Source organism: Alteribacillus sp. HJP-4 (genome assembly GCF_042139015.1).
In the GTDB taxonomy this organism is placed as follows: domain Bacteria; phylum Bacillota; class Bacilli; order Bacillales; family Marinococcaceae; genus JBHIKY01.
This window is the reverse complement of the sequence record NZ_JBHIKY010000019.1, coordinates 1-56,521: the sequence shown is the minus strand read 5'-3', so window position 1 is coordinate 56,521 and position 56,521 is coordinate 1. Positions and strand designations below refer to the sequence as shown.

The following is a 56,521-nucleotide window of genomic DNA, read 5'->3' as shown; positions in this document are numbered from 1 at the left end:
GTATGATGAGGTTACCAAATTAGGCTTGTCAGAAAGCACTAAGTCTGATCAAAAAAAAGAAGCTGCAAAGCAGGGAAATTTTTTTCAAAGGGCAATTAGAACATTTGGTGATGTATTCGTGCCTATCATTCCTGTGCTTGTAGCTACAGGTTTGTTTATGGGCTTGCGGGGCCTCCTGCTTCAAGAGCAGGTTCTGGCGTGGTTTGGACTAACACCGGACACCGTCCCGGAAAACCTGGTTACTTTTACACAGGTTCTTACAGATACTGCATTTGCTTTTCTGCCGGCTCTTGTTGCCTGGTCAGCATTCCGAGTATTCGGTGGCAGTCCAGTAATCGGAATTGTACTAGGTTTAATGCTCGTCAGCCCATCACTGCCAGATGCTTATGCGGTAGGAGAAGGTGCAGAGGAGCCGTTAATGTTTTTCGGAATCATACCGGTAATTGGTTATCAGGGCTCTGTACTTCCTGCTTTTATCGCAGGGATGCTTGGAGCTATGTTTGAAAAGAGGGTTAGAAAATCTGTTCCGGAAGCGCTTGATCTAATTGTGACCCCGTTTTTGACATTATTGGTAATGATTTTGTTGTCTATGTTTGTTTTAGGCCCGGTGCTTCATGCGGTGGAAAACGCTGTAATGGCAGCGACCGTGGCAATATTGGATTTACCATTAGGCATCAGTGGTTTAATTATCGGTTTTTTCCATCAAATTATTGTAATTACTGGAGTTCACCATGTTTTTAATTTCTTAGAGATTCAGCTGCTTGAAGCTTACGACAGTAATCCGTTTAATGCGATCATTACATGCGGAATAGCGGCTCAGGGAGGAGCAGCTTTAGCTGTAGGATTAAAAACGAAATCAAAGAAGCTGAAAGCTCTCGCACTGCCGTCTTCATTGTCGGCTTTTCTAGGTATAACAGAACCAGCCATTTTCGGGGTCAACCTTCGTTATATGAAGCCTTTCATTATGGGGCTTATCGGCGGGGCAGCAGGCGGATTTTTTGCCTCGCTTGTAAATCTTGAAGCGACCGGTATGGCAATTACAGTTATACCCGGCACATTACTTTATCTTAACGAGCAAATATTACTTTATATTTTCGCCAATCTCCTTTCTGTCGCCGTGGCCTTTTTCCTTACTTGGTTATTCGGCTATTCCGATAAAATGAAAGAGGATATTGAAAAAAGTGCATAATTTATAAAACGTTCCGGCAGCAGCCGGGGCGTTTTATTGCATATGATTTTCTTTTCAGCAGGGTTTGTGTGAAAATGAAAAGATTGAAGAAAGGGAACGCTGGAGAGAGGACAAATCATATGCGGTACTTATTAAATAATAGATATTTGCTGTTTGCTGCTGTATTAGGACTTTTTTTATTAAATGTATTTATTAATAGTAATGAATTACAGTATTTCACAGGAATTCTTGCTATTCCCATGCTAATTATTTCATTTATTACAGCCTCGATGCTATTTAAAATTCTTGGTATTGTATTTAATGGTACGGGTGCTCTGCTGTTTTGGATGAGCGGACTGCCGGTATCTGATATCCCTATATTTCTGACTTCTAACATGCAGCTGCTGGCATTTCTGGCAGTGCTGCCGTGGATGAACAGTGTTGTCAGGGCTGGAAGATTTGATCGAAAAATTAATCAATTACTAAAGGCAAATGTATTAGACTTAGGCAGGCTTTACATGAGAAGTTCATTCACGACGTACATTCTGGTTTCTTTTATTAACTTATCAGCCCTTCCGCTGGCTCAGCATGTTCTGCTTGATAATCTGTCTGGTTTAAGAAAAAAATTGCGGGATTCCTTTGTAAGCAGAACAACCCTTCGAGCTTTTGCTGTGGCGCTGGCCTGGAGTCCTATGGAGATCATGGTGGCGATTACCATTGATACAACTGGAGTTGGGTATTTGACATATCTTCCCTGGCTCATTCTCTGTTCCATGGCAGTTGTTGCTATTGATGCACTGTGTGGGAAAAGAAGATTTGCAGCCTATGAATATGAGGCTGCAGGGACGATAAATAATAAAAATATTGATATAAAAGAACTCTTGATTCAAATTCTCCAATTATTCTTAGCGCTCGCAGTATTTTTAGGAATTGTTTTAACACTCGGCAACCTCACGGGACTTAATTTTATATTAACAGTTACCTTTGTAATAGTGCCTTTTGCGTTTCTATGGGCCGCTGTGATCGGCCGGTTTAAAAGTTTTAAGATAGTTGGCTGGAAAACATGGAAAATGAGAACGAATGGTATGCAGAATTTCGTGGTCTTATTCTTATCACTTGGTTTCTTTTCAAGCAGTTTGAATGAGACTCCTTTTCTTGAACTTATCCGAGCGCCGTTTTCAGCAGCTGCTGATACACCACTTCTCATTCTGATATTAATTCAGTTCATGTACCTTGCCATGTCGATGATCGGTGTTCATCCCATCGCTACGGTTGGTGTTTTGATAGAAGTACTGCCGCCTCTCTATGAAACCATGAATCCGGCAAGCATTGGCATTGTCTTAATTACTGGTGCATTGGCAACTGTTGCGGTGGGGACATATGGAATTACTGTTACAATGACCGCACAAAATACTAAACAAAATCCGTACCGCATAACATGGAGAAATATGCCTTTTTCGGTTTTGTACGGTGGTGTCGGTGTATTAATCGGCTATCTCATTCTATAAGTTGAATATAAATTGACCCCGATCTCATACGCAGACCGGGGTTTTTCATTAGTGTTTTAAAAGCATCAAAATCAGCATTATTTTGTCTATTTTCAAGTAAATCCGTATCGGATAAATTTGCGGAGATCCTCGATTACACCAATATCGATCAGAATAACGACTAGAACAAGAAAAGCCGGACCGAAAAATAATCCAGCTGCACCGAATAATTTAAGCCCGGCAAACAGCGAAATAAGCACTGCCAAAGGGTTTAAGTTCATACTGGAGGAAAGCACTTTTGGTTCGATTGTCTGGCGTATAATCATCGTAATAATATAGAGGATGATAAGGCTTAACCCCAATACAATGTTACCAGTAACCATTTGAAATATTCCCCATGGAATTAGTATGGTACCTGTGCCGAGATATGGCAGGAACTCTGCAACCCCGACAATAATTGAAAGCAGCAGGGCCCCTTGTATTTGAAGGATGGTCAGTCCTGTAAATACGATGATGCCTGTGACTGTCATTAATATAAACTGAGCCTTTACATATCCAAAAACCCTCACCCACATTGCCCGGTGAAAACGATGGATTTTATCCTGAACGGAAGTGGGAATGTGCGCTTTTGCTCCGGCTGTCATCCGATCCCAGTCCTTCCCTATAAAATAAATGGCAATTAATATAAACAAAAATGCCACAAGAAAGGTTGGTACACTGATTACGAGATGGGTGAGACCATCTGCAGCCCACTGAGCCACCTGGGAAATGGCAGTGCCGAGTTGAGCTCCTATTTCTGAGAGACCGTCATTGACCGAGAAATCCTCACCTTCACCTATGTCTTCCGCTACGCCGCTGGCTTCTCTGAAAAACGGAGTGATGGTCCGATCAAGAAATTCCTGGATATCAGAAAAGGCTTTCTCCATAAGCTCCGGCGCTCTTTCAGAAAAACGTTGAATACTATCAATTATTAAATAGACGAGCGCCGCAATAACGCCTCCAAACACAGCGATGCCAATAAGTAATGCGGTTAAAGCTGCTAATCCTGCAGGCAGACGAAGTTTTTTTTGAAAAAACGACGAAAGGGGCTTTAAGCACCACGCAAAAAAAGCAGCAATCCAAAAAGGATAGGTGAAAGAAAAAATTTTGATAATGCTCCAGACGATCACAATCGCTGCAACCACAACCAGCACGAAGCGCAGAAGCATCCAGCCTGTCTCTTTTTTCAATGGCATCCCCTCAAATCTCTCTGGAAATAATCTATTCATGTTTTGTTTTACCACATATCCATATTGTACCCATTTTCATAGTCGTTTTACCATCTGACATAGAATCGAAAATATTTTTTCAAAAAAAAGCAGGATTAAAGCGCTTTCATAGCTAATATTGTCGGTAGCGTAGGTATTTAAAAAATTAATCGGATGATGACAAGGAGTGTCAATAAATGCAGATTAAAGGAAAAGTATTTCTTGTTGCAGGAGGTGCAGCAGGTCTTGGGGCCTCTGTATGTGAAATGATTATAGAATACGGAGGACGTGTCATCATATCTGATATTAATGATCAGAATGGTAAAAAACTCTCAGATAAACTTGGAAAAAATGCGTACTTTATAAAAACTGATGTTACTTCAGAAGAAAGCGCGAAGAGAGCCGTCATGGAAGGAAAGGAAAAAATGGGCGGCCTCCATGGTCTTATTAATTGTGCGAGAATAGGAGTTGCAGAAAGAATCGTTAATAAAAAAAGTATACACTCCCTGGAGCACTTTTCAAGAGTTATCCAGATTAACCTGGTCGGGACGTTTAATATGCTTCGTCTTGTTGGAGCTGAATTGCAGCATAATCAAGAAAATGAAGAAGGCGAACGGGGAATTGTTATTAATACAGCTTCGATCGCCGCATACGAAGGACAGGTCGGCCAGTCCGCCTATAGTGTTTCCAAAAGCGGTGTAGTTGGTTTAACACTCCCGGCAGCCCGGGAGTTTGCGAGCTTTGGAGTACGGGTGATGGCAATTGCGCCGGGGACCTTTGATACACATCATCTGGACTTCCTGCCAAAAGAAGCAAAGAATAAATTGGGGGAGAGTACACCGTTTCCCAAAAGGCTCGGCCAGACCGAAGAATTTGCGATGCTTGTCAGGCAGATAATCGAAAACCCAATGCTGAATGGAGAGACAATCAGGCTGGATGGTGCCCTGCGAATGCCGCCAAAATGATAGGAGGATTTTTATGATGAACAAGCAGCTTCTCATTTCAGACCTAATGGAGAGAGCTGAAAGATATTTTCCTAAGAAAGAGGTTGTATCGAGAACAGCCACCGGTATAAGTCATTTCTCATACGAACAGGTAGGTGAGCGTACAAGAAAACTTGCCACTGTACTGAAAAAGTTCGGCATTCAACGGGGGCAGCGAGTGGCGACCTTCGCCTGGAATCATCATCGCCATCTTGAGGCCTATTTTGCTATACCTGGAATAGGTGCTGTCCTTCATACGATAAATATCCGCCTGCCGGCAGAGCACATCGCTTACATCGTAAACCATGCAGAAGATGAAATTCTATTAGTCGATGAAGATTTACTGCCCGTAATTGAAGAGGTTAAAAATGAGATTACGAGAGTGAAAGCTTTTATTGTTATGGCAGATGGAGCACTTCCACAAACCACTCTTTCCAATGTTTATTCATATGAGCAGCTGCTTTCAGAAGCTGAGCCCTTAAAAGAATTTAATAAATCAATCAATGAAAATGAAAATGCCGGATTGTGCTATACCTCAGCAACGACCGGTAAACCAAAAGGGGTGATGTACAGCCACCGCGGCATTGTTCTACATAGTATGTCTCTGGGTCTGGCTGACAGTGCGGCCCTCTCTGAGAAAGATATCATGATGCCGGTCGTCCCTATGTTCCATGTGAATGCATGGGGGCTTCCGTTTGCAGCAGTATGGTTTGGGACCACGCAGGTTATGCCCGGACCGCAGTTCAACCCTGCTCTTCTTGCTGAATTGATAGATAAATACCGTATCACCATAACTGCAGGAGTGCCTACTATCTGGATGGGGCTGTTAAAAGAATTTGAAAAAGCGGAATATGAGACAAAAAGTCTTCGTACTGTGCTCTGCGGCGGATCTGCTGCACCCGCAGCAATGATTCAAACCTTTGAGAAAGATTATAATATTCCGTTTTTACATGCTTATGGAATGACTGAAACAAGTCCATTGGTAAGTGTGTCCACATTAAAAAGCTACCATAATGAGTACAATGAAGAAAAAAAACTGTCTCTGCGTGCCACACAGGGGCTCGCAGTACCTGGGACAGAAATAAAAATTATAGGCCCGAACGGAGAAGTGAATTGGAATGGCACTGATATGGGCGAACTTCTAATAAGAGGCCCGTGGATTGCAGATGAATATTATAAAGATGAAAGAACGAATGAATCTTTCCGTGACGGCTGGCTGTATACCGGAGATGTGGCGGTTATCAATGAAGAAGGCTATTTGAGGCTTGTTGACCGTACTAAGGATCTTGTAAAAAGCGGTGGGGAGTGGATTTCTTCAGTAGATCTGGAAAATGCAATTATGGCACATCAAGAAGTATATGAAGCGGCGGTAATAGCCGTGCCGCATCCCGAATGGCAGGAAAGACCGCTTGCCTGTGTAGTGCTGAAAGATCCTGAGAACAACAAAGTATCCAAAGAGAAAATTATTGAATTTATTAGTCCGCAATTCAGCAAATGGCAGCTTCCTGATGATGTGATTTTTATGAAAGAAATTCCGAAGACGTCTGTCGGGAAGTTTTTAAAGCGGGCACTCAGAAAAGATCTTGAAGCTCACTACTACAATTTCAAGTAGTAAGCTCTACTGATTTGATACCTAAACCTCATTTAGTTTCTTAAGCATATCACCTATACCGCGTGATCCTTGAAGCGGTTGAAGAAGAGTCTGCTCATCTCCAATAAGAGGAAGAAGCACCTTTGTGTGTTTTTTTCCGGCAAGAAGTACAATTTCTCGAAAACAATCAAGCTTAAGCTTTTTCCATTGTTGAGCAAGCTCTGCAGCAGTGATTACTTGACTGGCTGGAAAATGAAAACCGATGTCATAATTTTTTGGCACAACATCTTCCGGCCTCAGGAATCCATGTTTAGCTGATAAAATAACCCAAGGTAAATTTCGGTTTTCAGCATATTGTTTTGTTTTATGATGCAGGGTTCCTTTATAGGCTTCTGCAGCAGAGACATGTCCTGTATTCGGATAAATGTCCCATATTTTTTTTCTTCCACATGGGAGAATACATATAGTCCCCAGTATCCAGATCCCTCCCTGCCTATAAATCTATGAAAAGCAAAGCTCATAAAAATTGCAGCGGCTGCATGCTCTTTGATCTGTAGTTTGAGGGAATGCATCAAGAGCCATTGGCTTATTTTCAGTCGGACTTTCAAGAAAGTCGGTCATTCTATCAACGCTGACACCGACAAGCTCCTGAACCTTTTCCAGAGTTACAGGATCAAGAGAGTGTTCTACATGAGTGCCTTCCAATAAATATTCATTACGGATAACAATATTATCGAGTCCGGGAATTGGGAAAGCTTCTAGTAGATATAATGCATACAAGGCAAGCTGATAAGGGTCTTCCTCAGATTGTTTTCCGGTTTTCCAATCGACGATAACCCATTTATTATTGTAGTGATCCCGGTATAGTAAGTCCAGCACTACAAATACTTTCAGACTGCCAATTTTTAAAATACGGAATTTTTCTGCTTCTAAAAATTCAATATTGGGATTATAGGCAATTTCCTTAAAGGATGTACTATTGAGGAAATGCTTTACCGCAACCTCATGGCGTCCTTTTATTTTTTCAATTTTTTCTGAGGGCAGCTGTTTCGTTTTTCCATAATAAATTTCATGGAACATAGTGGTTTTTTTCGGTTTTTGATACCAGAGGTCATATTTTCGTGTAGATTCAATAAACGCGTTATTTAATTTCAATCGTATATCTTCAAACAGGCCTTTCTCATCTGGAATCATTCTAGTGTTTAAATACTCATCTATTTGCTTTTCAATGACATCATGGACTGCAGATCCAAAAAACATTTCCAGGTTAGTCAAATTTTTCAGACGGTATGCCTGTTTACTTTCTTTTGAAGCATCACGCAGCCAGCCGTTATGGGAAGTATAGTATTGATGTGCATATTGACGGGGACAGTGCATTAACGTTTTATGTCTGGAGAGAGACCAGGAGAATTCAGGATATGTTTTTATTTCAAACAAAAGCTCACCTCATTTCATTATTCATGGTACCAAAATTTCCAAAATATAAATAGTTGAATGAATTTCATAAGTCCATACCGCAACAGAAAATAGCAACAATAACATATATTTTCTATTTATCATTCGATTTGCTTCAGGCGAACGCTTTTTTGCGGGCAACGCTTTAACTTCCTCTGGCTGTTTGCTGCCTGCGGGATTTTCAGCCGTTGCTTTTCCGCCACTGAACGTCACTTGTTTCATCTGTTTCGTCTGGCAAAGTCAACAAAACGGAATTTATCAGGTCTGTGTCTTGATTCGGTATACTGAAACAAAACGGCATTGTCAAGGTACACATAATTACGTACAACGACGATACTGTCATAATTATTTAAGTCCAAAAGCTCCTGGTCTTTAGAATCAGGTTTCTCCACAGTTATTTCTTTCCTTGCAAAGCTGATGATCAGTCCGGCGGTATTTTCTGCATATTCATAAATAGAATTTTCACAGATTTCTTTAGTGAGTCCGGGCAGGAGGTCTTTAATAATATAATCCTTATCCAAAATTATCTTTTCGCCATTAATTTCACGGACCCTTTCAATTTTCCAAATATCTTTTTCGGCAGCTAGATGTTTAGAACTAATATTGTCATTTGCAGATATTTCAAAGGCAGTGACAAATGTCGTTACCTTATCTCCTAATTTGTCTGCAAGCTCTTTAAAGCTGACAAGCCCTGATACCGGAAAGTCCACCTTATCCATCCCCAGTACCACTGAGCCTTTTCCTTGAATTTTTTGAATATAGCCGTGCTCGGAAAGAAGCTTCAAAGCTTTTCTAATAGTTTCTCTGGACGTTTCATATTTTTTCATTAGAATATGCTCTGAAGGAAGTAATGAATCTTCAGCGTAGTAGCCGTTATGGATGCCCTCAGCAATGTCATCGTAGATGCGAATATATTTTTTTCTCATATTTATCCCTGTCAATTACGTTTTTTGATAAGCGCGGCAAACGATTCATAAGGCCGCAGCGAAATATCGGTTATAGTCGCGGGAGCATCGTTGTAATTTGAAATAAGGATTTCGGCTTTTTCCGAGATTTCCGTTTTCGGATACCAAGTGAAGCTGGTTTCTGAGCCGTAGAAATTATTAACAACTAATAGCGTTTCATCGTCTGTATTTCTTGTATATGCGAACACGGACCCGTGCTCAGGTTCGAGAAGCTCATAATTGCCGTTTGTAATAATATCAAACTCTTTACGAAGTTGTATCAGCTTCTTGTAATGATAAAAGATAGAATCTTTTTGGCTTAGGGCAGCTTCCGCATTAATCTCTTTATAGTTAGGAGCTGCCGGAAGCCATGGAGTCCCCGTCGTGAACCCGGCATTTTTCCCGCTGTTCCATTGGACGGGGGTGCGGGAATTATCCCTGGATCTGGCTTTAATGACCTCCATAACCTGATCTTCTGAATATCCTTTTTCTTTTAAAATATTATAATGGTTTAACGTTTCAATATCCCGATAATCGGTAAGACGATCAAAGTTTGGGTTGGTCATGCCGAATTCTTCTCCCTGGTAAATAAATGGAGTTCCCTGCATTAGATGAATGACTGTCGCAAGCATTTTTGCGGATTCGTTATGAAACACCTGATCATCGCCGTAGCGGCTTACTATTCTCGGCTGATCATGATTGCACCAAAACAAAGCATTCCATCCGCCGCCTTCGTGCATGCGGATCTGCCAGGTGGAAAGGATATCTTTTAGTTTTTGAAAATCGACATCGGCAAGTGACCATTTTTCTCCACCGGGATAGTCAACTTTCAGATGATGAAAATTAAACGTCATATTAAGTTCTTTTCGCTCAGGCTTAGTGTATTTAATACAGTGATCAATTGTCGTGGAAGACATTTCCCCCACAGTCATGACGTCATATTTAGAAAACACCTGATCATTCATTTCTTTCATAAATTCATGGGCACGCGGCCCGTCTGTATAAAATTTGCGGCCGTCTCCAGGAGCGGTGCTTCCATCATCATCCGGAATATCCTGATCCTTTGAAATTAGGTTGATGACATCGAGACGGAACCCATCCACGCCTTTTTCAAACCAATAAGTCATCATTTGGTAAACATCCTCACGAACCCGTTCATTTTCCCAATTCAAATCTGCCTGGGTTTCGTCAAATAAATGAAGGTAATATTGGCCCGTTTTCACCTCATATTTCCACGCGGAACCTCCAAATTTAGACTGCCAGTTGTTAGGTGCCTGACCGTTCACGGGATCTTTCCAAATATAAAAATCACGATAAGGATTTTCTTTAGAAGCAGCTGATTGTTTAAACCAACTGTGTTCCGTGGATGTATGGTTTACCACGATATCCATAATTATTTTTAATTCCCGCTTATGAGCTTCTTTGAGAAGTCTTTCGAAATCTGCCATAGTTCCGAATTCTTCATGAATGGTATAGTAATCACTGATATCATAGCCGTTGTCCACCTGAGGGGAGCGGTATATTGGTGTAAGCCATATAATATCCACACCTAGTTGGTTCAAATAATCTAGCTTTTCAATTATTCCATCAATGTCTCCTTCTCCACTTCCATTCGTATCATTAAAGCTTTTTGGATATATTTGATACACTACAGATTTTCTCCACCATTCCATGGGGGACACCAGCCTTTCAATTATGAATAAACCCATTAAGGACAGCTCTACATTCTCCTTAATGGGTTTTTAGGGTAAATAATTCTAAACCTTGATTCTTTTTACTTTTACATAGCCGAATGTCAGGACAAATGGAACCACGATAACAATAGCCATTCCAATTAAGAACGGTATCCAGCTTTCCGGGAAGATTGAGAAAATCCCCGGTACCCCGCCTACACCGATAGAGGTGGCAAGGACGCCGTTTGAAGTAATAAACATCGCAGCAATAGCTGAGCCGATCACGGCGCATACAAACGGGAATTTAAAGCGGAGGTTTACCCCGAACATAGCCGGTTCTGTAACGCCAAGATATGCTGAAATACCAGAAGAAAGGGAGAGTCCTTTTAATTTTTCATCTCTGGTCGCAAGCATCATCGCGAAAGCAGCAGAGCCCTGTGCAATATTTGATAGAGCAAGAATCGGCCATAAGAAGGTGCCTCCCTGCTCGCTGTTAATAAGCTGAAGATCCACTGCAAGAAATGTGTGATGAAGCCCTGTAACTACCATCGGCGCGTATAAAAGGCCATAGAGCAGTCCGCCGACAGCGGCAAAAGTATTAAAGGTACCTATAAAGAAATCTGTAACCGCATTGCCTAAGGCAAACGTTATCGGACCAATTACGATAAATGCAAGAAAACCAGTGAGCAGTAATGCACCAGGAGCTACAATCAGCATTGAAATGGAATCAGGAACACGATTTTTTAGAAAGATTTCAATTTTAGCTATTACATATGATGCAAATAATATCGGGAGGACTTGTCCCTGATAACCAATTTTCTCAATTTCAAATCCGAACAAATTCCAGATTGGAACTTCGCCTGCAGAGCTCGCATCCGCGTAGTCATTGGCATTAAGTAAGTCCGGGTGTACGAGCACAAGACCAAGCACTATACCCAGCAAAGGGTTGCCTCCGAATTTTCTAACGGCTGACCAGCCTATGAGGGCGGGCAAAAAAGTAAACGCCGTATTGGCTATAACTGCTATCATGTCTGCAAAATCTGCCCACTGAGTATGAACACCGACGATGGAGTTATCTTCGTAAAAGATATTTTCTCCCGTAAGAAGGTTGTTAATCCCAAGCAGTAAACCCGCAGTAACGATAGCCGGCAGAATTGGTATGAAAATGTCAGCTAATGTTTTAATTAATCTTTGAAAGACATTCATGTTTTTTTCCGCGGCAGCTTTAGTTTCTTCTTTAGAGGATTGCTCAATTCCGGTAATTTCGGTCAATTCTTTATAAGCCTTCTCTACGGCACCTTGTCCAATAATAACTTGATATTGACCGCTCGTTGAAAAAGCCCCGCGGACAATATCGATATTCTCAAGCTTTTCTTTGTCTACTTTGCTCTCATCATGCAGAGCAAAACGCAGTCTGGTAACACAATGAGTAACAGAAGAGATATTATCCCTGCCGCCAATGGCTTCAATAATCTCTTCAACAGACTTGCGAGTAACTTTTGCCATTTCTTCTCCTCCTCGTAACCGTTTTCAATCATCGGTTAAAATTTTGCAGATTATTAAGATTTTTTTCTGTGTGAATAAATCCGCTTACATAAACTTGTATATACAAATCAATGTGAGTTAAATAATAACTTGTATATACAAATTCGTCAATAAAAAAAGTATCTCATCTTTTATCTATGAGATACCCTTATTAGTAGATTCTATTCTTTATTAATTGATTTTAAAGACCACTTCGTGATATAAAAAGCTGCTTCTCCTATATGGCTGAAAAGTTGGATGCCCTTACTGTCCGGTGAAGGAAAAAGGCGGGAAGTAAAGACGGCTTCTCCTTTATTTATAAATATTTCAACGGAAGAAGTATCAACAAACATCCTAATGTTGACGTTCTTTTCATCGTAAGGAACTGATCTGGTTGTTCCAAATTCTGGAGATGCAGGTTCGCCGGAGAGACTTCGGTCAAGGACCAGCTTTTGCCGGTCTGCATCATAATAAAACATTGTCTTTTCCGTTTCACCAGCACAAAACGAAATGCCGGCCATGCCAGCTTCAATCCCTTCTATACGAACATCCAGTTCATAAGCGGAATCCTCCCACGTATACAAAGGGAGCATTTGATTGTCGAGCAGTAGGGATGTGGTTTTTTTGGACTGTCTTAGCAGCCGCAGCTCCTCGGCAGGCTTTTGTAATAATTTGTTATTATGAATAGTCAGCTCGCGTGGCAGGGTCAGGCAGTGGGCCCACATATGTTTATCAGTGGGATAACTCAGGTCCGGCAGTCCCATCCAGCCAACCAGAATTCTGCGTCCGTCCGGCGTAACAGATGTCTGCGGGGCATAGAAGTCAAACCCGAAATCCAGTTCTGCAAACTCTTCATGGGAAAACTCACCAGTTTCTTTATTTAGTTTATGACCAAGGAGATATCCGGACTGATAAATGTTTCGAAAATTATCACCTTCTGCTTCTATACCCTGGGGAGAGAAGATTAAAATTCCATTGTTCTGGAGTTCAAAATAATCCGGGCATTCCCACATATATCCAAATGTATTATAGGATGTATTAATTTCATTCCTAAACTTCCAGTCCAGCATATCTGTTGATGTATATAACAAGGCTGCACCAGTTTTATTTTTTCGCTGGGCACCGATAACCATAAAATAACTGCCATTTTCCTCCCATACTTTAGGGTCACGAAAATGCTCTGTGTAGCCGTCGGGCGGGCCGGGGATAACGGCCTGCTCCTGTTTCATGATGCTGCCGTTTTTATCCATGACAGCGAGACATTGATAAGAATGCCTGTTCCACGAAGCATCTCTTGAGTTTCCTGTATAGAAAAGGTAAAGCTTATCTTCATGGACGATGCCGCTTCCTGAATAGGCGCCGTGGCTGTCCAGGTCTGTATCGGGAAAGATGGCAGTGCCTCTGTCTTTCCAATTCACTAAATCAATGGAGGAGGTGTGGTACCAATGCTTTAATCCATGTATAGGCCCGAGCGGAAACCATTGATAAAACAAATGATATTCTCCATTATAATAAGCAAACCCATTTGGGTCATTTAAAAGGCCGGTGGGCGGCTGTACATGGTAAGTCTGCCTCCACGGACAGGAGCTTACCTGATCATTTAACTGTTTCCATTCTTCCTTAGATACATTTTCCATTTGGCGGTAACGCATTTCTCGTGACCATTCCATTGTTCTACCGATCCTTTCCGCTTTGGAATCTATCATCATACTAGCGCAAATATGCTAAAATAATTAAATCATAGTGATGACACATACCACTATAGCAGAAAGTGAGGAAAATACGTGAAGCAATGGGATATTTTTATCGCTTTTTTTCGAACGGGAATGCTCGGCTATGGCGGTGGGCCGGCATCCATTCCACTTTTACATAGAGAAGCAGTTGTTACGTATCAATGGTTAACAGATGAAGAATTCAGTGATGTACTGGCTCTTGGAAATACACTTCCTGGACCGATTATTACAAAACTTGCCGGCTTTATCGGCTATAGAATCGGCGGATTTTTGGGATTAGTTAATGCGGTAGCGGCATCTATTCTTCCAACTATCATTTTAATGATAATATTGTTTACTTTTTTAAGTTCTATCCAGGAACAGCCCTGGGTGCAGGGGATGCTCAGAGGAGTTCTTCCTGTAGTCGGGGTTATGATGGCATTGTTAACCTGTCAGTTCTTCTGGAAGGGGAAACAAACGGCAGGCTGGCTGTCCGTATTGGTGTTGACCGGCCTCGGAATTTTATTGATAGGAGTATTAAATATCCATCCTGGATTTATCATTGGAGCTGTGCTCATTTATGCGCTTGTTAAGAAAAATAAAAGCTCAGAGGAGGCAGCTTCATGATTTATTTTGATATTTTTATAGCTTTTTTCCTGCCGGGAATATTAGGATATGGGGGCGGGCCGGCATCCATTCCACTCATTCAGCACGAGGTTGTAGAAAACTATGGCTGGATGTCTAACAGCGAATTCAGTGAAGTGCTCGCTTTCGGAAATGCTCTGCCCGGCCCGATTGCCACGAAAATGGCCGGATATATCGGTTATGAGGTGGGGGGTATGGCAGGCGCATTGGTAGGAACATTTGCAACCGTAGCACCGTCTTTATTTTTAATGATAATCATGCTTGGTTTCTTAATGAGACATAAAGATTCTCCAAAGGTGAAAAATATGAGCAGCCTCGTTCGGCCGGTGATCGCTGTGCTGCTCGGTATAATTTCTTTTCAGTTTTTCGATGAAGCGATTTTAACCGCAGGTTTTTTCCATACAATTATTGTTGGGGCAGGGACCTTTTTTGCACTGCAGAAATGGAAGGTGCATCCCGCGTTTGTGATCGCAGCTGGTTTATTGTACGGTGGATTATTTCTCGCACCCGCTTCTTAAGGATGTTTATTACATGCTGCAGGAAGGAATTGAGTAATAATACACGATTGCGATGAGGGGTGTAATTTCATGATTCAACAGGTTGATTTTGAAAGAAATGGAACGCTGAGAGGCACATTGACACTGCCCGGGCACACTCGAAATGAAAAGGTTCCGGCAGTAGTGTTTATTCATGGCTCCGGTGCTTTGGACCGTGATGAGAATACGCGGGGTTTGAAGCTGAATGTTTTTAACCGTCTCGGAGATTGGTTTGCCGGTCAGGGCATTGCCAGTTTGAGATACGATAAAAGAGGGACAGGCAAAAGCGATGGAGTATATGCAGAAGCAGGAATGGAAGATCTGATAGATGACGCCGCGGCTGCAGTTGCCTTTGCTAAAGCCCATCCTGCGACAGACAGCGATAAGATATTTATTGTCGGTCACAGTGAAGGAGGAATGATTGCTCCGTCCATCGCAGAAAAATCAGAAGTGAAAGGATTAATACTGCTTGCTTCTTCATCGCGGCCATTACTGGATATTCTGCTGACTCAAACGGAGGATCTTGAAGTGGAAGTGCAGCACGGCCAGGGGCTTCAATACAAACTGCTTCGCACAGCAGGAGTTCATCATAATTCAAAGCGAAAGCATCAAAAGTTTATTCAAAAAACGATTCAATCAGAAAATGATACCTACAGACTGAAGGGTATTTCTAAAATTAATGCAAAATGGTTCAAAGAGCATTCAAATTTTTCCCCGGCAATGTCATTAGAAAATTTAAGTATTCCAATATTGGCGGTAAATGGTTCAAGAGATGTCCAGGTAAAAGGGGAAGACGTAAGTGAAATAGCAGCAGCTGCGGGCGGAGCAGCGGAAGTACATGTCATTGATAACATGAATCATATTCTGAGAATTCAAGAAGAAGAACCATCCATCCTTACTGCAAAAAGGCTTTACAGGAAATATGGCAGGGAGGCCATTGCCTCTGAGTTATATGATATTATTCAGCCCTGGATTTTAAAGCATATTTTATCTGATTAGAAAAGTATATTTTTATAGCCTGCGCTGCTGAATATTTCAGCAGCGCAGGCTTATTTTTGATTTGATTGTAAGCGTTAAAACAAACACACCTTTTTTTATGCTCATACAAGGCGCCATACTTTACTTATCATCAATAGATACTCTGTTATCTTTTATTGATGATTTCGAAAAATAACCGCTTGCTTTCCATGGGCGCCGCCTCAGCTCCTCGGGAAAATCACCGGATGATCTTCGGCCGACGCTGGTCCCATAGGAATCTCGCGGATTTTTCTACAATTAACAATTATGAAGTTAGTATGGGAGATCCACATCTTTATTCAAAGTGTGGATCTTTGGACGCGTACTTTTGTTACATCAGTCTGCATTAGGAAACAGTTTTCATGAAATACGAAGAAATGTCCTGTATAATAAAATTAAGTGAAAACGCTTTATTCCAGGAGAAAGAGGTGGCTCCAAAATGCGGTGGAAACGGTGGATATTTGTGCTCGTTCCGATCATGGCTGTGGCGGCTGTATGGCTGACATACTCCAGTTTTGCGAGTAAAGAGTATGATGATGCTAGAGGGACAAAGCAGCTGTTATCAGAAAACCAAAGTGAAAATTATGAAAAAGCCACTTTCGCGGGTGGCTGCTTCTGGTGCATGGAGCCCCCTTTCGAGAAGCTTCCAGGAGTAGTAGAAGCAGTTTCAGGCTATACAGGCGGCCAGGAGGAAGATCCGGTATATGAAGAAGTAGCTGCCGGAGAAACCGGACACGTGGAAGCTGTGCAGATTATTTACAATCCAGAGCAAATCACGTATGGCGAGCTACTGGAAGTATTCTGGAGACAAATCGACCCTACGGACAATGAAGGAATGTTTGTAGACCGCGGGCATCAATACACATCAGCTATATTTGTTCATGATGAAAACCAAAAGAAACAAGCCGAAAAATCACTGCAGAATATGGAGGAATCTGAAAGGTTTGATTCCGAAATAGTCACACCGATAGAGGATTTCGAGAAATTCTATCAGGCAGAGGATTACCATCAGGATTATTACAAAAAAAATGAAGGAAGATACAGCTATTACCGCGGTCAGTCCGGGCGAGATGACTATCTTGACAAGGTATGGGGAGATGACCGGGAATATAAAGTTGAAGATAGCAGTGCTGGATTTAAGGATTTTAATAAAGAAGCCCGCCTGGATGAATTGACAGAGCTTCAGTATAGTGTGACACAGGAGGATGACACAGAAGAAGCCTTTAATAATGAATACCACGATAATAAAGAAGAAGGCATCTATGTAGATATCGTCTCCGGAGAACCATTGTTTAGTTCAGAGGATCAGTTCGATTCTGGAACAGGCTGGCCGAGTTTTACAAAACCTTTAGAGTCCTCCAACATTGTATTAAAAGAAGACGATGGGTTGTTTGGGGTCAGAGTTGAGGTGCGCAGCAAAAATGCTGACTCTCATCTCGGACATGTCTTCGAAGATGGGCCCGAGCCGACCGGCCTAAGATACTGCATGAATTCGGCAGCCATGGATTTTATTCCAGTGAATGAATTGGAGGAGAAGGGCTATTCGGAGTACGAGGAACAGTTTGAATAATAACAGCGGCAGGCTCTTAGTGAAATATTCTGCCGATCTGGTACGACCTGATCTACGGACACTGGTTCCACTATTTATAATATAAAGCCGGATTTTATAACTTTGCCGGACGTGTGTTCCGTTAATGGTCGTAAAACAAACCAAATTTCCCGCTATTCCAGTAAATAGCGTACTTAAAAAAAGCACAATTTGAAAAAATAACGGCACTTCTGTCCGCATCCATCCAGCCGACCTGGCTTTTCGCTCATAATCAATCGCCAATTGAGGAAGACGGCACATCCATCCGATCTAAACAAATATCCCCGTCCCTTTTATTGTTTACAAAAGGAGGCGGGGGTGTATTTTTATTTAAGACGAATACAGGTCTTTATACAGATGCTTTTTGTAGCTTGTCAATTATTTTTAAAGATTTTCCGGTGCCCATTGCTACAGCTTCCAGTGGATTTGGAGCGAGGTGAACGGGAACGATAATCTGCTCGCTCAGCCATTGCTGCATCCCATTTAGAAGTGAGCCTCCACCTGTTAATATAATTCCCTGGTCAACGATATCTCCGCTTAGTTCAGGAGGGCAGCTTTCGAGAGTAGCTCTAATTGCTTCGAGTATCTGTTCAAGCGATTCAGCAATTGCACCATGAATTTCTTTGGAGCTTAAAGTAATAGTTTTAGGCAGACCTGTTACAAGATCCCTTCCGCGGATTTCCATAGTTGATTCTACATGATCCGGATGGGCGTTGCCAATTTCAATTTTTGTATTTTCTCCTGTTCTTTCACCAATTAAGACATTATATGTTTTCCGGACATAATGAACGATATCATCGTCCAGGTCATCTCCACCTCTGCGTACTGACTGGGAAGACACAACCCCACCGTAAGAAATAATTCCTACCTCTGTGGTGCCTCCGCCGATATCAACAATGACGTTAGCAATTGGTTCATCCACTGGAAGGTCAGCGCCAATAGCAGCAGCCACCGGTTCTTCAATCAAATGTACTTCTTTTGCACCGCAGCTCATGACGGAGTCGCGGATCGCTCGTCTTTCTACAGAGGTTGACCCACATGGAGTGCAGACAACAACCTTCGGCTTTCGAATCGAAAAACCTACATTTCTGCTTACTTTTTTCATAATATGGCGAAGTAGGGTAGAAGTCACGTCATAATCAGCAATAACTCCCTGCTTTAAGGGCCGCATAGCCACTATTTTACCAGGAGTCTTCCCAACCATTTCCTTAGCCTCTGTTCCAACTGCCAGCACTTCTCCAGTCTCTGTGTTCAGAGCAACGACCGATGGTTCGTTCAGTACTATTCCTTTTTCTTTTGTATACACGAGTATATTAGCGGTTCCTAAATCAATTCCTATTTCTGTATTTGATAACATAATGTTCACCCTTTTTTATCGAAAATTCTTCCTAAGCGCCATTGTATACGTCCAGGAGCTGACCAGTAAGGGTCGAAAATCCCAGAAAAATCAACCCTATTTAATAATAAGACCTAATTAACCAGATACAAAGATTCATATTTAATTAAAATTACAAGATTAAATTAAAGTTCCTGCAAAAAATTATTAATTTATTGATTCATAAGTCGTGAATAATGATTATATTGTGACAAAAATGAAGAATTAGTTAGAAGAATAACATGGTTGTAACCAAAGAAAGCAGCTGAGTATTTATGGACTAGTACAATAATTCGACAATATATTCTTGTTTTACAGGACCAAAGTAATCTTTTATTTCAAAGGCAGACAGGGCTTCCTGGATGTGAACGGAATCGCACTTGATGCCTGATAATGCCTTTTCAAGCTCCGACACATCCTTTGTACCAAAAAAATCTCCAAAGATTTTACACTCTACAATCCTGCCTTTATTTACGTTAAAGCGGATATCTATAATACCTGCATCAAATTTCTTGGAACGTTGAATATCAAACTCAGGAGATTTTCCATAATTCCAGTCCCAGTTTTTGTAGCGTTCTTCTGCAATTGCGTGAATTTTTATCCAATCTTCACTAGAAAGTTTGTAAATCGGCACCTCTTCTGATTGGAAAATGTGATTAAGGAGGTGTTTTTTAAATTCCTTCATCGTGAGCTTTTCTTCTAAAAATTCATTAATATTTCCAACTCTGCTCCGAATCGATTTAATTCCTTTAGAGCGGATTTTTTCATCTTTTACATTCAGGGCTGACACTACATTTTCTATTTCTGAATTGAACATCAGGGTGCCATGACTGAACATTCTGGATTTTGATGAAAACTGGGCGTTTCCGGAAATTTTTTTTCCGCCGGCCTGGATATCATTTCTCCCGGAAAGTTCTGCCGGAACACCCAGATCATTCAAAGCTTCAATAACCGGCCTCGTAAATTTTTTGAAATTGTGAAAGCTGCTGCCGTCGTCTTTTGTAAGGAAGCTGAAATTTAAATTGCCGAAATCATGATAAACTGCTCCTCCCCCCGATATTCGGCGGACAACATGAATATCGTTTGATTCAACGTAATTCACATTTATTTCTTCAATTGTGTTTTGGTTTTTTCCTATTATAATAGACGGTTCGTTAATATAAAAAAGAAGATATGTATCTTCCTTATTAAGGTCCATGCTGCTAAGGGCGAATTGCTCAATTGCTAAATTAATTCGTGGATCGGTAATTCCTTCATTATCAATAAATTTCATCGTGCAGCCCTCCTAGACACTATTACATTTATTATGACACAACTATTCAGAATGAACAGTCATTGATTGGTTATGAAATTATAAAAATTACAGCGGGGAACACGCTGGACCTTGATATTTAGGTAAATGTTTTATTTTTATTGACTTTTTTCCTTATTCTCTCTAAAATAACGAATAACAAGTAAACTTATAATGTTGATAAGCATACTATGAATTAATCCGTAAGGAACAAATCATTTCTTCTAAAAATAGTAAAGCGTTTATGCAGAAGGAATTGGATTTAAAAGGAGGAAATTGGTTTGCTTACCCATAAAACCTTTGATTCAGAAGAACTGGAAAAAATTAATAATATTGAATTGACCGGCAGAGACGCGCTTGATGTAATACGTTGGGGGTATAATGAATACGGCGATGACCTTGTCTATGCGTGCAGTTTTGGAGCTGAAGGCGTAGTTCTGATAGACTTAATAAGTAAAGTGCGGCCAGATGCCGATATCGTATTTCTTGATACAGGATTTCATTTTAAAGAAACTTACGAATTGATTGAAAAAATTAAAGAGCGTTATCCGAGTTTGAATATCATTATGCAGGAACCAGAGCTTACTCCACAGCAGCAGGCAGAACAAGAAGGCGAAAAGCTGTGGGAAACGGATCCGGATAAATGCTGTCAGATCCGAAAGCTGATACCTCTTGAAAAAATATTAAATCAATACAGCGCGTGGCTTTCAGGTCTGCGTCGGGAACAGTCTCTGACCAGAAGAAATACTCAATTTGTAAATGAAGATAAGCGTTTCTCCTCTATCAAGATATGCCCATTAATTCATTGGACATGGGACGATGTCTGGCTCTATATTGAGACATTCAACCTGCCTTATAACCCTCTGCATGACCAAAATTATCCAAGTATCGGATGTATGCAGTGTACACAGGCCGTACTTGAGGGAGAAGATCTCCGCAGCGGCCGCTGGGCAGCAAGTGGTAAAACGGAATGTGGTTTGCACAAATAATTGAATCCTGAAAGGAAAGATTGTAGATGAGTCTCAGTACGCCTCATGGTGGAAAATTAGTAAACCAAAAACAAATAGGAGCAGATACAAGTCATATAAACAAGTCAATTGTACTTGATGATATTTCTGTTTCAGATTTAGAGTTAATCGCAAATGGTGCTTTCAGCCCTCTAACAGGGTTTTTGAACCAAAAGGATTACAATTCAGTAGTCGAGAATACCAGACTGGCCGACGGCACGATATGGAGCATTCCTATCACGCTTCCTGTATCTGAACAGGAAGCGGAAGCCCTCCAGGCTGGAGAGGAAGCTAACCTTGAATATAATGGTATTGTATACGGCTTTATCCGCATTGAGGAATTATATTCTCCTGATAAAGAAAAAGAAGCACAAAACGTATATCAGACGACCGAAGATAAACATCCTGGAGTGAAAAAACTGTATGATCGTGCTGATACTTATGCAGCGGGAGAGATTACTCTCGTAAAAGAAATTCCGCATGATCAATTTGATTCCTATTATTTAGATCCTGTTGAAACCCGGGAATCATTCAAAGAGAGAGGCTGGGATACAGTAGTAGGATTTCAGACCAGAAACCCGGTTCACCGTGCTCATGAATATATTCAAAAAACAGCATTAGAAACGGTAGACGGGTTATTTTTAAATCCGCTGGTTGGCGCCACAAAAGCTGACGACATTCCAGCAGATGTTCGTATGGAAAGCTACGAAGTGATATTAAAGAATTATTACCCCTCCAACCGTACTTTCCTGGCAGTTTTTCCGGCTGCAATGCGTTATGCAGGTCCTAGAGAAGCAATATTCCACGCCATGGTGAGAAAGAATTACGGCTGCACTCACTTTATAGTAGGGCGCGATCATGCAGGTGTAGGTGATTATTATGGAACGTATGATGCGCAGAAGATTTTTCATCAGTTCAGTGATAAGGAGCTCGGAATTAAGCCATTGTTTTTTGAACACAGTTTTTACTGCAAAAAGTGTGAAAACATGGCAACAGCTAAGACATGCCCTTGTGATAAAAAAGAGCACGTTGTTCTTTCCGGTACTAAGGTAAGGGCAATGCTTACGAACGGGGAACGCCCGCCTAAAGAATTCAGCCGGCCGGAAGTTATTGAAGTATTAATTAAAGGTATGAAACAATAGATTTCACAGTAGGAAAGGCGGTAAACATTAATGAGTACAACAGAGAAAAATATTGTATGGCATGATGCTTCAGTTTCAAGGAAAGAACGGTCCAAAAGATTAGGGCACGAAAGTTTTGTCCTGTGGTTCACAGGTCTGTCCGGCTCAGGAAAGTCTACTCTTGCCAATGCAGTGTCCCGCAAACTGTTTGAAGAAGATCGATTAACCTATGTGCTTGATGGGGATAATGTCCGTCATGGATTAAATAAGGATCTCGGATTTTCACCGGAGGACCGCCAGGAAAATATTCGCAGAATTGGAGAGGTAGCAAAGCTTTTCGTTGATGCAGGCACGATTGTGAGTACTGCATTTATATCTCCATACAAAGAAGACAGAGCGCAGGTGCGTAATCTTTTGAACGACGGAGAATTCTTTGAAGTTTACGTAAAATGCAGCCTGGATACTTGTGAGCAGCGTGACCCTAAAGGCTTATATCAAAAAGCCCGTAAAGGAGAAATTCCTGAGTTTACTGGAATCAGCTCTCCTTACGAGGAACCGGAAGCTCCTGAAATTGTAATTGACACAGAGGAGTACAATATAGAAAAGGCTGCTGACGCTATACTGGAGCAGCTCCGTGAAAAAGGACTGCTCTAGCAGTCCGACAGGAGGGGAAGTTATGGCTTATAAAAAAACGTGGGCCGAGAATCCGGACCAGTTAAATAAGGATGAATTGAGAAAGCTCGACCGGGACGGTTTAGATATTTTAAATGACATAGAGTATTATGCAGCCAACGGTTTTGATTCAATTCCAAAGGAAGACTGGCCGACATTTAAATGGGCAGGTCTGTACCTGCAGCGTCCTAAAGAAGATGGGTACTTTATGATGCGTGTAAATATTCCATCAGGTATTATCACGAATGATCAGATAGAAGCTCTAGCTTCCATCGGCAGAGACTACGGCCGCGGTGTGATTGATATCACTACACGCCAGGCGATACAATTTCATTGGCTGGAAATAGAACAGCTCCCTGATATTTTTAACCGACTTGAGAAAGTCGGCTTGTCTTCTGTCGGAGCCTGTGGTGATATCCCAAGAACGATAGTCGGTAATCCATTGGCAGGAATTGATCCGGATGAATTAATGGATACGAGAGAAATTGTTGAAGATGTATTTCAATTTTTTCAGAGAAACCCTGATTTTTCGAACTTACCTAGAAAATTTAAAACATCTATTTCTTCCAATATCCATAATGCCGGCCATGATATGATAAACTGTCTTGCTTTTACTCCTGCTGTAAAAGAAATTGATGGAGAAGAAATCATAGGTTTCCATGTTAAGGTAGGAGGCGGACTTTCGGCTAAACCTTATCTGGCAGAAGAAATTGATGCTTTTGTGCGTCCTGAAAGAGTAAAGGATGTGGCCATTGCAGTAGCAACCATTTTCCGTGACTTTGGCTACCGCCAGAAGCGCCATCGTGCAAGACTGAAGTTTTTAGTTGCTGACTGGGGTGCGGAAGCGTTTCTCCAAAAGCTTATTGAATACACTGGAGAACTTCCTTCTAAAGGGATCGATAAAACGGAGGATTGGAACGGTGGTTATTTTTACGGTGTACATCCACAAAAACAGGAAGGATTAAGCTATGTGGGCTTTAATGTTCCTGTTGGAAGAATGGACTCTGCAGAATGGTTTGAGCTTGCAAGAATCGCAAGGAAGTATGGCAGCGGAGAAGTAAGAACTTGCAATTCTCAGAATCTAATCATTCCGGGTGTGCCAAATAATAAAACAGATGAGATGCTGAATGAGCACCTATTTGAAAGAATTACAACAGAGCCGGATAACTTTATGGCCTATTCTGTTTCCTGTACGGGAATAGAGTATTGTAACCTCGCAGTTGTAGAAACTAAAGAAAGAATGCGCAGAGTTGCAGAGTACCTTGATAATGAAATTTCACTCGACGTTCCAGTCCGGCTTCATATGGTCGGCTGTCCTAATTCCTGCGGCCAGCGTCAGATTGCTGACATAGGCTTTCAGGGAATGAAAATGCGCACGAAAGATAAACAGATGATCGATGCGTTTGAATTACACGTTGGAGGGACATTAGAGAAAGGTGTCGCGCAATTCAATAAAAAGCTGAAGGGAAAAATTGACGCAGAAATTTTACCTGAGGTAGTTAAGGAATTATTAATTCATTTTGATGAGCAAAAGGAAGACAGCGAGACATTCTTTGCATATGTAGAGCGTACCGGTCTCACCGCTCTTCAAGAAAAACTCGACGCGGTCCTTGCATCACGCCAGGAGCAGGGCGCATGAATTTATATCGGATTGAAGCAGAAACAAAAGATTATGGTGTAGTCTATGTTGCTGTTGCTGCAGAATCTGAGGAAAAAGCATTTGAACTGGCAGAAGTGGAAGTGGAAAAAAGCTTTTTGCGATTACCTGTCATTGAAAACTTATGCATCACACAAAAACGCAGCATTAAAGCAGGGGCAGCTTTTGTCTTTGCAGAAGATCCCGTTCAAACTGCCCTGGAAAATAATAACTTCCAGGGCAAATGACGTTTCACCAAGAATACGAGAAATGAGGTGCCGTTTATGGCGGCAGGCAGTGTCTTTTTAGTAGGTGCAGGACCAGGGGACGAAGGACTTATTACAGTAAAAGGTCTTTCGCTTATTAAAAAAGCTGATGTGATTTTATATGATCGTTTAGTAAATCCCTTATTGCTTGAATATGCGCGGGAGGACGCCGAGCGAATTTATTGCGGCAAGCTTCCTGATAGACATCACCTACGTCAGGATGCAATCCAGCAAATTATGGTGGATAAAGCAAAACAGGGATGCAGCGTAGTCAGACTGAAAGGCGGAGACCCCGGTATGTTCGGCAGAGTCGGCGAGGAAGCAGCTGCGCTGAAAGAGCACGGTATTTTCTATGAAATTGTACCTGGCATTACAGCCGGTATGGCCGCCCCATTATACGCCGGGGTGCCTATAACGCATAGAGATTACTCCGGAAGCTTTGCAGCGGTCACTGGACACAGAAAAACTGAGGAGGGGCAGCCATCCCCAGACTGGAAATCCCTTGCGAAAGGTGTAGACACTATTGCTTTTTACATGGGAGTCAAAAACCTGCCGTTAATTGCTGAGAACCTATTAAAACATGGGAAAGCTGCGGAGACCCCGGTAATTATTATTGAATGGGCTACGACAGGGCGGCAGCGAACAGTTAAAGGAACTCTTGCTGCAATCAATCATGAAGCCCAGAAAGAAAAGGTACAAAATCCGGCGATCACTCTCGTTGGAGACGTAGCAGGGTTAAATAGCCAGCTTGCGTGGTTCGAAAGCAGGCCGCTTCACGGAAAGTATGTGTGGTTAGTAAAAACAGCTTCATCACGCAGTACCATTGCAGAAAAGTTAAAGATAGACGGTGCAGAAGTAATTGAGGCACCTCGCTTTGAAGTAATCAGCTCTGAGCATCCGCTTCCTGCCAATTTATCCTCCTTTAATAAAATTATCTTCACCTCTCCTGAAAGTGTCGACTTCTTTTTTGAAGCTTTAAAAAAGAAGCGTATTGATATTAGATCAATTACGGCTGACTTTGTCGGTAAAACAAAGAGAGTGCAAACGCAGCTTGAATCACTTGGTATTTTTTCAAATAAAGAAATGAGCGGAGAGAAAGTTCTGGAAGTGGGAGAGGAGGACAGTCTTACTAAAAAGAATACCTCCTACAATTTCTGGATCAGTCACGAAGTAAAAAAACGAAAGCTGACTGAAAATACTCTCGGACGACTCATTACGGATAATGTAATTAATACGGTTGTGTTTCCGTGTGCGAAGGCTGTTAAAAATGCTGAAATAGAGCTGAAACAGCATAATATTGAGCCGGTGGAATGGTTCCGCAGTAAATCAGTAATCTGCTACGGAACGAAAAGCAGGAAGGCCGCCCAAGCAGCTGGAATAAGTGTGAATGCTGTGCTTGCAGAACCGAATGCTGAAAAGCTTCTGCAATACCTTTATCAAACTCCGGAAATGGTGTTGTAATTCATCAAGGAGGGATGTACATGCAAGCCATCTTATATGTGGGACATGGCAGCAGGGTAAAAAAAGGAAATGAGCAATTACAATACTTTGTAGATCAAGTGAAGAAACGTATGCCCCATACCATTCAGGAGACCTGCTTCCTTGAGCTGGCAGAACCGGATATTATTAAAGGGGCAGATACCTGCGTGCAGCAGGGGGCGAATTCTTTAGTAGTGTCACCTGTACTGCTTCTTGCAGCGGGGCATATTAAAAAGGATATTCCTGATGAACTGGCTAGGGTACAGCAAAAATATCCGGAACTGCCGATTCATTACGGAGATCCATTTGGGCTTCATGAGAAAGTATTGGATGTACTAGAGCAGCGTCTCGCTTCACAAGGCTGGGATGCCTCACAAAAAGCTGATATTCTGCTGGTCGGCAGAGGCAGCAGTGATGAAGATGCACTGGCAGACTTTGATAAAATGCGGGAGGCCCTTCGTAGAAAAACCGGTGCAGAGCATGTCCAAAAAGCATTTCTTGCTGCAGCTGCTCCTTCATTCGATGAAGGTCTGGAGCGGATGACCACAAGCAGGGCTGAAGTAGTCTATGTACTTCCATATCTACTTTTCACAGGAATATTAATGAAAGAGATGGAAGATGCCATTAAGAAAAAAAATAACCATAGTTCTGCTCCTATAAAGCTCTGCGATTTTCTCGGCTATGATGAGCAGCTGTGTGAGGTTCTTAAGCAGAAAACACAAGAAGCCGCAAATGCTCCTCTATTATTTCCTGGAGCAGAGCCCAATGTTTGATTTCCCTGTTTATATGACTATCGAAAAGAAGAAAGCGGTCATCATAGGGGGAGGAACAATTGCACTTCGAAAAGCTGAAAAGCTTTTATCTGCCCAGGCAGAAGTGATAGTAGTGGCTCCAGATCTCCATCAGGATCTGTTTTCTCTTTATGAGAAGGAATCCATCGTTTGGATTAAAGACATCTGCCGGAGAGAATATTTTGAGGACGCTTTTATTATTGTTTCTGCTTCAGGAGATAAACAGGCACAAGCAGTGATCGAAGCAGCTGCACGGGAGAACCAGCTCGTAAATGGAGCGGATAACCCTTCTATTGGTAATATAGCGTTTCCTGCTACCATTGAGAGCAGGGAGGTTCATATTGCAGTCTCAACGAATGGAAGGAACCCTGCACTTGCCAAAAAGCTGAAACAAAAAATTTCCTCTCAATTGCCAGAATGGTTAAATACTTAAAGGGTTCATAAAAATTCAGTACCCGCTCTGTTGATTAAAATCACACTAAAACAAGTAATCCCGTACCACTTTTATAGTGATACGGGATTATTTTTTGGGAGAACGTCAACTGTTTATAACCTTTTGATACTGCCCCTGGTTGTTTACCTATGAGTTTTCATAATATGCTCCGTCAAAACGCTTCGCTTTCCGCCGGGCGCGGGTTTTGCCCGGTTAGCTGAAGCGCTGCCCACGGAAAGCGAAGGACTTGTCCACTGCTTTTTTTACCATGTAAAAGGGGCGAGTATCATTTATGATACAGCTCCTTTTTGTATTTGATGCCGGTCAAGACAAGCCAGGTTATTTCATTTATTGCATGATAGCTCTCGGAAATACATAATGAGAAGGAAAGCTTCGCATTTCGAAAAGTACGGAGGGAAGCCCATGACTGACATTTATAAGTTCACTCAAACGCGTGGTATATTAACCCCGCAGCAGCTCTATGAAAAGCTTAGAACTCTTACAAAACCGATTCAGCTGGAATTAATTACGAAAACCTTGATGGAGATACCAAGTATTACGTGTTCCACCGGGGAGAAGGATATTGCAGATTATTTATATGCTTTTCTACGAGAGTTTCCTATATATAAAAAATACCCGGAACTCATCTGGGAACAACCTATCCCTGGAGATACACTTCAGAGAAAAAATATATTTGCCGTACTTCGCGGGAAAAAAGCTCCTTCAAAAAAAACGATTCTTTACCATGCTCATTATGATACGGTTGGTATAAATGATTATGGTTCCTGGAAAGATTCGGCGTTTAATTCAGAACGATTAACGGGGTATTTTAAACATGATTCCGATCAAACTCTGCAAAAAGAGGCACGAAGTGGGAACTGGTTATTTGGCAGGGGATCAGTCGATATGAAGAGTGGAATTGCCGTACATCTGCTGAATCTTCTTGAATTCAGCCGCGAACTCACTGATTGGAGCGGTAATATTCTGCTGCTGCTCAACCCGGATGAAGAAAATGATCATACAGGAATAATGACGGCGGTGCATGAACTTACAAGGCTGCAGGAAATGCATGGTTATCAGTACAAGCTTGCTATTAACAATGATTATACAACTGCCTTATTTAAAGATGATCCATATCATTATGTTTACACCGGCTCTGCCGGCAAAATTCTACCATGCTTTGCGATATTCGGAAATCCGGTTCATGTGGGCGAATCACTAAAGGGGCTGAATCCTGTGTTGATTTCCTCAGAAATTAACAGAAGAATCAGCAGTAATATGAACTTAACTGAAAAAATAAAAGGAGAATATGTTTTACCTCCGACATGTCTCTATCAACGGGATACAAAGGAGGCTTATAATGTCCAAACACCTCTTAGCAGCAGAATGTATTTTAATTATTTCTTGTATGAAAAAAACCCGGACGAAGCGATCGAGCTTCTTAAATCAGAGGCTGAAGCAGCCTGCAGCACTGTGGAGCAATATATGGAAAAACAATACAGACTGTTTAACAAGCGGACAAAAACTTCAGCTGATTCTGATGCTGACTGGAAATGTGAAGTTAAAACGTTGCAAGAATTGTCTGTCACCCTTAAAAAGAAAAACATCGATATTGGAAAAGTATGGAACCAAGTAAAAGAATTATCGAATACTACGGATAAACGCGAGCTTTGCTTTGAACTAGTTGAAGCTCTTTATAACTTAGTAGAGGATAAAAAGCCGCTTGTTATTTTATTTCTGGCTCCGCCCTTTATTCCTCACAATTATCTCAACAGCAAAAGTGAAGCAGATAAGCAAATTGTAAAACTTCTGCACGAAACGTTAATAGATACCGAAAAAAAGAGCGGTTTAAAGTTTCAAACGAGACGATTCTTTCCATTTTTATCGGACAGCAGCTTTTTAACTCTGAAAGAAGGAAGCTCTGTACTCGAGCATATTAAAGGAAACATACCGGATAAAGATTTTGTTGAGACAGTTCCTCTTGAAATGATTCGGGGATTGAATATTCCTTCCGTAAATATTGGGGTATATGGAAAAGATGCCCATAAACATACAGAGCGCCTATATAAACCTTATAGTTTCGATACGCTTCCGGACATGATTTATTCGTTAACAAAAAAAATCTTACATTCTTGAGTAAGTAATCTGCGGAGGAAATTATGTATCCGACATCAACTACAAGCGAAAAACTTAAATTATTTATACATGTCATGCTTCCGATATTAGCTACACAAATAGGAATGTACGGCATGAATATGTTTGACACCATGATGTCAGGAAGAGCAGGGGCAAAGGAATTGGCAGGAGTAGCAATAGGGTCAAGCATCTGGCTTCCTGTATTTACTGGGCTGGGCGGTGTCATGATGGCGATGACTCCAATTCTTTCTCAGCATATCGGAGCTGGGGAAAAAGATAAAGTTCCCTTTAAAGTTTTGCAGGGAGTTTATCTTTCCATAGCGCTATCAGTATTGGTTCTGATCGCGGGAGCGGCTATTCTAAATCCTGTTTTAGAAATAATGAGTCTTGAAACAGATGTTCAATTCATCGCAAAACATTATTTGATCGGTATGGCTTTTGGAATTCCTGCGTTATTTTTCCAGCAGGCACTTCGAGGATTTATAGATTCACTTGGTCAGACGAGAGTAACGATGATTGTCACACTGCTCGCTTTGCCGGTAAATGTGGCCATGAATTATTTATTGATCTTTGGCAAATTTGGTTTTCCAGAGCTCGGGGGAATAGGTGCTGGCTATGCCTCTGCTGTAACTTACTGGTTTATTCTTGGTATTGCAATGTATTATACGATTAAAGTAAAACCATTCCGATCTTTCCGTATATTCCGCTTGAGACAGCGTGTGTCATTTACAGCTTGGAAAGAAATATTATTAATCGGCCTGCCGATAGGCTGTACTATATTTTTTGAAACTAGTATATTTGCTGCAATTACCCTGTTAATGAGTGAATTTAGTACAGAGGTGATAGCAGCTCATCAGGCAGCTATTAATTTTGCATCTCTGTTATACATGCTTCCTCTAAGTATTGCCTTTGCTTTAACAATCGTCGTTGGCTTTGAAGCTGGCGCAGAAAGAATTCAGCATGCAAAACAATATGCCAGGCTGGGTATGCTCACAGCCTTTGGGCTGGGTGTGATTGCTTCGGTGCTGATCTATTTCCTGAGAAGTCCAGTGACGGTTCTTTATACATCGAATGAGGAAGTAGCAGAATGGATGAGGGTATTTCTTATTTATGCCATCTTTTTTCAAATGTCTGATGCGGTTGCCACTCCCATCCAGGGAGTTCTAAGGGGCTATAAAGATGTGAATGTGCCTTTTCTGTATGCATTTGTTTCATTTTGGATAATCGGTCTTCCGCTGGGATATGGACTTGCTTCGTTCACAGACTTTGGACCTCTCGGATATTGGATTGGGATAATTACAGCACTCGCTGCTGTAGCTTCTACGCTCTATTTCCGACTTCGGAAAGTCCAGGCGGATGCTCTGAAAAGCTCGGCTTATGGGTAATGACTATGCAAATATGAAGGAGCTACTATGAAAACTTTATTGTTTGGCGGCGGTACGATAGAGAGTGAAGCGTATAAAGTAGTAAACGATACAGACATACTAATTGGAGTCGATCGAGGAGCACACAGACTGATTATGAACGGCTTTTATCCTGATATTGCTCTTGGTGATTTTGATTCTGTATCTAAAGAAGAATTAATAACAATCCAGGAGAACAGTAAACAAGTAATGCAATGTGACGCTGTTAATAAAAACCAATCTGATATGGAATTGGGGCTTGAGGCGGCAGCTGGCCTGCCTTTTTCGAAAGTTTTAGCATTCGGCGCTCTCGGCTCTAGATTTGATCACTCCCTCACGAATATCTTTTTATTAGAGCGCGCTCTAGAGCTTGGGTTGAGACTAGAGCTGCAAAATAATACAAATATTATTCAGCTTACTGATAGTTCTTTAAATATTAATGCAAATTCCTATCCGTACGTTTCACTTCTGCCTTTGTCTGAAATTGTTGAAGGAGTGTCGATTAAAGGGTTTTATTACCCGCTCGAAAATGCAACACTAAAAAGAAGTTCTTCACTCGGAGTAAGTAACAAAATGATTGAAAAAACAGCAGCTGTTTTCGTTAAGAAGGGACGGCTGCTAGTTATACAAAGCAGTGACCAATAAAGGGGGCTTTCGATGCTTACCCGCCAGTCCACTCGTCTAAAAATCACAAATACTGCTGCCTTCCTCACTGTTCTGATTGTGAATAGTCTGGCAAATACGCTCCCTATTAATGGGCAGACGACCGGTGAAATATCCGATAGACTGCCTGTGCTGTTCACACCGGCAGGGTATGTTTTTTCAATCTGGGGTGTAATATATTTTCTATTCTTTCTTTGGACGGCAAAGCAATTTTTGGCAAAGCCTACAGAAGAACATATATATGCCAAAGCAGGTTATTGGTTTGCGATAAGTTCATTTTTTAACGTAAGCTGGCTGTTTCTTTTTCATTATGAAAGGTTTAATTTGACCATATTCGCGATGATGGGGTTATGGATCTCGCTCTTTATTTTATATTCCAGAATAACAGCTCTGGAAGAGCGGTCCTTTTTACTGCGCTTTCCCGTTTCTGTGTATTTAGGATGGGTCTCTGTGGCTCTCGTAGTAAATATAGGTGTTTTTTTTGTAACAAATGGCATAAATGAATTTCTTTTTTCAGGAGAACTATGGACTGCTTTTGTGATATGCGGTGTGATCTATGCTTCAATCTTGTTCATGCGGAAAATGAATGATCAGACGTTTCCATTAGTATTTGTTTGGGCGCTTTTCGGCATATTTATCGGTAGGGTAGAAGAGGCACCGCTGGTCGGCTGGTCTGCCGCGGCTGCTTCCTTCCTATTACTTATTTTTGTATTGGCTCGTTTCCGAAAAAAAAGAACGATTAACAGCTTCTAGGGGCGGGAATATTTATTTGAAAGAATAACTCTTTTGATCGATATTATATGAAAAGGAGAGGAGTTAAATGGCAGTTACAAAAGAGGAAGTCCGCAGCATGATTGATCATTTAACTGAGGAGCAGACAGAAGAAGTATATAACTATATTACAGAACTTCAGGATTCAGACGAAGAAGAAATGTCAGCAGGCCAGATTAAAGGTCTATTCGATCAGGATGAATATCTAGAAGAAGGTGAAAAAAAACCAAAAGATCCATTAGACAATACGGACACCAGCCGTAGAGAAAAACTATAGTCTGAAATGTAGAAATTTGTTATTGCTTTCATTGAAGGTACCCCTTATACTTTATTTTGGCGCAGAGCTAAAATGGTAAAGGGGTATTTTTATGGTTACAGTTATTATATCTGTCTTACTCATGGTAGTGCTCAGCCTGATTGGCGTAAACGTAGTGCTGGCCATTCTTGCAGCCGGTTTAGCAGCCGGAGTTACCGCGGGGTTGTCTCTGACAGAATCACTTAAAATTCTGATAGCAGGGATGGGCGGACAGGCTGAAACGGCACTCAGCTATATTCTTCTCGGTGTATTCGCTGTGATGATTGGTTACTCAGGTATCACTTCTGTATTGGTAAGGACATTAATGAAAGTGCTTAAAGGCAGGCGCGGGCTGCTGCTTATGACGATCGCAGGGGCAGCATGTCTATCGCAGAATGCTATACCGGTACATATTGCATTTATTCCAATATTAATTCCTCCCCTTCTTCGATTATTTGATGAGATGAGAATTGATCGAAGGGCAGTGGCTTCCTCATTAACTTTTGGCTTAAAAGCTCCTTATGTTATGGTTCCGGTCGGATATGGCTTTATTTTTCATAATACCATTGCAGAAGAAATGGAAGCGAGTGGAATGGACCTGCCCGTAACCGATATGTGGAAAGCACTGCTCATACCCGGCCTTGGAATGATCGCCGGTCTGCTGATTGCAGTGTTTATAACGTACCGGAAACCGAGAGAAATTTTTGGTAAATCATCCATAAAAGAAAACAGTCCTAAAAACAATGACGAATTATCCGGATTTACTTCCCAGCATACTTTTACAGTCATAGCAATGTTGGGAGCATTGGTTGTCCAGCTCTCCATGAATTCTCTGATTTTCGGTGCGTTAACCGGTATTATCCTCCTGTCTGCTGCCAGGGTAGTTCCTTTTCGACATGGAGATGAAATGGTGAATGACGGCATTAAGATGATGGGAATGATTGCGTTTGTGATGCTCATTTCTTCGGGCTTTGCCAATATTTTAAAGGAAACTGGAGCAGTAGATGATCTTGTGGGGGCAGCGATAGGATCGGCAGGAGCACCGGGTATATTAACGGCAGCATTGATGCTGCTTACCGGCCTTGTGATAACGATGGGAATTGGTACATCCTTTGGCACAGTCCCTATTCTTGCTGCATTATTCGTTCCGTTCTGCATGAGTGTGGGTTTTTCTCCACTTGCGACAGCGGCTCTCATAGGAACCGCAGGAGCAATGGGGGATGCAGGTTCCCCAGCATCAGATAGTACATTAGGGCCAACTGCAGGATTAAATGCTGACGGACGTCATCATCACATCTGGGATACGTGTGTCCCTACTTTCCTTCACTACAATATACCCTTATTTTTATTCGGTTTGTTAGCTGTTATGATATTATAATGCAAACACTCTCCAGGAGGAGAGTGTTTGTTTTTCAGAAAAAGGGAACAGATAAACAGTATGAGAAAGGACGATAGCAATGGAAAAGAAAATATATGACATGGCTGGGATCGGTATAGGTCCGTTTAATCTTGGGCTTGCTGCACTTATCGAACCATTGGAAGACTTAGAGGCAATCTTTTTTGAACAAAATACAGAATTTCAATGGCACCCTGGAATGCTTCTCGAAGGAACTGTGCTGAATTCTTCATTTCTTGCGGATTTAGTGACCTTTGCTGACCCCACAAGTCCTTACACCGTTTTAAATTATTTACATAAGCATAATCGGCTTTTTCAATTTTATTTTTATAAAAAAATGAACATCCCAAGAAGGGAATATAATTCGTACACTCGCTGGGTTGCATCTCAGCTCCCTTCATGCAATTTCGGAAGCCGTGTGATAGACGTGATTGACCATCCGGAAAAAGGCTGTTATGAAATCGTTATCCAGAATGTCGAAAACAAAGAAAGAAATGTTATATTTGCGAAGCATATCGTAATTGGAACAGGAAGCACACCACTATTTCCCCCAGGGATAGAAGAGAAATTAAACGATGACATTATTCATACAAGTTCCTATGCTTACAAGCAAAATGACTTAAAGGATTCGGAAAGTATCACCATCGTTGGCTCAGGTCAAAGTGCGGCAGAAATTTTTCTTGATTTATTACAGGATCAAAAGTATTTTGATTACTCTTTGGCATGGATGACACGATCAAATCAATTCTTCCAGAGTGAATCTGCAAAGCTTGCCAGAGAAGTCTTTTCTCCAGATTACGTTCGTTACTTCCGTGGACTGGATTTTGAAAAAAGAATGGATGCCCTGCCTGCATTAGATCAAGGCCGGAAAGGAATTGAACAGGATACATTAATTAATATTTACGACCTGCTATATCACCGCTCTGTTGAACGTGAAGACCCTAAAGTGATCTTACAGGCCATGACCGAGCTGCAGGATGTGGAACAAAAAGGAAAAAATTACGAGATAAGCTTTATACAATGGCAGTCCGGGGAAAACTTTAGGCACCATTCGAATAAAGTAGTGCTTGCAACTGGTTATAAACCAGGAGTTCCAGAATGGTTAAATAAATTTAAGCCGCTGATCGAGTGGGAGAACGAGTCTCACTATAAAGTAAATGAAAAATACCGGCTTGAATTTAAGAAGCATCGTCCGCATCGTATTTATATGCTGACAGGTCTCGATCATTCCCATGCGACAGCCGCCACAAATTTAGCATTATCGGTTCTTCGGAATCAAACGATTATCAATGATATCAGTGGACATGATGTATATCCTCTTCAAAAAGATGTTATTTTTCAACAATTTCAACCTAAAAAGGATTAGCGAATAATCCCACGGCACAATGCGCATAATGGAAAACAGGAACTATTTAATAAAATTTCTAGGTAACAGAAAGGGAGTAAACTATGAACAAAAAATTTCTTTTTTCCGCATTGGCCGGGGTATTAGCTGTAGGTATGCTCACTGCATGCGGTGGAGCGGGAGACGAGCCTGTAGAAGACCCAGGTGAAGAAGATATGGAAATGGAAGAAGAGCAGGATATGCAGGAAGAGAAGGATTTTGACCAAGAGATGGAAGAAGATCCCGCAGAAGAAGAGTAAGGAAATTAGAACTGGCCCCTGATTCAGGGGTCTTTTTTTTGTTTTCTGTTTAATTTTTTGTAAAATAAGAAGAAAGAGCTCCACCTGAGAGGAGGGCATGGCGTTGAAATGGTATGAGATTTTAGCAGCCTTCTTTCTTCCGGGATTTTTTTGTTTTTGTGCTATGATTGTGACTATCTGCATGCAGTGGATGCTTGAAAAAGATGCCTCTGCGATTCAACCGCGACTCGTTTTTCACGGCGTGAACATTATGTTCAGCCTGATGATCTATGGAACTGCATCGATTGTGTTTCATGGAATGGCGTTGAACGCAATACAAGAATACGGGTGGGTTCAATTTTCTTTAATCGCTTATGTATATCCTCTGCCTGTCATAATTACTGTTTATATTTTATTATCCCCCTTGTTTCGAGCTTTTCTAAAACCTTATATAACAAACAAAAATAGCAATGTGATTTATTTAAAAAAGAGAAATTATAAAAAGTAATAAAAAGGAAGTGCTACTTTGGCAAAAAAGAAATATTATGTGGTCTGGGAAGGAAAGCTGCCTGGCATCTATTCCTCATGGAAGGAATGTGAGAAACAGGTAAAAGGATTTCCAGGGGCCAGGTTCCGTTCCTTTCCTACGCTGGCGGAAGCAAATAAAGCATATCGAGAAGAAGACCAGGCTGACATCAAAGTTTCCGACTATGGTGAGAGTAAACCTTACATAGAAGAAAGTATTTCTGTAGATGTCGGATCAAGGGGAAACCCTGGATTTGTCGAATACAAAGGAGTTTATACAAAAACCGGTGCTGTTGTTTTTGAACACCCTGGCGTAGAGATGGGAACAAATAACATGGGAGAGTTTCTGGCTATCGTACATGCTCTCGCTTACTTAAAAAAGAAAAACAGTATTATTCCAGTTTACTCTGATTCCATGACCGCGATAAAATGGGTCCGCCAAAAAAAAGCCAATTCGAGCTTAAAGAGAACAAAGCAGACAGAAGAGATCTGGCAGTTGACAGAGCGTGCAGAAAAATGGCTGCAGACAAACTCATGGAAGAATCCATTGTTAAAATGGCAGACAAAACAATGGGGTGAAATTAAAGCTGATTATGGTAGAAAAGGGTGAGAGTGGATGAAGCATAAGGAATTGATACAATGATACAGCTAAGTGTACTTGATCTAGTACCAGTTTCTGCCGGGATGACCTCACAAACAGCCCTTCAAAATACCACAGAGCTCGCTGTAAAAGTAGAACAGCTGGGCTATACCCGATTTTGGACAGCTGAACATCACGGGACCTGCAGTTTAGCTGGTTCAAGCCCGGAGGTTCTGATTCCGCACCTGGCTGCAAACACTAATAGCATGCGCATCGGAGCAGGTGGAATTATGCTGACTCACTATAGCCCTTATAAGGTGGCGGAGAACTTTAAAGTATTGGAGAATCTTTATCCAGGTAGAATTGATCTCGGAAGCGGCCGTGCTCCGGGGGGGATGCCGCTCGCAAGCAGAGCATTAAATAATGGCGGCCAGAGAAAAAAACATCAATACTCCCAACAAATCGATGAGCTTTTATACTACTTGAAGGATTCGATTCCGCAAGATCACCCTTACTTTGGACTTAAAACAACTCCTGCCACAGCCATTCCACCGCCGGTTTGGCTGCTAGGCTCCAGCATTGGCAGTGCAAAGCTGGCTGCGCAAAAAGGTCTTTCATTTTGTTTCGCACATTTTATAAATCCAGAGGAAGGATTAAATGCAGCTAATTATTACCATACTAATTTTCAACCGACTACCGGCCAAGAGCGGCCAAAATTAATTTTGGCGGTGTTTGCCATAGCCGCGGAAACGGAACAAAAAGCAGAAATGCACGCAATGGTACTCGATCATCTTTTATTATCAGCGGATAAAGGCGAGAGATTGAGTTCTGTTCCATCCTTTGAAATGGTAAAGAATATTGAATATGAACCTTATGAACTGCGTCAGATTGAGCGGAACAGAGAGAGAATGATGATAGGAACCCCCAATCAAATAAAAAAACAGATTCAGCAGATCTCTGAGCTCTACAGCACAAATGAAATAATGATCGTAACTATCACTCACAGCTTTGAAGATAAGATTCGCTCCTACGAGCTGATAGCTGAACAATTTTTGGATTAGGCATATGTTTAATTGGAACCCATGCGGGTAATGTCTTATTGTGCGATGAAATTCCATGAAGGAGTGAAATATATGAGTAAGAAGATGGCTGTTGTTATGACAGATATGTTTGAAGACTCAGAGTATACAAGCCCGAAAGAAGCTTTCGAAAAAGAAGGTCATGAGCTTGTTGTTATTGAAAATAAAAAAGGAAACACGGTTAAAGGAAAAAAAGGTGAGGCTGAAGCATCTGTGGATGCAGCAATAGATGAAGTAAGCCCGTCTGATTACGATGCATTATTAATACCAGGCGGTTTTTCACCTGACATGCTTCGGGCAGATGATAAATTTGTTTCCTTTGCAAAATCATTTGTAGATGATAATAAACCTGTATTTGCGATCTGCCATGGTCCACAGCTTCTCATTACTGCTAAAGCTCTTGAAGGTAGAAAAGTCACCGGGTTCAAATCTATTTTAGTGGACCTTGAGTATGCAAAAGCAGACGTGCACGATGAGGAAGTAGTTGTGTGCCACAATTTAGTCACCAGTAGAACCCCAGACGATCTGCCGGCGTTTAATCGAGAATCTTTAAAACAGTTACAATAACACTCTCAAGAAGACAGTCCATTGGGACTGTCTTCTTGCATGAAGCAAATGTATAGAGTACTCCTTAGACGGTAGGGCTGGAGCGACGGCACTGAAAGTGAAAATCTATCGCGAGCATGATAACTGCAGGATAGATAATGCAGTGGTATAATAATCATCCACACGGGAAAAGAAAAGAGGGGTCTCAATGAATCACGATATTCATAGAGCTGTCTTTGCCGGCGGCTGTTTCTGGTGTATGGTTGGACCATTTGAACAAAAGGATGGAGTTAAATCCATTACAGCGGGATATACTGGTGGACACAGTGATAATCCAACGTATGAAGAGGTTTGTTCTAATACGACAGGACATGTCGAGGCTGTACAAATAGAATATAACCCGGCTGAAGTAACATTTAACGAGTTATTGAAAATTTTCTGGCGCCAGATTGATCCGACCGATCCAGGTGGACAATTTAATGACAGAGGAGAGTCTTACACCACAGCTGTCTTTTATTATGACAAAGAGCAGGAGGAAGCAGCCCGTGCTTCCAAAAAAGAGCTGGAACAACAGGGGAAGTTCACAAAACCAATCGTAACAGATATCCGCCCTGCAACGCCATTCTATCCTGCTGAAGAATATCATCAAAATTATCATAAAAAAAATCAATTTCATTATTCTATGTATAAAAAAGGCTCTGGAAGAGATGGATTTATTAAACAGAATTGGGGGGACCAGACATGACGACAGGGAAAGAAGAGCTGAAGAAAAAATTGACTCCGATTCAATTTGAAGTAACTCAAAACAATGGGACAGAGCGTCCTTTTGATAACGAATATCACGATTTGAAAGACGAAGGAATTTACGTAGATGTTATCTCCGGAGATGCACTCTTCAGTTCAAAGGATAAGTACGATTCAGGCTGCGGCTGGCCGAGTTTCACTAAGCCGCTTCAAGAGGATCACATTGAGGAAAAGTTCGATACGAGCTTTGGAATGCGCCGCACGGAGGTCCGGAGTAAACCTTCAGATTCTCATCTTGGTCACGTATTCGAAGATGGACCTCCCCCAACCGGGCTCCGTTATTGCATTAATTCTGCATCATTGAAATTTGTCCCAAAAGAGAAGCTTAAAGAGGAAGGCCTGGAAAAGTATATTCATTTATTTGACTAACTTAATTCCCGTTTTTAGTTTAAAAATCACTGCAGCAGGGTAACATTTACAGTGGACACAAATTGAATACTGATTAATCCATCAGGGTTGAATCCCGCATCTAAAAATCTTTATATTTTGCAACTGACATTAAAGGAGGTATCCTGACATGGATCCGAAAATGGAAGAATTAATTAATGGACTTAACGAAGATTTATCAAATGAGTATGCTGCTACAGTAATGTATACGAACTATGCTGCAGTAGTTTCCGGTTTATACCGTCAAGTACTGAAGCCGTTTTTTGAAGGTGAAATTACCGATGAGCAGGGTCATGCCCTTTATTTAGCAGAAAAAATTAAGACCCTTGGTGGTACTCCAACTACGAAAGTGGCTGACGTTAAGCAGACAAGTGATGTGAAGACTATGCTCCAGACTGCCCGTCAATCAGAAATTGACACAATTGAACGTTATAAAAAACGTGTCCAGCAGGCAGATGAATTAGGATTAATTGAGCTTCAACTAAAGCTCGAAGACTTAATCGCCGATGAAACTGGCCATATGGAAGAAATGGATCGTTTGTTGGATGATCCACGTTTACAATAATAGAAAATTTTAGCTGCTTTCCTCTAGAGGAAGGCAGCTTTTTTGAAATTCATGCGTTGTAAACTGGTCGATGGAGTGGAAACAATCGGGGGAGCGGGTGAAAACTGAATGGAACACGGATAAACGAGTGGATGGCGTGGAAAAATCAATGGAGTGCGTGATAATCCAGGTAGAGCGTGATAAACCGATAGAACACGCGAAAACCGTCAGAGACCAAATCTACATACGGAATTCATAGCAGAATAGACGCTGAGCAGCAGTGAAAAACACTTTGATGAGCGAAAAATTGAAAATCATCAGCGAAAAACCAATTATTGCTTTTAAAAGTGCATTATTAAGTGTATATTCAAGCTTGAAAATATTGAACTGGGTGCAGATGGAGCAGAAGACATGTGCGCACTCCAATATAAGGAGAGACAATATGATTACTGAGAGGTATGTCCAAGAATACATAAAACGCTATCAATTACCTGTAGATGGTATGACATATCAATGGGATGTGATCCGAAAACCACAGCAGCCAGATATATTTTTTCAGCTGTTCACACCTCCTAAAATAGACAGGACAGTGCTATTTCTCCATGGCTACTTCGACCATGCCGCGACCAATGCTGCATTTATTGAATATTTATTAAATAAAGATATACGGGTGGCTGTGTTTGATCTTCCCGGTCATGGATTATCAGAAGGGAAGAGACATGAAATTTCTTCCTTCCAAACGTATCAAGTTTCTCTGCATGAGGTATTAGCTTATTTAAAATCGTTGAACATAACTGAACTCGCAGCAATTGGACATAGCACAGGCGCAGCAATTCTTGCAGAATATGTACTATTAAACGGCCAGTCATTTCAAAAGCTCAGCCTCATATCTCCATTGCTGCGCACCAGTCAATGGTGGACCAGTAAATATGCAGCACCTCTTATTCATATGTTTTCAAACGAATTACCTCGAAAGTTCAAAGCAGGAGCAGTAGAAGAAGAATTTCTCCATCGTTTGAAGAATGATCCCCTGCAAGGGAAAGCAGTTTATTTAAACTGGGTGTCTGCACTCGTTAAATGGGAAAAAAAGTTTAACGGCTACACTGGTTCATTCCAGCCGGTTCAAATTCTGCAGGGCACCAAAGATACAACGGTAAGCTGGAGGCAGAATATGCTCCTTTATAAAAAACTATTTCCTGCAGCAGAGCAAATCCTGATTGACAATGGTCGGCATCATCTTTTGAATGAAAAACCAAGCTTAAAAGATTTGACCTTTCATCTTCTTCTGCAATACCATTTGAAAAGCTCTTGAAGTAGGGCTTTTATTGATTTGCACTGCTCTCAGCGGTTCCTCCCATTCCTGTTTCTGGCATCTCTGATGGCATCATCTCCTCAGATGGTGTAGAAAGTACAACTGCATCAAGCTCTGGCTCCTCTTCAAGTTCTGTTCCAGAAAGTTCAAGTACTGCATCTTCACTGCCTGTCGGAAGGACCTCCAGATCATACGTTCCAGCTTCAACCTCTTCATACTGCGTTACTTCTTCAAATGCTGCATCTTCAAATAGAATATTTCCGTCTGCTGCCACGTCAACATTCGGGGCATACGGGGAGAAATGAGCTGCATTAACTTTACCATCCCTTCAGACACTTCCATCTCATCTTCCATTACATTTAGGCTGAGGTTATCTACGGTATTAATAGCTGATGCTGTATAAGCCTTTCCTACTTCCACACTAAGCGTTTCTTCAATTACCGGATACTCCTTCCATGCCTTCTTCGGAAGGATAAATCGCTACTTCATGATCGCCTTCAGGCAGATCCATGTAATCGGTGGCATCTTTAAATTCGGCATCTTCAACTACTGCTTCATCATTCACATACACATCGACTGCTGGAGCATCTGGGGAAGCATGCAAAATCCTTACCATCCCCTCTTCTTCTCCTTCATGGTTGTCTGCTGAAGCAGCTCCTCCAAAAACTCCAAAGACGAGAGCCCCACAGCCGAGAAAGAAACAACCAAAGTAAACGAGACAATTCAAGCATCATCTATTGAAAGCTATACACCTGCAGCTGTTGAAATACCCGCAATTAATGTTGAAGCGCCAATTGTCGCTATGGGACTTAGAGAAGATGGAGCGATGGAAGTTCCCGATAACGGCGAAGAAACTGCCTGGTTTGAACCTGGTAAGGCTCCGGGAGAACGAGGGAATGCGGTTATCGCCGGGCATGTAGATGATAAGCAAGGTCCGGCTGTTTTTTTCGATCTCGAACATGTAGATCCAGGAGATGAGGTAATTATTACTGATAAAAATAACACCAGACAACTTTTTACTATTACAAATAAAGAGAGTTTTCCTTATCAAGAAGCTCCACTTGAAGACATTTTTGGTTATTCGGGAAAGAAGCAAATAAAGTTAATAACCTGCACCGGTGAGTTTGACAGGGATGCCGGAACCCATGAAGATAGACTTGTCATTACTGCTGAGCTTAACAAATAAAAAGGAGCCCGGATAAAAAATCGGCTCCTTTCTCTTTTTACTTGAAGAAGAAATATTATTACCCGGCGAAAAAGCCAAGTTTTTTATTCTTTTTCCTGTGAATCAGAAACGTAGACTTCTTTTGCTTTTCTATCGTCTAATTTTTCTTCAATCTTTTCAATGGCTGATGGATCGTTAAGAAGTTCTTTTTTATTTTCATTAATTAATTCTTCAAGTGTTGAACGTATTGGTTTTCTCATCACTCTCATCCTTTACATTTTGATTCTCTGCTCCCCATATACATCATATCCTAAAAAAATCAGTTGTGGGGCATTAAAATGTTAATATTTTTTGAATAATTTTTATAATTGGAAAATTATGATTATGTTAGCGCTTACAATTTTAGTGCCTATTTACAAAAAAAGTTCTGTTTGCTACAATTATAAATAAATTTTTCTGAATATTCGTTTACTAAATGGAGGGAGAGAATGTGACGGTTTCTCAAAAGAAAAAGATTGCAAGCATGGAGAGAGAAATTGAAATATTAAATGCTGAGCTGAAGCAATTGAAAAACCGCAGGGAAATCACTTTTGAAGAAAAAGAAACTGATTTCTTCATATCAGAAGTGTATAATTAAATATGTGATTTTCTTGAATGTTTAGCATTTTGTTAGGCATTCTATTTTTTTGCTTTAACTTAACTATATGGCTTTCGAGAATGTTGAAGTATTGCCCGTGGTAAAGAAAAACATTTGTAAAAGGGGACAGGTGACATTGCCCAATCTCGAAGTGAAAATTGAAGGGATCCATCAAATTACTCTACCGACCCCATATAAGGTAGGCCCTGTTCATGTGTATTTATTGGAAGGAGAGAAATTGACCCTCATTGATGCCGGCCCGGACACGGACGAGGCGTGGTCTGTTCTAATCGGTGAATTAGAAAAGAAGGGCTTTCTTTATACGGATATTGAGCAGATAATACTTACTCACCACCATCCCGACCATACAGGGAGCATTTATAGATTTGCAAATTCGGCTGTTATTAAAGGTCACTGGAAGAATAAATTTTGGCTTGCTCAGCAGACACAATTTTATGAAAACATAATTTCCTTTTTTGAAAGTTACTACAAGGTATCAGGTTTACCCGAGACTCTAATTCGTAAAGCCCATAATGATTTGTTGCAATACATTAAACCTGAAGAACCAGTAGACTTGGATTTCGAGCTACAGGAAGGAGACGAAATAGAAGGAACAGAAGGCTGGAGTGTCCTTGAAACTCCAGGACATGCTCATAGTCATATCGCTCTTTATCATCAAGAAGCAGCAGCTCTTATAGGTGGAGATACTCTGCTGGCGGAGATTTCCTCAAATGCAATAACAGAGGCCCCATATCCCGGAGAGACAGATAAAAGTAACGAGATGCTTCAGTATCGGGATACATTAAGAAGAATCTTATCATTTTCCCTAAGTGTCGTATATCCGGGGCATGGATCTAAAATCACCAGGGTCGACAGCTTGATTAATAAAAGAGTACAGGCTCAAGAGAAGCGCGCTGATGAACTGTATGCTCAATTAAAAATAAAAGGGCCACAGACATGCTATTCCATATGCTGTGATTATTTTGGAGCGTTATCCAGCCAACAGCCTTCATTAACTATGTCAGAAATTCAAGGGCACTTAGATTTATTAGAAGCTTGGAATAAAGTGGAGGTAACTAAAGTAAACAGCCAAAATATTTATAGCGTTATTGATGAATGACTATTCAGTCACTCTGGTCTTTCAAATTTTATGAATATTAACTGCAGATTTGTGGTATCTAGTATGATATAGGATAAATATATTGAATCGGACGTTGGAGAAAGGTGGAGAAAGAAGTGGAACAAAAATCAAAGCGCGGCCTGCAGATAGGCCTTGCGGTTAGTGCATCTGCAACTATGTTATTTTTGATGAGCAATCGTTCTACACGAAATAGAATTGTAGGTGGTACAAAAAAAACTGCGGGTACAATTAACGAGGTAAGCCAATTTCTATCTGAAAATCGTGAAGAAATAATATCTCAACTTAGAGAATCCTCGAATCGATTATCTGAATTGTTAAAGTCCGCAAGTGCAGATGTGGAACAAATATCAGCAAGAGCAGCACATCTAAAAGAAACGACAGTGCATGTGAAAGAAACAACACAGCAAACAGCACGTGATATAAAGAACTTAAAGGAATCAGAAGAAGGGGAGGAATCTAAGCAGCTGGAAAGTAATTCGAATGTAGAAAAACTGCCTACAGGCGAAAATATGTCTTCTTAGTAATTAGGACCCTTTTCCAATTTACGGAGGGGTCTTTTTTATTTTGGTTTAAAAACAAGTTTATGGACATATTTTTTCGGTAATAAGCGTTGTACATTCCAAATTTGTTTGATGGAAAGGAACGATGTGAAATAACTTTACGTAACGACCTTAATAAATATAACAACACCCACGATGAAACCGGAATATTAACGATTTATCTGAATACTGATTTAGGTGAGGGTAATCAACAAAGCGGAGAATGGAAAATTAGATTAAAAAATGGTCTCAAGAAGCTGAAAGAATACACAGAATCAAGTGGATCAAAGGATGAACAGAAAGCTTACAAAAAGCTCGCAGATGAAGCTAACCAACGTATTTACGATTTACAAACCGATATGCAAAAAGCGCTGATCTTTATAGCGTCTGCAGACGGGGAACTACGTGCTGAATATATCCTTCAGGTACCGGTGGAAACCGAGTTTCATTGGGAAAAGAAACCAATAGTAACGCAGCTGCAGGATATGGAGTCTAAATTTCCACCAGCCGGAATAATAATGGTTCAGCAGCGCGATGTTATTTTAATGGATACTGCACTTGGTGAAATTAATGAGGAAAAGAGATTCAGCTGGGAATTTGAATCCGAGGACTGGAAGCAGTATAAAGGAAATGCTTCCAGTGATAGAACGAGTTCCGGAACAACACAGGTAGATGAAGTACAGCAGCGTTTTGATGAAAATAGACTTCGCTGGTATAAAAGCCTAGCCCCGATGCTTGATAAAGAAATCAAGAAAAGGGGGCTGCAGGGTGCTTACCTTGTGGGTAACAAAGAAGCTGTCAGAGATCTCGAAAAGCATCTTGGAACAAAAATTTTGGATGTTATCCCCAAAAATCTTATATCAAAACCGTCACATGAGATACTTAATCATGTGTATGGTGAGAGTGTCAGATAAAGCCGGTCTCCACCGGCTTTTTTCAATTTTTTATTCTTTATATGAAGGGTCTATAGGGTGGCTGCTTTTAAGAAATTGATATGTTAGACGTCAACCGTTTACTGAGTTAAGATAAAATAGCAAACAAAAGTTGAACTTGTAGTGACTGGAGCGTGGAAAAAAGTAATGAAATTCTTAATGAAAGAAAACGGTTTTGAGACAGAAGCAGAATTTGGAACACTGCAGGTCTCAGGAAATGAAACATATGGTTTTCGTCCGTACCAATTACTTGTTTCCTCCGTTGCCGTGTGCAGTGGCGGAGTACTTAAAAAAATTATGGAAAAAAGACGCCAGCCTGTGTACGATATTAAAATTGAGGCAGACGTAACCCGCAACGAGCATGGTGCTCAGGAAGTTCAAAAAATTCATCTCCATTTTAACATTTGGACAAAAGGTTTAACCGAGCAGCAAATGGAGAAAAACCTGATCTTAACGAGGAAAAATTGTTCAATGGTTCAGTCAGTAAAGGATAGTATTGAAATATCGGAGTCTTTTGAACTGCATACGAGTTGATTTTTTGGAAATGAAGCAGCGCAGGATTGGAGAGAGAAAGCTTGAACAAAAGCAGCACCCAGATAGACTTTACTGAAGGAAGTATTATGAGAAAAATGATAATTTTCTCATCACCTATTTTTCTCGGTAATTTATTACAAAGCTCATATCAAATCGTAGATAGTTTATGGATAGGGAATCTGCTCGGTGCCGCCGCTTTGGGAGCGGTCTCTATTTCAGCGGCTGTCATCTTTACAATATTGTCATTTATTATTGGTATTAACAGCGCAACACTCACGGTCCTTTCCCAACGAACCGGCGCGAATGATGAAGAAGGTTTAAAAAAATCATTAAATGCTTTTGTTTTTGTCCTTGGATTGCTTTCAATGCTGCTAGGTATCATTGGTTATATCATGGCTCCATATATTCTGCAGTGGATGGGTACTCCTCAGAGTATTTTGCCAGTGGCGTCAGCTTATTTAAAAATCAATTTCATAGGTATTACTTTTTTATTTGGATATAATTTTATTGGCACGGTATTGCGGGCAGTTGGCGATAGTAAGACACCGCTGCGTTTTATTATGCTTGCTGTTATCTTAAATGCAATCCTTGATCCTTTATTTATCGCTGGACTTAACATGGGGATGGAAGGTGCAGCTTATGCGACTGTCATATCGCAGGGGAGCGCTTTTCTTTTTGGAATTATATATTCTTCAAGAAAAAAAGGTCTGCCTTTTACTATTCCAACTGTGCCTCCGCTGGAAGAGTTCAAAAGAATATTTAAGCTCGGACTGCCATCCGGCTTATCAATGGTTGCTATTTCTGGTGGTGTGCTCGCAATTATGACTGTGGTTACCTCTTTCGGAGAAACAGTCGTGGCGGGATATGGAGCTGCTCAGCGCATGGACAGTTTAATTATGCTTCCTGCAATTACGCTTGGTTCAGCTATCACAAGTATGGCCGGGCAAAACATTGGAGCAGAAAAATGGGATAGAGTAAGGAATATAGCTAAGAGTGGAATAATTCTAATATTGATCGTATCGGTCACCATCAGCATGATGATTTTTCTAGGGGCTGAATTTTTAATGAAGATGTTTGTTGAGGATTCAGAAACTGTCCAATTTGGGGCAGAATACTTGAGGCTTGTTGCTTTCTTTTATCCATTTTTAGGAATTAATTTTGTTTTAAACGGTATCGTAAGAGCATCAGGAGCGATGTTTCAGGTCCTGGTATTAAATATAATTTCCTTCTGGCTGCTTCGTTTTCCTTTAGCCTGGCTGTTTTCTGCCATTTTCGGAGAGAGGGGCATTGCCCTTGGAGTTGGTGCAAGCTTTATCGTCAGCAGTATAATTGCGGCATTTTACTATATTTTTGGAAGATGGAACAAAATTGATATCTTTGAAAGAGAAGAGAAGAACGGCCAAACAGGAGAGGATTCAACTTGAGCACGCCGATACATGACAAGAATAAGCAGATAATCTATTTACAGCAGCGTCTTCAACTTATTCAAGAGATGCTGGAAAATCTAGATCCAGTTCATTCCGGCACTGATGACTTGCAGCGGCTGGAAGCAATGTTTGAACAGCTGCAAATAAAATTAAAACAATTTAAACATGACTGGGAGTGAAATGTTCTTTTATGGACATTTATTTTATCAGACACGGTGAATCAGAGGGTAATAAAACAAAAAAGCTTCAAGGCACAGATAACTATCCGCTAACTGAAGTTGGCGTGGAACAAACGATTAAGCTTGCAGAGGCGTTACAAAACATGACGGCGAATGTCATTTGGAGCAGCGATTTAACAAGAGCCCACAAGACTGCTGAGGCTGTGCTTCATCATCAAGATGCCGCGTTAATAACAACTGAGCTCCTTCGTGAGATTCATTTAGGTCCACTGCAGGGAAAAAATCGTGAGGAAATTGTCCGTGAATTTCCTCACCTGGAAAATAAGGATCTGCTTCTGTCTGGACTGGATGGGGCAGAAACAACGGAGGACATTACAAATAGGTGCAAAGAGCTGTTAGCAGGGCTCAGAAAGTTGGACAGGGACGATACTGTTCTGCTCGTATCGCATGGCGGATTTATTAGTATTTTTCTCGTATTTATAATTGCAGGGGATAAATGGCCGGCGGTGCACCGCCCATTTCGGATCAGTAACACCGGAATCACAAAGCTTACCTTAAACGATGATATAATTGCCATTGATTTTGTAAATCATGACCATCACCTTTTATAATTCGTTTGGAAGTCAATCTTTCCTAGTAGCATCAATTATTCTTATTTAAGGTAAAATGAGGCAGGGACAAAAGTAAATTATTTATTGCAAAATCCAGACGATTCTCCTGAATCTGTCTGGATTGTTTGTTTTTGTTCATTATGAGTTTTCAACATATGCTCCGTCAAAACACTTCGTTTTCCGCGGGAACTGCTCAAGCCTACATGGCAGAAAGAACACTGCCTGTCGAGTCTTGAGACACCCGCGACGCAATCGCAAATATTAAGATAACAGCAGCTGCTAAAATTGCAAATAATGTAATGGGATGAGGCAGTTTATTTCCGGTAAATTCAACGAATTCAAGGAAACGCTGCAATATACCTCGTTTTTTATTTGATTTTTAAATTTTTTTAAAATAATTTTCTTTTTGAAAAGGTAAATATTATCAGTATGAATGGCATACAACTGTTTAAGCTAAGAAAAAAGGAGTTAAGCAGGATGTATATGAATCGTTTTATACAAAATATTATATTAACGTTATTGATTTTTCTATTGTGCTTTTCTCAAACGATGGAAGCAAAAGAAATATATCATTGGAATTTCAAACCTGCATCCAATAATAAGCCAGCCGATACGGAACCGTATTACAAGCAGATACTTGAAAAACATGATGGTTTTTTTATAGGCGATACAGATGAAAAAGTACTGTACCTTACATTTGATAATGGATATGAGAATGGATATACAGAGGAAATGCTTGATATTCTGAAAGAAAAAAAGGTCCCGGCCACATTCTTTGTAACCGGCCATTATTTACGTTCAGCCCCTGATTTAGTAAAACGAATGGCTGACGAAGGTCATATTGTCGGCAACCATTCCTGGAATCATCCAAGTCTTCCAGCCTTGTCGGATGAAAAGATAACCAAGGAATTAAACAGTGTAAAAAAAGAGTATCAACGTATCACCGGAGATAAAAATATGAATTATCTACGGCCGCCACAGGGTACCTTTAATGAAAACTCAATTAAAAAAGCGAGGGAACTTGGATATCTTCATGTTTTTTGGTCATTCGCCTATGTAGATTGGGAAACAAACAGTCAAAAAGGAAAGCAGTACGCTTATGATTCAATAATGAAACGAATTCATCCAGGCGCTGTTATGCTTCTTCATACGGTTTCTTCAGACAATTCAGCGGCATTGGGCGAGGTTATTGATGAATGCCGGAAGCAGGGATATCGATTCGGCAGTATTGATGAAATTGCTTCGGAAAAAGCTCTTGAAAATATTACCCCTTAATACCATAAAAAAAGAAGCCTCCTATAAGAGGCCACTGAAAAACTTCAGGGTCTTTGAAAAGTAGAATTTTAATAAAGCGGACTGTGTGGGATTTAATTTCCATACAGACCGCTTTATGTATTACTGTCATTGTACAAAAAAGAGAGTGACTTTCTTTTATAAATCAAAGAAAATCACTCCTTTTCGTTTTACCTTTGTTGATTCCACGATGAGCGTTCGGTGGTGAGGCCGTGCCCGCGGCAAGCATCCACCGAAAACGATTTGTGAAAAACCACATCAAAAGTTAACAGCTCTTTCAGATTAGAAAAAACATTTTCAGTGGCCACTCCTATAAGCCCTCTTTTTTATATAATCTTTCCGAATTCACCAGCGATTTCCTTGAGAGTCGAGACATCTGTTACATCGAATACAATCCAGCCTTTACTTTTAACGACCAGAACTCCTTTTTCTGCACCGTTTTCACCAGTAATTGAGAAGGCCAGCTGACTTTGCAATTCTTCTTCACGTCCTTCGGATGAAGCACTTGCCATAAGTCTGGTTTCTTCTCCTTCATATACATAAACCCCTGCCCAATCAATGTATTCGACTTTATCACATAGTGTATGTACAGTCCTTGTTAAAACTGTGCTTTTGCTGCCATCCTTGAACAGATCCGCGAGAATTTGAATCGATGCAAGGTCGGTGGAGATAGACAATGAATAGCCCCCTTTTCTTTTTCTCCTTACATTTTATCAAATGATGAAGATAATTCGTGCTAGTAAGTTTAGGAAATATTTAAGGAGATGATATAATGTAGCAAGGCAGAACAGGGAATTGAGTGATAATAATGTGGACAGTGAAAGAAAATTTGACAAAAGGCTATAATGCAGTGAGCATGTTGAAGCGTCTGAAAGATGAGCCTCTTCATCATATCAATCTTGAGAAAGCTCTTATTAAAATGCCGATGGAGGACGGACATAACAAAGAAGCTGTTACTATTATATTTAATGAAGATACTGTTACTTTAAGCGGGGATAAAACTGACGCAGATAAAGCTGTTGCAAAAGCTCGGAAAGTATTCAACTGGAAAAGAGACTTATTCGATATACATAATCACTTTAAACAAACAGATCTTAATCCTCTTTTTGAACAATTTCAGGGGACGCCGCTTGTAACGGAATTTACTCCATACGGATGCCTCATAAAAACGATTATTCACCAGCAGCTGAACATGGCATTTGCATATACTTTATCCACCCGTTTTGTTCAGACTTTCGGAGAAAAGCATGGAGATGTCTGGTTTTACCCGGAACCGCACATTACAGCTTCATTGGAACCAAAAGATTTAAGAGAATTACAATTCAGCGGACGTAAAGCTGAATACGTTATAGATACGTCCCGAAAAATAGTAGATGGAGAATTGAATTTAGACACTTTTTCAGAAAAAACTGATGAAGAAATCATTCGTACTTTGACTTCAATTCGAGGGATCGGGCCATGGACAGCAGAATGTTTTTTATTATTCGGCCTTGGCCGTGAAAACTTAATGCCCGCTGGAGACATAGGAATTCAGAACGGCTTAAAGGTGCTATTAAATATAGACCAGAAGCCTACAAAGGATGAAATTTATGACTTGGCAGATCAATGGAAACCTTATAATAGCTATGCTGCCCTCTATTTATGGCTGAGTACCGAGCAAAACAGATAGGAGTTTCGAGCAATGAAAAAAGATAAGCAACACTCAAAGGAACTAACGGAAGGATCTGAATTTCCTGTCACGGTAAAAAGACTTGGGATTAACGGTGAAGGAGTAGGTTTTTTTAAAAGAAAGGCTGTGTTTGTGCCAGGCGCTCTGCCGGGAGAAGTTATAGTGTGTAAAGCAGTGAAGGTTTCCACTAAACATATTCTTGCAAAAGTGAAAAAAATACGCCAATCCTCCCCTGAGAGAATAAATGCGCCATGCCCTGTTTATGAAAAATGTGGAGGCTGCCAGCTTCAGCATTTATCTTACCAGGGGCAGCTACTGGGAAAAAAAGATATGGTGGTCCAAGCATTTGAGCGCTATGCCAAAAAACACCGAGTTTATATTAAAGATACAATTGGTATGGAGGAACCTTGGTATTATCGAAATAAAAGCCAATGGCAGGTACGCAGCGAACACGGAACGACAAAAGCAGGCTTATTTGCGATGAATTCAAATAAACTTGTGGATCTAACAGGACCTGGCTGTATGGTGGAGGAACCATTATTAAATAAAATTTCAAAAACAGTAATTGAAATAGCCAAGGAATTAAGGCTGCCTGTTCACCATCAAAATAAAAACAAGCAGGGACTGAGGACGATTGCAGCAAGAATATCCACTGCAGCTGCAACAGCCCAGCTAACGATAATTACGTCTTCGCCTGAGCTCCCAGAGAAGCTTACGTTAGTAAAAAGAATCCGAGAGCGACTTCCGGAAGTAGTATCCATCTTTCATAATGTGCAGCCCACCAGCTCATCTGTCATATTTGGGAAAAAAACGAGGCACCTATGGGGTGAAACAACAATTAAAGAGTCGCTTAAAGAGCAGTCATTTAATTTATCTCCACATGCATTTTTTCAATTAAATCCACGCCAGGCTGAAGTACTATATGAAGAAGCAAGAATAGCAGCTGATCTGGATGGAACCCAAAAAGTTATAGATGCTTACTGTGGAACTGGTACTATTGGATTATGGATGGCTGGAAAGGCAAAAGAAATCCGAGGAATGGACACTATTGCATCAGCGGTTAACGATGCAAATGAGAACGCGGCTGCCCATGGTTATTTACATGCAAAGTTTTATAATGGGAGAGCAGAGGAGATTATTCCAAGGTGGAGCCAGCAAGGCTGGAATGCAGAGGTGATTATTGTTGACCCTCCACGGACAGGCTGCGCTAATAGTCTACTGAAAACAATTGTAAAAACGAAGCCAAAGAAGTTCATATATGTCTCCTGTAATCCATCCACTCTTGCAAAAGATGCAGATTTCCTGTTAAATAATGGCTTTGAACTCACTTATATTCAACCAGTCGATATGTTTCCGCAGACAGCTCAAACAGAAGCAGTGGCGAAATTCGTTTTAAAATAAGAAAAAAGTGGTGAATGAATTGCGTGACATTAGTGTGACGGCAATTAATGAAAACGAATCTTTAATTATGGCAGCCGATTTCGCTGCAGGTATAGGTATGCTGAGGAAAGATCAGGTCGAAGCGGATGTGCGAATACTAGCGTCATACACCGCTAGAACAGCATTCATGGAATTAATTACTGCTGGTGGTGCACCTAAATCTGCAGCTATACATAACGGTTGCGGAGCCGGAGCATGGGAGGAAATTATAGATGAAATAAGAAAAACAGCGGTTGAAAGCAGATCAGGATATATTGATATCAGCGGGAGTTCAGAAACGAATATGAAACTGATTCAATCCTCGCTCGGCGTAACAGCTGCCGGAGTGGTCAATAATAAGAATCTGCGATTAAAAAGAACGCCGCCACATGCAGAATTTGCAGCGATCGGCATTCCATTAGTTGGCGAAGAAGTACTGAAAAATGAAGAACAGGCCGTTACCTGGCCTCAGGTTCTCGATCTGTTGAACATAGAAGGGATATATGAAGTGGTGCCATGTGGATCAAGGGGAATTATACATGAATTAGGGCTGCTCCAGGAAACAAATGGGATCTACCAAGCATTGAAACCCACAGCACAAATTGATTTAAACAAATCATGCGGACCTTCGACCAGCGTTCTGATAAGCTATCACCCTGATTGGGAAAAGAAACTGGCGGACGATTTTGATTCTAAATTTCATAAAATAATTTACCAATGAACAAACAAAGTAGTGTACACTGTAGTAGGTATATTGCCGTAGAAATTGCAATGCATTGAAAGGGGTTACTTTCATGGCGATGACAGCATTGACCCTGTTTTTTATATGCGCTGTACTCAGCGTTATTTTTTTATTTATGCTGATAATTTTGTGGAAGCAGCAAAAACAAAACAAATATCTTCAGACTATATTATTTGTCAGTACCACTGCTTTATGCGGTCTTTCCTTTGCTGTCTTTTGGGTGACAGCTGAGGATACAGGGCAGCATAATGCAGGCGGGCAGTCAGAGTCCTTTGAATCGATCGAAGAAGCTGTTCCAGCTGTTTTGGAGAGAGAAAACAATTTGAAAGAGTACGATTACGGCCCTCCAGTAATAGAGACGAAAGTATTTGAAGAGGAGGGGGTAATCGAAGCTTCTTTAACAGCGAAAGATAACGTGACAACTGACTTAATCCGTTCCGCTTTATTAAATTCTTCCGCTGACATTTTTGAAGACCTTCTTAAATCTGATGAAATTTCGACAGTTAAGCTGCATTGGTATTTTCCAACTGAAGAAGACGGAGAGCCGGAAAGAATTGTTTCCTTAACAGGAAAGGGTGATTCTTCCCGATGGAGAAATGTAACGGAAGAAGAAATCATAGCCCGAACGGAAGATTACTGGGAACATGAAAAGCTCGGTTGATAAAAAACAGCCCCTTAATAATGGGCCACTGAAAAACGGAAGGTCTTTGAAAAGTAGAATTTTAATAAAGCGGTCTGTGTGGAATAATTAATTTCCATACAGACCGCTTTTCGTCTAATTTCAAGTGCCGTGGCCAGCATCCACCGATAAGCGATTCGTGAGAATTCACAACAATCGTTAACAGCTCTTTCAGATAGAAAGGACATTTTCAGTGGCCTCCTTAATAATAGAGCTGAATTTTTTATAGAATGAAGCTGAATCTATTATATTAAGTAAATTTAAGTATTTATGAATGAATATAAGTATAATCATTGATTATTTTTAATATATAACTTAAAATTAACTACATAATCTGTAAGGAGAATGAACATGTATCAAGAAGAACGAATGGAGGCTGTACTGAAATATTTAGAAAAAAATAAAAAAATGAGTATTCAGGACATGTGCGAACATTTTGGAGTATCACGAGATACTGCAAGGCGGGACACGGTCAAGCTTACTGAGAAGGAGGCAGTCGTCCGAACGCACGGTGGTGTAATGCTTCCAGGTTTAATCACCTCTTTAAAAGGCTACACGGAAAGACTCGAAAAATCAGCAGAAGAAAAGATGAAAATAGCAAACACTGCAGCCAAGCAGATAATTCAGGAAGAAGTCATAATGCTTGATGCTTCTACAACTGTTCAATTTACATCAGAACTGGTGAATGTTTCTCCATTAACAGTTATTACTAATTCAATTGTAAACGCCGAAACCATAACAGAAAAAAGAAATATAGACATTCACCTTCCTGGAGGAAGACTCAACGTGGTGCACCGCTTTTTATACGGCAGCAGTACTGTTGAAAAAATTCACCAGTTTTATGCGGATAAAGCATTTATTGGGGTAATCGGTATTTGTAATGATGGATTGTATTATGCCCATGAAGAGGATGCTGCCGTAAAAAAGGCAATGGCGGAAAGGTCTGAGACCGTTTATGTACTGGCGGATTCTACAAAGTTTGGCAAACGCCATTTTATTAAAGGATTAGACCTTGAGGACGTAGATTGTATTATTACTGATAAGCAGCCTGGAGAAGAGTTGGCTGCAGTTTTTCAAGAAAATGGAATTAAGCTTTTAATAGCTGATTCATAAATTAGGGTATCAGCGTAACCTGTAATAGAGGGCGTTATGATACGGGAAGGCTTCTATTTTCAGTAGATGCCTTCTTTTTTATATTTTTTTCGAATCCTGAACTGCTGCTAGTCCACATGCGTGTAACTTTAAGCATTGCGAATGAGTAAGTAGACAATGAGTCCAATGATAGGAAAAAAAAGTGTGCCGATAAGTACGACAATCGCGTATTCCTTACTGTTGCCTTTACGAATGGCATCTTTGTAAGCCCATACACTGGTAAGAATGTTTAGTAATAAAATGCTAAGAAGAAATAGCATCACTATTCCTCCTAAAAATCCAAAAATACCTAATGCCTCCATGTCGTTCACTTCCTTTTTTATACTTAACTACGTAATTGTTGACAAATTTGTTTCATTAACATCGCATCAAGCCCGCCAAAATAGGGCAGTACTCAAAACTACAATTTTTGAGTACTGCCCCTTTAAGTGTGCCAGGCATGCGCACACGCTATAGGGTTTAAGTCCCGAACGGTGAAGTGTCGTTGTAGCCGTTAGCCAAAGGCAAGGGTGTCCATCGTGAGGTGGAATCTGAAGGAAGCTGGAGGCAAATCTCCGATCCGAGGAACACGAATCTCATACCAGGCTGTCCTTCTTGGATGAGACTGCTTAACAAGTCAAAGTCCGAACGACCAAAGGGACGGGCAGTTAAATGAGGCGGGTACATGGAGAGGAAGTCTGTGCGCTTACCCGGGGAG

63 protein-coding genes and 1 pseudogene (1 of these 64 cut by a window edge) are annotated in these 56,521 nt (G+C 40.9%); 47 read left to right on the top strand and 17 right to left on the bottom strand.

Annotation, left to right across the window (positions count from 1 at the left end):
* Window positions 1–1,189, top strand: the 3' portion of a protein-coding gene (locus ACE4RR_RS15975; protein WP_375536431.1) for a sucrose-specific PTS transporter subunit IIBC. Its footprint begins 221 nt before the window's first position; 1,189 of the gene's 1,410 nt are visible here — the last part of the coding sequence; its start codon lies off the left edge, out of view; it ends in the stop codon at window positions 1,187–1,189.
* Window positions 1,190–1,308: 119 nt separating this feature from the next.
* Window positions 1,309–2,676: a hypothetical protein gene (locus ACE4RR_RS15970; RefSeq protein WP_375536430.1), complete on the top strand. Its 1,368-nt coding sequence runs from the start codon at window positions 1,309–1,311 to the stop codon at window positions 2,674–2,676.
* 92 nt (window positions 2,677–2,768) lie between these two features.
* Here the strand turns inward: ACE4RR_RS15970 and ytvI are convergent, their stop codons facing one another.
* On the bottom strand, window positions 2,769–3,884 hold the full coding sequence (ytvI, locus tag ACE4RR_RS15965; RefSeq protein ID WP_375536429.1) for a sporulation integral membrane protein YtvI: 1,116 nt from the start codon (window positions 3,882–3,884) through the stop codon (window positions 2,769–2,771).
* A 215-nt stretch (window positions 3,885–4,099) separates the two neighbouring features.
* Between ytvI and ACE4RR_RS15960 the strand changes: the two genes are divergently transcribed.
* Together ACE4RR_RS15960 and ACE4RR_RS15955 are read left to right on the top strand one after the other, a co-directional pair.
* Window positions 4,100–4,867 carry an SDR family NAD(P)-dependent oxidoreductase gene (locus ACE4RR_RS15960; RefSeq protein WP_375536428.1) on the top strand — a complete coding sequence of 256 codons (768 nt, stop codon included), beginning with the start codon at window positions 4,100–4,102 and terminating at the stop codon, window positions 4,865–4,867.
* A 13-nt stretch (window positions 4,868–4,880) separates the two neighbouring features.
* The gene (locus ACE4RR_RS15955) at window positions 4,881–6,497 is read left to right on the top strand and encodes a long-chain fatty acid--CoA ligase (RefSeq protein ID WP_375536427.1); all 1,617 of its coding nucleotides are present in this window, start codon (window positions 4,881–4,883) and stop codon (window positions 6,495–6,497) included.
* Between the two features lie 21 nt (window positions 6,498–6,518).
* On the opposite strand, the gene ACE4RR_RS15950 is transcribed toward ACE4RR_RS15955, so the two are convergent.
* The 7 genes from ACE4RR_RS15950 to ACE4RR_RS15920 form a co-directional block, all read right to left on the bottom strand.
* Window positions 6,519–6,902: a DUF6884 domain-containing protein gene (locus ACE4RR_RS15950; RefSeq protein WP_375536448.1), complete on the bottom strand. Its 384-nt coding sequence runs from the start codon at window positions 6,900–6,902 to the stop codon at window positions 6,519–6,521.
* Between the two features lie 75 nt (window positions 6,903–6,977).
* Window positions 6,978–7,913 carry a PD-(D/E)XK nuclease family protein gene (locus tag ACE4RR_RS15945; protein ID WP_375536426.1) on the bottom strand — a complete coding sequence of 312 codons (936 nt, stop codon included), beginning with the start codon at window positions 7,911–7,913 and terminating at the stop codon, window positions 6,978–6,980.
* 21 nt (window positions 7,914–7,934) lie between these two features.
* The gene (locus tag ACE4RR_RS15940) at window positions 7,935–8,153 is read right to left on the bottom strand and encodes a hypothetical protein (RefSeq protein WP_375536425.1); all 219 of its coding nucleotides are present in this window, start codon (window positions 8,151–8,153) and stop codon (window positions 7,935–7,937) included.
* A complete protein-coding gene (treR, locus tag ACE4RR_RS15935; protein WP_375536424.1) occupies window positions 8,150–8,857 on the bottom strand; it encodes a trehalose operon repressor in 708 nt (235 codons plus the stop codon). Before treR ends, ACE4RR_RS15940 begins: the two co-directional genes overlap by 4 nt.
* An 11-nt stretch (window positions 8,858–8,868) precedes the next feature.
* Window positions 8,869–10,548 (bottom strand): alpha,alpha-phosphotrehalase, encoded by a 1,680-nt coding sequence (gene treC, locus ACE4RR_RS15930; protein ID WP_375536423.1) that lies wholly within the window; start codon window positions 10,546–10,548, stop codon window positions 8,869–8,871.
* Window positions 10,549–10,632: 84 nt separating this feature from the next.
* The gene (gene treP / locus ACE4RR_RS15925) at window positions 10,633–12,054 is read right to left on the bottom strand and encodes a PTS system trehalose-specific EIIBC component (protein ID WP_375536422.1); all 1,422 of its coding nucleotides are present in this window, start codon (window positions 12,052–12,054) and stop codon (window positions 10,633–10,635) included.
* A gap of 200 nt (window positions 12,055–12,254) precedes the next feature.
* A complete protein-coding gene (locus tag ACE4RR_RS15920) occupies window positions 12,255–13,742 on the bottom strand; it encodes a sucrose-6-phosphate hydrolase (RefSeq protein ID WP_375536421.1) in 1,488 nt (495 codons plus the stop codon).
* A 114-nt stretch (window positions 13,743–13,856) separates the two neighbouring features.
* On the opposite strand from ACE4RR_RS15920, the gene ACE4RR_RS15915 reads away from it, so the two are divergent.
* The 4 genes from ACE4RR_RS15915 to msrA (ACE4RR_RS15900) all read left to right on the top strand — a co-directional run bounded on the left by ACE4RR_RS15915 (window position 13,857) and on the right by msrA (ACE4RR_RS15900) (window position 17,552).
* Window positions 13,857–14,411 carry a chromate transporter gene (locus tag ACE4RR_RS15915; RefSeq protein WP_375536420.1) on the top strand — a complete coding sequence of 185 codons (555 nt, stop codon included), beginning with the start codon at window positions 13,857–13,859 and terminating at the stop codon, window positions 14,409–14,411.
* A complete protein-coding gene (locus ACE4RR_RS15910) occupies window positions 14,408–14,947 on the top strand; it encodes a chromate transporter (protein WP_375536419.1) in 540 nt (179 codons plus the stop codon). Before ACE4RR_RS15915 ends, ACE4RR_RS15910 begins: the two co-directional genes overlap by 4 nt.
* Before the next feature lie 69 nt (window positions 14,948–15,016).
* Window positions 15,017–15,964 (top strand): alpha/beta hydrolase family protein, encoded by a 948-nt coding sequence (locus ACE4RR_RS15905; protein WP_375536418.1) that lies wholly within the window; start codon window positions 15,017–15,019, stop codon window positions 15,962–15,964.
* 457 nt (window positions 15,965–16,421) lie between these two features.
* Window positions 16,422–17,552, top strand: a complete 1,131-nt coding sequence (msrA, locus tag ACE4RR_RS15900) for a peptide-methionine (S)-S-oxide reductase MsrA (RefSeq protein WP_375536417.1) — start codon at window positions 16,422–16,424, stop codon at window positions 17,550–17,552.
* Between the two features lie 367 nt (window positions 17,553–17,919).
* Here the strand turns inward: msrA (ACE4RR_RS15900) and mreBH are convergent, their stop codons facing one another.
* Both mreBH and lplA read right to left on the bottom strand, forming a co-directional pair.
* Window positions 17,920–18,927: a rod-share determining protein MreBH gene (gene mreBH / locus ACE4RR_RS15895; protein WP_375536416.1), complete on the bottom strand. Its 1,008-nt coding sequence runs from the start codon at window positions 18,925–18,927 to the stop codon at window positions 17,920–17,922.
* A gap of 298 nt (window positions 18,928–19,225) precedes the next feature.
* Complete coding sequence (lplA, locus tag ACE4RR_RS15890; RefSeq protein ID WP_375536415.1) at window positions 19,226–20,218, bottom strand: lipoate--protein ligase; 993 nt, start codon at window positions 20,216–20,218, stop codon at window positions 19,226–19,228.
* 299 nt (window positions 20,219–20,517) lie between these two features.
* Here lplA and ACE4RR_RS15885 point away from each other — a divergent pair, with 299 nt between their 5' ends.
* From ACE4RR_RS15885 to ACE4RR_RS15770, 24 genes are all read left to right on the top strand, one after another.
* Entirely contained in the window at window positions 20,518–21,225 is a 708-nt protein-coding gene (locus tag ACE4RR_RS15885) for a phosphoadenylyl-sulfate reductase (protein WP_375536414.1), read from the top strand.
* 26 nt (window positions 21,226–21,251) lie between these two features.
* The gene (gene sat, locus ACE4RR_RS15880) at window positions 21,252–22,385 is read left to right on the top strand and encodes a sulfate adenylyltransferase (protein ID WP_375536413.1); all 1,134 of its coding nucleotides are present in this window, start codon (window positions 21,252–21,254) and stop codon (window positions 22,383–22,385) included.
* A gap of 30 nt (window positions 22,386–22,415) precedes the next feature.
* The gene (gene cysC / locus ACE4RR_RS15875; RefSeq protein ID WP_375536412.1) at window positions 22,416–23,018 is read left to right on the top strand and encodes an adenylyl-sulfate kinase; all 603 of its coding nucleotides are present in this window, start codon (window positions 22,416–22,418) and stop codon (window positions 23,016–23,018) included.
* Between the two features lie 22 nt (window positions 23,019–23,040).
* The gene (locus ACE4RR_RS15870) at window positions 23,041–24,675 is read left to right on the top strand and encodes a nitrite/sulfite reductase (RefSeq protein WP_375536411.1); all 1,635 of its coding nucleotides are present in this window, start codon (window positions 23,041–23,043) and stop codon (window positions 24,673–24,675) included.
* Complete coding sequence (locus ACE4RR_RS15865) at window positions 24,672–24,920, top strand: DUF3906 family protein (protein ID WP_375536410.1); 249 nt, start codon at window positions 24,672–24,674, stop codon at window positions 24,918–24,920. The genes ACE4RR_RS15870 and ACE4RR_RS15865 overlap by 4 nt, the downstream gene beginning before the upstream one ends.
* A gap of 36 nt (window positions 24,921–24,956) precedes the next feature.
* A complete protein-coding gene (gene cobA / locus ACE4RR_RS15860) occupies window positions 24,957–26,399 on the top strand; it encodes a uroporphyrinogen-III C-methyltransferase (protein WP_375536409.1) in 1,443 nt (480 codons plus the stop codon).
* Between the two features lie 20 nt (window positions 26,400–26,419).
* Window positions 26,420–27,190 carry a sirohydrochlorin chelatase gene (locus ACE4RR_RS15855; protein WP_375536408.1) on the top strand — a complete coding sequence of 257 codons (771 nt, stop codon included), beginning with the start codon at window positions 26,420–26,422 and terminating at the stop codon, window positions 27,188–27,190.
* Window positions 27,183–27,641, top strand: a complete 459-nt coding sequence (locus tag ACE4RR_RS15850) for a precorrin-2 dehydrogenase/sirohydrochlorin ferrochelatase family protein (RefSeq protein WP_375536407.1) — start codon at window positions 27,183–27,185, stop codon at window positions 27,639–27,641. Before ACE4RR_RS15855 ends, ACE4RR_RS15850 begins: the two co-directional genes overlap by 8 nt.
* A 423-nt stretch (window positions 27,642–28,064) precedes the next feature.
* On the top strand, window positions 28,065–29,777 hold the full coding sequence (locus tag ACE4RR_RS15845) for a M20/M25/M40 family metallo-hydrolase (RefSeq protein WP_375536406.1): 1,713 nt from the start codon (window positions 28,065–28,067) through the stop codon (window positions 29,775–29,777).
* 23 nt (window positions 29,778–29,800) lie between these two features.
* Window positions 29,801–31,162: an MATE family efflux transporter gene (locus ACE4RR_RS15840; RefSeq protein WP_375536405.1), complete on the top strand. Its 1,362-nt coding sequence runs from the start codon at window positions 29,801–29,803 to the stop codon at window positions 31,160–31,162.
* Window positions 31,163–31,189: 27 nt separating this feature from the next.
* Window positions 31,190–31,825 (top strand): thiamine diphosphokinase, encoded by a 636-nt coding sequence (locus ACE4RR_RS15835; RefSeq protein WP_375536404.1) that lies wholly within the window; start codon window positions 31,190–31,192, stop codon window positions 31,823–31,825.
* A 12-nt stretch (window positions 31,826–31,837) separates the two neighbouring features.
* Window positions 31,838–32,596 carry a TspO/MBR family protein gene (locus ACE4RR_RS15830; protein WP_375536403.1) on the top strand — a complete coding sequence of 253 codons (759 nt, stop codon included), beginning with the start codon at window positions 31,838–31,840 and terminating at the stop codon, window positions 32,594–32,596.
* Window positions 32,597–32,663: 67 nt separating this feature from the next.
* Window positions 32,664–32,891 carry a hypothetical protein gene (locus tag ACE4RR_RS15825; protein ID WP_375536402.1) on the top strand — a complete coding sequence of 76 codons (228 nt, stop codon included), beginning with the start codon at window positions 32,664–32,666 and terminating at the stop codon, window positions 32,889–32,891.
* A gap of 91 nt (window positions 32,892–32,982) precedes the next feature.
* The gene (locus ACE4RR_RS15820; protein ID WP_375536401.1) at window positions 32,983–34,287 is read left to right on the top strand and encodes a Na+/H+ antiporter family protein; all 1,305 of its coding nucleotides are present in this window, start codon (window positions 32,983–32,985) and stop codon (window positions 34,285–34,287) included.
* 79 nt (window positions 34,288–34,366) lie between these two features.
* A complete protein-coding gene (locus tag ACE4RR_RS15815; protein ID WP_375536400.1) occupies window positions 34,367–35,671 on the top strand; it encodes a lysine N(6)-hydroxylase/L-ornithine N(5)-oxygenase family protein in 1,305 nt (434 codons plus the stop codon).
* Between the two features lie 83 nt (window positions 35,672–35,754).
* Window positions 35,755–35,949, top strand: a complete 195-nt coding sequence (locus ACE4RR_RS15810) for a hypothetical protein (protein ID WP_375536399.1) — start codon at window positions 35,755–35,757, stop codon at window positions 35,947–35,949.
* Between the two features lie 103 nt (window positions 35,950–36,052).
* Complete coding sequence (locus ACE4RR_RS15805) at window positions 36,053–36,436, top strand: hypothetical protein (RefSeq protein ID WP_375536398.1); 384 nt, start codon at window positions 36,053–36,055, stop codon at window positions 36,434–36,436.
* Window positions 36,437–36,454: 18 nt separating this feature from the next.
* Window positions 36,455–37,063, top strand: coding sequence for a ribonuclease H (gene rnhA / locus ACE4RR_RS15800; protein ID WP_375536397.1), 609 nt, complete (start codon window positions 36,455–36,457; stop codon window positions 37,061–37,063).
* Window positions 37,064–37,092: 29 nt separating this feature from the next.
* Complete coding sequence (locus ACE4RR_RS15795) at window positions 37,093–38,094, top strand: LLM class flavin-dependent oxidoreductase (protein ID WP_375536396.1); 1,002 nt, start codon at window positions 37,093–37,095, stop codon at window positions 38,092–38,094.
* Between the two features lie 72 nt (window positions 38,095–38,166).
* Window positions 38,167–38,679 (top strand): type 1 glutamine amidotransferase domain-containing protein, encoded by a 513-nt coding sequence (locus ACE4RR_RS15790; RefSeq protein ID WP_375536395.1) that lies wholly within the window; start codon window positions 38,167–38,169, stop codon window positions 38,677–38,679.
* A gap of 187 nt (window positions 38,680–38,866) precedes the next feature.
* Window positions 38,867–39,403, top strand: coding sequence for a peptide-methionine (S)-S-oxide reductase MsrA (msrA, locus tag ACE4RR_RS15785; protein WP_375536394.1), 537 nt, complete (start codon window positions 38,867–38,869; stop codon window positions 39,401–39,403).
* A complete protein-coding gene (gene msrB / locus ACE4RR_RS15780) occupies window positions 39,400–39,831 on the top strand; it encodes a peptide-methionine (R)-S-oxide reductase MsrB (RefSeq protein ID WP_375536393.1) in 432 nt (143 codons plus the stop codon). Before msrA (ACE4RR_RS15785) ends, msrB begins: the two co-directional genes overlap by 4 nt.
* Window positions 39,832–39,979: 148 nt before the next feature.
* On the top strand, window positions 39,980–40,414 hold the full coding sequence (locus tag ACE4RR_RS15775; protein ID WP_375536392.1) for a ferritin-like domain-containing protein: 435 nt from the start codon (window positions 39,980–39,982) through the stop codon (window positions 40,412–40,414).
* Between the two features lie 421 nt (window positions 40,415–40,835).
* Window positions 40,836–41,705, top strand: a complete 870-nt coding sequence (locus ACE4RR_RS15770) for an alpha/beta hydrolase (RefSeq protein WP_375536391.1) — start codon at window positions 40,836–40,838, stop codon at window positions 41,703–41,705.
* A 10-nt stretch (window positions 41,706–41,715) separates the two neighbouring features.
* Here ACE4RR_RS15770 and ACE4RR_RS15765 read toward each other — a convergent pair.
* Window positions 41,716–42,012 (bottom strand): annotated as a pseudogene (locus ACE4RR_RS15765) (DUF4397 domain-containing protein); the annotation flags it as partial.
* Window positions 42,013–42,138: 126 nt separating this feature from the next.
* Complete coding sequence (locus ACE4RR_RS15760) at window positions 42,139–42,321, bottom strand: DUF4397 domain-containing protein (protein WP_375536390.1); 183 nt, start codon at window positions 42,319–42,321, stop codon at window positions 42,139–42,141.
* Between the two features lie 105 nt (window positions 42,322–42,426).
* Here ACE4RR_RS15760 and ACE4RR_RS15755 point away from each other — a divergent pair, with 105 nt between their 5' ends.
* A complete protein-coding gene (locus tag ACE4RR_RS15755; RefSeq protein ID WP_375536447.1) occupies window positions 42,427–42,891 on the top strand; it encodes a class F sortase in 465 nt (154 codons plus the stop codon).
* A gap of 83 nt (window positions 42,892–42,974) precedes the next feature.
* On the opposite strand, the gene ACE4RR_RS15750 is transcribed toward ACE4RR_RS15755, so the two are convergent.
* Window positions 42,975–43,130: an FbpB family small basic protein gene (locus ACE4RR_RS15750; protein WP_375536389.1), complete on the bottom strand. Its 156-nt coding sequence runs from the start codon at window positions 43,128–43,130 to the stop codon at window positions 42,975–42,977.
* A gap of 230 nt (window positions 43,131–43,360) precedes the next feature.
* On the opposite strand from ACE4RR_RS15750, the gene ACE4RR_RS15745 reads away from it, so the two are divergent.
* From ACE4RR_RS15745 to ACE4RR_RS15710, 8 genes are all read left to right on the top strand, one after another.
* Complete coding sequence (locus tag ACE4RR_RS15745) at window positions 43,361–43,507, top strand: hypothetical protein (protein WP_375536388.1); 147 nt, start codon at window positions 43,361–43,363, stop codon at window positions 43,505–43,507.
* 97 nt (window positions 43,508–43,604) lie between these two features.
* Window positions 43,605–44,627, top strand: coding sequence for an MBL fold metallo-hydrolase (locus ACE4RR_RS15740; RefSeq protein WP_375536387.1), 1,023 nt, complete (start codon window positions 43,605–43,607; stop codon window positions 44,625–44,627).
* Between the two features lie 116 nt (window positions 44,628–44,743).
* Complete coding sequence (locus ACE4RR_RS15735) at window positions 44,744–45,169, top strand: hypothetical protein (protein ID WP_375536386.1); 426 nt, start codon at window positions 44,744–44,746, stop codon at window positions 45,167–45,169.
* Between the two features lie 89 nt (window positions 45,170–45,258).
* Entirely contained in the window at window positions 45,259–46,101 is an 843-nt protein-coding gene (locus ACE4RR_RS15730; RefSeq protein WP_375536385.1) for a VLRF1 family aeRF1-type release factor, read from the top strand.
* 165 nt (window positions 46,102–46,266) lie between these two features.
* Window positions 46,267–46,653 carry an OsmC family protein gene (locus tag ACE4RR_RS15725; RefSeq protein WP_375536384.1) on the top strand — a complete coding sequence of 129 codons (387 nt, stop codon included), beginning with the start codon at window positions 46,267–46,269 and terminating at the stop codon, window positions 46,651–46,653.
* An 86-nt stretch (window positions 46,654–46,739) separates the two neighbouring features.
* Complete coding sequence (locus ACE4RR_RS15720) at window positions 46,740–48,077, top strand: MATE family efflux transporter (protein WP_375536446.1); 1,338 nt, start codon at window positions 46,740–46,742, stop codon at window positions 48,075–48,077.
* Entirely contained in the window at window positions 48,074–48,259 is a 186-nt protein-coding gene (locus tag ACE4RR_RS15715; RefSeq protein ID WP_375536383.1) for an SE1561 family protein, read from the top strand. Before ACE4RR_RS15720 ends, ACE4RR_RS15715 begins: the two co-directional genes overlap by 4 nt.
* Window positions 48,260–48,270: 11 nt before the next feature.
* The gene (locus tag ACE4RR_RS15710; protein WP_375536382.1) at window positions 48,271–48,870 is read left to right on the top strand and encodes a histidine phosphatase family protein; all 600 of its coding nucleotides are present in this window, start codon (window positions 48,271–48,273) and stop codon (window positions 48,868–48,870) included.
* Between the two features lie 199 nt (window positions 48,871–49,069).
* Here ACE4RR_RS15710 and ACE4RR_RS15705 read toward each other — a convergent pair whose 3' ends face one another.
* Window positions 49,070–49,225 carry an AbgT family transporter gene (locus tag ACE4RR_RS15705; protein ID WP_375536381.1) on the bottom strand — a complete coding sequence of 52 codons (156 nt, stop codon included), beginning with the start codon at window positions 49,223–49,225 and terminating at the stop codon, window positions 49,070–49,072.
* 128 nt (window positions 49,226–49,353) lie between these two features.
* On the opposite strand from ACE4RR_RS15705, the gene pdaA reads away from it, so the two are divergent.
* On the top strand, window positions 49,354–50,145 hold the full coding sequence (pdaA, locus tag ACE4RR_RS15700; protein WP_375536380.1) for a delta-lactam-biosynthetic de-N-acetylase: 792 nt from the start codon (window positions 49,354–49,356) through the stop codon (window positions 50,143–50,145).
* A 344-nt stretch (window positions 50,146–50,489) separates the two neighbouring features.
* On the opposite strand, the gene ACE4RR_RS15695 is transcribed toward pdaA, so the two are convergent.
* On the bottom strand, window positions 50,490–50,840 hold the full coding sequence (locus ACE4RR_RS15695; RefSeq protein ID WP_375536379.1) for a GAF domain-containing protein: 351 nt from the start codon (window positions 50,838–50,840) through the stop codon (window positions 50,490–50,492).
* A 131-nt stretch (window positions 50,841–50,971) separates the two neighbouring features.
* On the opposite strand from ACE4RR_RS15695, the gene ACE4RR_RS15690 reads away from it, so the two are divergent.
* From ACE4RR_RS15690 to ACE4RR_RS15675, 4 genes are all read left to right on the top strand, one after another.
* Window positions 50,972–51,832 carry a DNA-3-methyladenine glycosylase family protein gene (locus tag ACE4RR_RS15690; RefSeq protein ID WP_375536445.1) on the top strand — a complete coding sequence of 287 codons (861 nt, stop codon included), beginning with the start codon at window positions 50,972–50,974 and terminating at the stop codon, window positions 51,830–51,832.
* A gap of 12 nt (window positions 51,833–51,844) precedes the next feature.
* Complete coding sequence (gene rlmD, locus ACE4RR_RS15685; RefSeq protein WP_375536378.1) at window positions 51,845–53,233, top strand: 23S rRNA (uracil(1939)-C(5))-methyltransferase RlmD; 1,389 nt, start codon at window positions 51,845–51,847, stop codon at window positions 53,231–53,233.
* Window positions 53,234–53,252: 19 nt separating this feature from the next.
* The gene (locus ACE4RR_RS15680; RefSeq protein ID WP_375536377.1) at window positions 53,253–53,972 is read left to right on the top strand and encodes an ATPase; all 720 of its coding nucleotides are present in this window, start codon (window positions 53,253–53,255) and stop codon (window positions 53,970–53,972) included.
* A 73-nt stretch (window positions 53,973–54,045) separates the two neighbouring features.
* Entirely contained in the window at window positions 54,046–54,654 is a 609-nt protein-coding gene (locus ACE4RR_RS15675; RefSeq protein WP_375536376.1) for a hypothetical protein, read from the top strand.
* Window positions 54,655–54,668: 14 nt separating this feature from the next.
* Here ACE4RR_RS15675 and ACE4RR_RS15670 read toward each other — a convergent pair whose 3' ends face one another.
* The gene (locus ACE4RR_RS15670) at window positions 54,669–54,860 is read right to left on the bottom strand and encodes a hypothetical protein (RefSeq protein WP_375536375.1); all 192 of its coding nucleotides are present in this window, start codon (window positions 54,858–54,860) and stop codon (window positions 54,669–54,671) included.
* 163 nt (window positions 54,861–55,023) lie between these two features.
* Here ACE4RR_RS15670 and ACE4RR_RS15665 point away from each other — a divergent pair, with 163 nt between their 5' ends.
* Window positions 55,024–55,785, top strand: a complete 762-nt coding sequence (locus ACE4RR_RS15665; protein ID WP_375536374.1) for a DeoR/GlpR family DNA-binding transcription regulator — start codon at window positions 55,024–55,026, stop codon at window positions 55,783–55,785.
* 128 nt (window positions 55,786–55,913) lie between these two features.
* Here the strand turns inward: ACE4RR_RS15665 and ACE4RR_RS15660 are convergent, their stop codons facing one another.
* Window positions 55,914–56,084, bottom strand: a complete 171-nt coding sequence (locus ACE4RR_RS15660; RefSeq protein WP_375536444.1) for a PLDc N-terminal domain-containing protein — start codon at window positions 56,082–56,084, stop codon at window positions 55,914–55,916.
* Window positions 56,085–56,521 lie beyond the last annotated feature (437 nt).

What these genes read in the sequence shown, in the direction of transcription:
- ACE4RR_RS15970 (WP_375536430.1), top strand. Translation starts at nt 1,309, where the DNA reads ATGCGGTACTTATTAAATAATAGATATTTGCTGTTTGCTGCTGTATTA.
- ACE4RR_RS15960 (WP_375536428.1), top strand. Translation starts at nt 4,100, where the DNA reads ATGCAGATTAAAGGAAAAGTATTTCTTGTTGCAGGAGGTGCAGCAGGT.
- ACE4RR_RS15955 (WP_375536427.1), top strand. Translation starts at nt 4,881, where the DNA reads ATGATGAACAAGCAGCTTCTCATTTCAGACCTAATGGAGAGAGCTGAA.
- ACE4RR_RS15940 (WP_375536425.1), bottom strand. Translation starts at nt 8,153, where the DNA reads ATGAAACAAGTGACGTTCAGTGGCGGAAAAGCAACGGCTGAAAATCCC.
- treR (WP_375536424.1), bottom strand. Translation starts at nt 8,857, where the DNA reads ATGAGAAAAAAATATATTCGCATCTACGATGACATTGCTGAGGGCATC.
- treC (WP_375536423.1), bottom strand. Translation starts at nt 10,548, where the DNA reads ATGGAATGGTGGAGAAAATCTGTAGTGTATCAAATATATCCAAAAAGC.
- treP (WP_375536422.1), bottom strand. Translation starts at nt 12,054, where the DNA reads ATGGCAAAAGTTACTCGCAAGTCTGTTGAAGAGATTATTGAAGCCATT.
- ACE4RR_RS15920 (WP_375536421.1), bottom strand. Translation starts at nt 13,742, where the DNA reads ATGGAATGGTCACGAGAAATGCGTTACCGCCAAATGGAAAATGTATCT.
- ACE4RR_RS15910 (WP_375536419.1), top strand. Translation starts at nt 14,408, where the DNA reads ATGATTTATTTTGATATTTTTATAGCTTTTTTCCTGCCGGGAATATTA.
- ACE4RR_RS15905 (WP_375536418.1), top strand. Translation starts at nt 15,017, where the DNA reads ATGATTCAACAGGTTGATTTTGAAAGAAATGGAACGCTGAGAGGCACA.
- msrA (WP_375536417.1), top strand. Translation starts at nt 16,422, where the DNA reads ATGCGGTGGAAACGGTGGATATTTGTGCTCGTTCCGATCATGGCTGTG.
- mreBH (WP_375536416.1), bottom strand. Translation starts at nt 18,927, where the DNA reads ATGTTATCAAATACAGAAATAGGAATTGATTTAGGAACCGCTAATATA.
- lplA (WP_375536415.1), bottom strand. Translation starts at nt 20,218, where the DNA reads ATGAAATTTATTGATAATGAAGGAATTACCGATCCACGAATTAATTTA.
- sat (WP_375536413.1), top strand. Translation starts at nt 21,252, where the DNA reads ATGAGTCTCAGTACGCCTCATGGTGGAAAATTAGTAAACCAAAAACAA.
- cysC (WP_375536412.1), top strand. Translation starts at nt 22,416, where the DNA reads ATGAGTACAACAGAGAAAAATATTGTATGGCATGATGCTTCAGTTTCA.
- ACE4RR_RS15870 (WP_375536411.1), top strand. Translation starts at nt 23,041, where the DNA reads ATGGCTTATAAAAAAACGTGGGCCGAGAATCCGGACCAGTTAAATAAG.
- ACE4RR_RS15865 (WP_375536410.1), top strand. Translation starts at nt 24,672, where the DNA reads ATGAATTTATATCGGATTGAAGCAGAAACAAAAGATTATGGTGTAGTC.
- cobA (WP_375536409.1), top strand. Translation starts at nt 24,957, where the DNA reads ATGGCGGCAGGCAGTGTCTTTTTAGTAGGTGCAGGACCAGGGGACGAA.
- ACE4RR_RS15855 (WP_375536408.1), top strand. Translation starts at nt 26,420, where the DNA reads ATGCAAGCCATCTTATATGTGGGACATGGCAGCAGGGTAAAAAAAGGA.
- ACE4RR_RS15850 (WP_375536407.1), top strand. Translation starts at nt 27,183, where the DNA reads ATGTTTGATTTCCCTGTTTATATGACTATCGAAAAGAAGAAAGCGGTC.
- ACE4RR_RS15845 (WP_375536406.1), top strand. Translation starts at nt 28,065, where the DNA reads ATGACTGACATTTATAAGTTCACTCAAACGCGTGGTATATTAACCCCG.
- ACE4RR_RS15840 (WP_375536405.1), top strand. Translation starts at nt 29,801, where the DNA reads ATGTATCCGACATCAACTACAAGCGAAAAACTTAAATTATTTATACAT.
- ACE4RR_RS15835 (WP_375536404.1), top strand. Translation starts at nt 31,190, where the DNA reads ATGAAAACTTTATTGTTTGGCGGCGGTACGATAGAGAGTGAAGCGTAT.
- ACE4RR_RS15830 (WP_375536403.1), top strand. Translation starts at nt 31,838, where the DNA reads ATGCTTACCCGCCAGTCCACTCGTCTAAAAATCACAAATACTGCTGCC.
- ACE4RR_RS15825 (WP_375536402.1), top strand. Translation starts at nt 32,664, where the DNA reads ATGGCAGTTACAAAAGAGGAAGTCCGCAGCATGATTGATCATTTAACT.
- ACE4RR_RS15820 (WP_375536401.1), top strand. Translation starts at nt 32,983, where the DNA reads ATGGTTACAGTTATTATATCTGTCTTACTCATGGTAGTGCTCAGCCTG.
- ACE4RR_RS15815 (WP_375536400.1), top strand. Translation starts at nt 34,367, where the DNA reads ATGGAAAAGAAAATATATGACATGGCTGGGATCGGTATAGGTCCGTTT.
- ACE4RR_RS15810 (WP_375536399.1), top strand. Translation starts at nt 35,755, where the DNA reads ATGAACAAAAAATTTCTTTTTTCCGCATTGGCCGGGGTATTAGCTGTA.
- ACE4RR_RS15795 (WP_375536396.1), top strand. Translation starts at nt 37,093, where the DNA reads ATGATACAGCTAAGTGTACTTGATCTAGTACCAGTTTCTGCCGGGATG.
- ACE4RR_RS15790 (WP_375536395.1), top strand. Translation starts at nt 38,167, where the DNA reads ATGAGTAAGAAGATGGCTGTTGTTATGACAGATATGTTTGAAGACTCA.
- msrA (WP_375536394.1), top strand. Translation starts at nt 38,867, where the DNA reads ATGAATCACGATATTCATAGAGCTGTCTTTGCCGGCGGCTGTTTCTGG.
- msrB (WP_375536393.1), top strand. Translation starts at nt 39,400, where the DNA reads ATGACGACAGGGAAAGAAGAGCTGAAGAAAAAATTGACTCCGATTCAA.
- ACE4RR_RS15775 (WP_375536392.1), top strand. Translation starts at nt 39,980, where the DNA reads ATGGATCCGAAAATGGAAGAATTAATTAATGGACTTAACGAAGATTTA.
- ACE4RR_RS15770 (WP_375536391.1), top strand. Translation starts at nt 40,836, where the DNA reads ATGATTACTGAGAGGTATGTCCAAGAATACATAAAACGCTATCAATTA.
- ACE4RR_RS15760 (WP_375536390.1), bottom strand. Translation starts at nt 42,321, where the DNA reads ATGGTAAGGATTTTGCATGCTTCCCCAGATGCTCCAGCAGTCGATGTG.
- ACE4RR_RS15750 (WP_375536389.1), bottom strand. Translation starts at nt 43,130, where the DNA reads ATGAGAAAACCAATACGTTCAACACTTGAAGAATTAATTAATGAAAAT.
- ACE4RR_RS15725 (WP_375536384.1), top strand. Translation starts at nt 46,267, where the DNA reads ATGAAATTCTTAATGAAAGAAAACGGTTTTGAGACAGAAGCAGAATTT.
- ACE4RR_RS15720 (WP_375536446.1), top strand. Translation starts at nt 46,740, where the DNA reads ATGAGAAAAATGATAATTTTCTCATCACCTATTTTTCTCGGTAATTTA.
- ACE4RR_RS15710 (WP_375536382.1), top strand. Translation starts at nt 48,271, where the DNA reads ATGGACATTTATTTTATCAGACACGGTGAATCAGAGGGTAATAAAACA.
- pdaA (WP_375536380.1), top strand. Translation starts at nt 49,354, where the DNA reads ATGAATCGTTTTATACAAAATATTATATTAACGTTATTGATTTTTCTA.
- ACE4RR_RS15690 (WP_375536445.1), top strand. Translation starts at nt 50,972, where the DNA reads ATGTGGACAGTGAAAGAAAATTTGACAAAAGGCTATAATGCAGTGAGC.
- rlmD (WP_375536378.1), top strand. Translation starts at nt 51,845, where the DNA reads ATGAAAAAAGATAAGCAACACTCAAAGGAACTAACGGAAGGATCTGAA.
- ACE4RR_RS15675 (WP_375536376.1), top strand. Translation starts at nt 54,046, where the DNA reads ATGGCGATGACAGCATTGACCCTGTTTTTTATATGCGCTGTACTCAGC.
- ACE4RR_RS15670 (WP_375536375.1), bottom strand. Translation starts at nt 54,860, where the DNA reads ATGTCCTTTCTATCTGAAAGAGCTGTTAACGATTGTTGTGAATTCTCA.
- ACE4RR_RS15665 (WP_375536374.1), top strand. Translation starts at nt 55,024, where the DNA reads ATGTATCAAGAAGAACGAATGGAGGCTGTACTGAAATATTTAGAAAAA.
- ACE4RR_RS15660 (WP_375536444.1), bottom strand. Translation starts at nt 56,084, where the DNA reads ATGCTATTTCTTCTTAGCATTTTATTACTAAACATTCTTACCAGTGTA.